The organism is Methylobacterium sp. Leaf89 (assembly GCF_001422215.1).
Taxonomy (GTDB): domain Bacteria; phylum Pseudomonadota; class Alphaproteobacteria; order Rhizobiales; family Beijerinckiaceae; genus Methylobacterium.
In genome coordinates this window covers 34,644-82,787 of record NZ_LMML01000032.1, presented here as the reverse complement: position 1 = coordinate 82,787, position 48,144 = coordinate 34,644, and the positions used below count along the sequence as shown (strand labels likewise).

Sequence of the window (48,144 nt, the reverse complement as noted above, 5' to 3'; positions counted from 1 at the left end):
GCAGCGTGACGCGGCCAGTGCCGAGCGTGACCGAGATCCCGCCTGTGGTCGTGGTCGTGGTCGTGGTCGTGGTCGTGGTCGTGGTCGGGAAGGTGGCCGATCCACTCGGCGCGGTGGCGCCGTCGCTGAGGGTGACCTTGAGGTCCATCCCGTCGCGCAGGGTCAGATAGGCGTAGCTGGAGGTGGCGTTGGTGAGGCGCACCTCCTCGAAGCCGGAGAACTGGGCCAGGTTTGCCAAATCGAAGCCGCCCGAACCGGTGAGCGCGAGCACGTCGTAGCCAGCGCCACCATCCAGCTGGTCGCCACCGGTGTAGGTCGAGGTCGTGCCGTTGTAGACGTGAGTGCCAGCGTTCAGTGTTGCGGAGGTAGCCTGAACGATCTGGTCGTTGTCCAGCGGCAACACCGTATCCTGACCCGTCGTCAGAACAGTCATGCTGGACATACGTGCTCTCCGGAAGCGTTCGGTCGATCTCAAGGCGGCGCGTCGCGATCACCGTCAGCGCTCTTTGGGAGTACCCGGACAGGTTGTCGAGCGGCAAAAAGGCGGACAGTGCCGAAGATTTCATTTACCAAGCGATAGATGTTCAAAAGCCACGAATCGCACCCGCCTCCTCCTCGATAGGCAGGAAATTAATACAAGTTAAGATATGTCGGCCGGCCTGCGCGAACCTCCTTGGACAGCCTTTTGGTGCGTCCGCATGATGAGCGTCTTGCAAATGGTCTCTAGAAATTCTGACAATTTATATTGGCTTAAATAACGATCAAGAATAATGTATACTATATTATATCTGTTACTATGCCACAAGAATTCTAGTGGTCTGAGTTAGAAGTTCTCTGGCAGAAACGTCCGACGCTGGCGAGGATCGCATCAGCGGGTTTGGTTCAGACGAAGGGCTTTGGATCGGCGTTGGCTTGGTCGATGTAGGCGTGGATCGCAGCTTCGGGATCGGTGGTCTGTTGGAAGGCACCACGCTGCAGACGTCGACGGGTCAGAAGGGCAAACCAGTACTCGACGACATTGAGCCATGATGCGGACGTCGGCGTGAAATGAAGGTGCCAACGCGGACGCTTCACGAGCCAGTCGTGGATCAGCTTGGTTTTGTGGGTGGCCGCGTTATCGAGCACGAGGTGCGCGTCGAGGTCGTTTAGCACGGCCGCCTCGATCTGAACAAGGAAGGTGCGGAACTCGACCGAACGATGCCGGCCTGTGCATTGGCCGAGTACCGTCCCGGCCTGGACGTCGAGGGCAGCGAACAGACCGGTCGTACCCTGGCGACGATAACTGTGAGTTCGGCGCTCCAGCTGGCCGGGCCGCATCGGCAGCACGGGGCCGTGCCCTTCAGCGCTTGGATCTGCTGCGTCTCGTCGACGCACAGCACCACGGCACGATGCGGCGGAGCAAGGTACAGGCCAACGATGTCCCGGACCTTGTCGACGAAGGCCGGATCGGTCGAGAGCTTGAAGGTGTCGGCCTTGTGCGGCTGGAGCCCGAAGGCGCGCCAGACCCGCAAGACCATGCTTTGGCTCATGCCCACCCGCTGAGCCATAGCGCGGGTCGACCAGTGGCTGGCGTTCGCCGGCTGGCTTTCCAGCGTGAGGGTGACCAACCCTTCGATGGCCGTGTCCGCGACGGCACGTGACGTACCGGAGCGGGGCAGGTCGACGAGGCCGTCGAGGCGATGAGCAAGGAAGCGGGCACGCCACGTCGTGACGCTCATCCGGCTGACGCCGAGATCACGGGTAACACCACTGTTGGTCGATCCCGGCTCGGCGCAGGCCAGCACGATCCGTGCGAGTTGAGCCAAGGCCTAGCCGACGTTGCAGCGACGGTCGAATCCGGCGAGGCGCGTTCGCTCGTCCTCGCTCAGATGGAGAGGAGCAGGTTGGGGACCACGAGCCATCGGTCACCTCCGTGCGGGCATCCCCCACACGTAGGTGCAAGCTCAAAATCTGCAACTGAACTTCTAACTCAGACCACTAGATAAATCTAAACTACAAAAATTTAGATCGTAACGTTTAGATAACCGACTCAGAAGCTCGAACGAGACACTTCGCAAGCTTCTCATTCCGGCCAGGGTCGACGGCTGAGGCCAAAAGACGTTTTCGCAGAACGAACCCATTCCGGAGAGGCGGGCTGCCGCCAGCGGCTAACGCATGAATGGTCTATCAGCTTGACTGAGAGCATCGATATTGAAGTTGATCTTCATCGGTGCGGAGCCCAACGAAAAAGCTCGCAACCCGGAACTCGATACGGAGCGCCTATAGAAGTCGTCAAAACTTGATGGCGGCAGGTGATATTCGCGAAGCTCTTTCGCTACGCGCCAACCATATCGTGCGAAAGGCCCGCTTAATCGACCGATGCCTTTCGGGAGGAACGATGATCAGCTCAAGGCACTAAGCCTGACGGTGGCTGTGCAGCACGATCCGCATCACCATCTCTCAATATAGAGAGAGTGCTCTCGGAATAATGTTGATTCCGACGAAATGATTGGCTGGGGCGCCAGGATTCGAACCTGGGAATGGCGGTACCAAAAACCGCTGCCTTACCACTTGGCGACGCCCCATCGCGCTCGGCGGAGAGGTGTCTAGACGCAGTATCGGGTGCTGGCAACAGGGGGAGGGGACGCTTATGGCTCTCGCGGGTTCAGCGGGAGGCGTTGGGACATGAGCGGGCGGATCGCGGTGGTGACGGGGGCAGGGTCGGGGATCGGACGGAGCGTGGCCCTGGCGCTGGCCGCGGCGGGCTATGATCTCGCCCTGGCCGGGCGGCGCGTGGCGCCCCTGGAGGCGGTGGCCGGAACGGCGCGGGCGGCCGGCGTCGCTGCGGAGGTGGTGGAAACGGACGTGGCGGACGCAGATTCGGTGGCGCGACTGTTCGCCCGGGTGGGCGAGCGGTTCGGGCGGCTCGACCTCCTCTTCAACAATGCCGGGGTGTTCACGCCCGCGGCGGCGATCGACACGGTCGCCCTCGACGACTGGCGACGCTCGGTCGACGTGAACCTCACCGGTGCGTTCCTGTGCACGCAAGGTGCCTTCCGGATGATGAAGGCGCAGGATCCGCGGGGCGGGCGCATCATCAACAACGGCTCCATCGCCGCGCAGGCGCCGCGGCCGCATTCGGCGCCCTACGCGGCCACCAAGCATGCGATCACCGGCCTGACCAAGGCGACGGCCCTGGACGGACGCCCCTACGACATCGCCTGCGGGCAGATCGACGTCGGCAATGCCGAGACGGAGATGACGGCGGGCATCGCCAAGGGCGCCCGGCAGGCGGATGGCAGTATCCGCCCGGAGCCGGTCATGGATGTGCGGCATGTCGCCGACGCCGTGGTCTACATGGCGGGCCTGCCGCTCTCGGCCAACGTCCCGTTCCTCACCGTGATGGCCACCGCCATGCCCTATCTCGGACGCGGCTGAGTTTTGCGCATCGCGTCCGAAACGCCTACAGAACACCCCTTCGTCGCTTATCCGTCGCGAATGCAGTGCCGCCCACGGCGGACCCGGAAATTTTTGCCCGCCATGCTGATGCCGTCTGAGATCAAGCCGCCGGAGGCGAAGGCCGACCCCGTCGCCCGCCGCCGCACCTTCGCGATCATCTCGCACCCGGATGCCGGCAAGACCACGCTCACCGAGAAGCTGCTGCTGTTCGGCGGCGCGATCCAGCTCGCCGGCGAGGTCAAGGCCAAGCGCAACCGGGTCTCGACCCGCTCGGACTGGATGGGCATCGAGAAGGAGCGCGGCATCTCCGTCGTCACCTCGGTGATGACCTTCGAATACGGCGACTGCGTCTTCAACCTCCTCGACACCCCCGGCCACGAGGACTTCTCCGAGGACACCTACCGCACCCTGACGGCGGTCGATTCGGCCGTGATGGTGATCGATGCCGCCAAGGGCATCGAGGCGCGCACCCGCAAGCTGTTCGAAGTCTGCCGCCTGCGCGACATCCCCATCGTCACCTTCATCAACAAACTCGATCGCGAGGCGCGCGACCCCTTCGAGCTCCTCGACGAGATCGAGAAGGTGCTCGCCCTCGACGTGGCGCCGGTGACCTGGCCGATCGGTCGCGGGCGAAGCTTCGCCGGCACCTACGACCTCGGCAACGGCCGGGTGCGCCGCCTCGACGCGGCGGACGATGCCGGGACTGTGTCGGTGACGGGCGTCGACGATCCGCTCTTCGACCAGCTGCTGACCGAGGACGGTGAGGCCGCGACCTGGCGGGAGGAGGCGGAGCTCGCCGAAACCGGACTGAAGCGCTTCGACCTCGCGGCGTTCCGCGAGGGCCACCTGACGCCGGTGTTCTTCGGCTCGGCCCTGCGCAATTTCGGGGTGCGCGACCTGATCGACGGGCTTGCCCGCTTCGCACCGCCACCGCGCGGCCAGGATGCCGACAAGCGCCTCGTAGAGCCGACCGAACCGAAGATGACGGGCTTCGTGTTCAAGATCCAGGCGAACATGGATCCGAACCACCGCGATCGCATCGCCTTCATGCGGGTCTGCTCGGGGCGCCTGAACCGGGGCATGAAGGCCAAGCTGGTGCGCACCGGCAAGCCGATGTCGCTCTCGGCCCCCCAATTCTTCTTCGCCCAGGACCGGGCCATCGCCGACGAGGCCTTCGCCGGCGACGTCGTCGGCATCCCGAACCACGGAACCCTGCGCATCGGGGACACCCTGACGGAGGGCGAGGAGATCGTCTTCCGCGGCGTGCCGAGCTTCGCACCCGAGATCCTGCGCCGGATCAAGCTCACCGACGCCATGAAGGCCAAGAAGCTGAAGGAGGCGCTGCAGCAGATGGGCGAGGAAGGCGTCGTGCAGGTCTTCCGCCCGCATGACGGCTCCCAGGCTATCGTCGGCGTCGTGGGCGCCCTGCAGCTTGACGTGCTGAAGGAGCGTCTCCAGGCGGAGTACGGCTTGCCGATCGACTACGAGCCGACCCGGTTCTCGATCTGCCGCTGGATCACCGCCGAGAAGGAGCCCGAACTCGACAAGTTCATCGGCAGCCACGGCTCCGCCATGGCGAGCGACCTCGATGGGGCCCCGGTCTTCATGGCCACGACGGCCTTCTCCCTGCGCTACGAGGAGGAGCGCGCCCCGGAGGTCCGCTTCAGCGACATCAAGGACTATCAGAAGCGCGCGGCCTGACACAGGCCGCCCAGCGCCAAGCTTTCACGCCGCGGCAGACAGTATCCGAAAATCTTCGCTCACATATCCGCGCGGCTGAAGACAAGACCGCCGAAAGGGATTAGCGTCGAGGGTAGTCGCTCTCGGCGCAAGCACGCACGGGCATGCGCGGCGGGATTGGGTCCGGAAGGGCTTTTGTCTTGCCGAGACGGGCTCGGACGCCGACGTCGTGGGCATCCTCCCTGCGTGAGGGCTTGAGCCATGACGACCCTTCCGGTTCACGATCTCGGCCACAGCATGGCCCGCCCGGTGGTGAATGCCATCGACGGGCACGACCTCTCGATGGCGCTGCGCCGCGGCGTCGACGATTTCCTGGCGATGCCGACCCACGCCCTCTTCATCGGGCTGATTTATCCCCTCGTCGGCATCGTGCTGGCCACCGCCGCCTTCGGCACCGAGGTCCTGCCCCTGGTCTTTCCCCTGGCGGCGGGTTTCGCCCTGATCGGCCCCTTCGCGGCGATCGGCCTCTACGAACTGAGCCGCCGCCGCGAGAAGGGCCTGTCCACCGACTGGGCCTACGCCTTCGCCAACCTGACACGTCCGGCTGCGGGCGCCCTCGCCGGGCTCGGACTGCTGCTGGTGGTGGTCTTCGCCTGCTGGCTGGTGGCGGCGCAGGGGATCTACTGGGCGCTCTACGGAACGAGCGTACCGGATACGATCTTTGCCTTCGCCCAGGACGTGCTCAGCACCCCGAGGGGCTGGGCCCTGATCGTCATCGGCAACCTGGTCGGCTTTGCATTCTCCCTCGTGGTCCTCGCGCTCAGCGTGGTCTCGGTGCCGATGCTCGTGGACCGGGACGTGGACATGCTGACGGCAATCGAAACCTCGCTCGCCGCCTTCCGGCGCAATCCGCGGACCCTGACGGCCTGGGGCTTCATCGTGGCCGGCTTGCTCATCCTCGGGTCGCTGCCGCTCTTCGTCGGCCTCGCGGTGGTGATGCCGATTCTCGGTCATGCGACCTGGCACCTCTACAGGCGGGTCATCCCCGCCTGAGACCGGGGGTCGGCCTCAGAACTTTCCCAACATCGGGAAGTCGATGCTCAGGGCCGATTCGGTGGCCAGCGGCGCCTCGCGCCGGCGCGGCTTGCGATTGATGACCTGCTTCAGCTTGGCCTTCAGCACCGACATGTCGAAGGGCTTGAGGATGAAGGCATCGGCGCCCGCCTGGTGGGCGAGGTTGATGTCCTCGAAGTCGAACGAGGCTTCCGTCAGCAGGAACGGCGTGTTCATCAGGGCGTCGTCCGCCCGGATCTCCCGCAGGAACGAGAGGCCGTCCATCGGCTCCATGTCGAGATCGGAGATCACGAGCGCGTAGCGGCGCTCCCGCATGCGCTCGAGGGCCGTGACCGCATCGGTCACGCCCTCGACATCGGGAAAGCCAAGCCGATTCATCAGAAGGATGACCAGCTTGAGCAACTTCTCCTGGTCATCGACGATGAGGATCGCGGGCGTATCGCTCATGGAATTTCACGGGTTTGAGGACGGGGCGACGACGGCGCGCCACGCAACCGCAGCATCAGACGAAAAGGTGGTCGATACCCTGCTTCGTCATCGACTCCGCCTGAAGAGTCGCTGCGAGGGCATGGATCGCGATGCCCTTCGGCGTTCCGCGCTGGAACATCGGGAGCAGGTTGGCCTTCTGGAAGATCGCGTCGTTGACCGGACTCCGGATGCCCGTGGTGAAGGAGTTCACGAACTCACGTTTCAGGATCTCGCGCCATTCCACGATCTGCACGTCACGATGCCGCGAATCGTTGCTGATGCGGGCAAAGGTCTCGCTCACCGAAGCCCGTTCGCCCTCGATGACCTGCGCAGCGAAGTTCTGCTCAATGAGCAGGAAGCTGGTGATCACCGAGAATTCGTTCTTCTTCTGCGCCTGCCGCGTGATCTCGCCGATCTGCCGGGTGCGCGTCGCCGCGTCCGCCGCGAGGTTGAGTCGCGAGAAGTAGATCAGATGGACGAGGGTCGACCGTTTGGCTCTCATGATTTCGATCCACCACCTTGTTCCGGCGACCTTAGACGAGATGACGATAACGGCACGTAAACGACCTCGCCTGCGACCGTTGACCCGGCAAAAGCTGCCGATGGGACGAAGCAAAGTACGATTCCTGCCGGGTACCGGTCACGGATATCCACGAATAATCAACGACTTGCCCATGGCATGCCGATTGCTCGATGAGGCTGAAGCCGTGCGGGAACGCGCCGGCACTGCCACCGTGACGCAAGGTTTTCGGCCATGGATGTCTTCACCGCAATGCAGACGGCCGTTTCCGGCCTCAAGGCGCAGGCGTTCTCGCTCGACAACATCTCGGGCAACATCGCGAATTCCCAGACGACCGGATTCAAGCGGGTCGATACGAGCTTCGTCGACCTAGTCGCCGAGCAGCAGACGCCGAGCCGGCAGGTCGCCGGATCGGTCGCGGCGAATTCTCGCCAGACCACGACGGTGCAGGGCAACCTGAACGCCACCGACATCGGCACGAACATGGCGTTGAACGGGGAGGGCTTCTTCGCCGTGGCCACCAAGTCCGGCGACGCCAACGGCCAGTCAAACTTCGCGACCGGCGATTCCTATACGCGACGCGGCGACTTCGCTCTGGACAAGGACGGGTACCTCGTCAACGGCGGGGGCGCCTATCTCAAGGGCAGCAGCCTAGACCCGCTGACCGGACAAGCTACTGGAGAAGGACCGATTAGGGTCTCGAATTCGATCATACCGGCGCACGCCACCACAACGATCACCTACTCGGCCAACCTGCCCAAGACGCCAGCGACATCCGCCGCGGACGCCAACAAGCCGAACTCGGAACTCATCGGCGATTCCGCGTGGAGAGCGAGTTCGACGGGCGCGCAGGTCAAAATCTCCGATCCGGCAGACATACAGAAATTCGTTGCAACCAGCATCGCTGGGCCGGCACTCACCGCCTACACGCCGAGCGGTGGACCAGTCGGCATCCAGATGCGGTGGGCGAAAGTTCAGAACGGCGCAGCGGCCAACGGGGCGACCCCGGCGACCAACGATGTCTGGAATCTGTACTATGCCGACAAGAGCACCGTGTCGGATTCCGGAACGTCCTGGGTCAATGCCGGTACGGATTTCCAGTTCAACAGCAGCGGTCAGCTGATTTCGCCAGCCTCCAACGCGGTGACCATTCCTGCTCTCACGGTCGGCGACGTTAATCTGGGCAACATTCAGCTCAATTACGGCAGCGGCGGCCTGACGGCCTACACCTCGGCCGGCGGCACCGTGACGACAAATACCCAGACTCAGGACGGCTACACCTCTGGGACACTCACCGGCCTCAGCATCACCACCGACGGCAAGGTCTCCGGTAGCTACAGCAACGGCAACACCATCGCGCTGGCGAACATCAAGGTGGTGCAGTTCACCAACTCGGACGGCCTGAAGGCGAATTCGAACGGCACCTATCAGCAAACCCTCGAGTCCGGCACGGCCCTCGTCGGACTGAACGGAACCACCGTCGTCGGCAGCAACGTGGAGCAGTCGAATACCGACATTGCGGGCGAGTTTTCTAAGATGATCGTAACCCAACAGGCGTATTCCGCCAATACGAAGGTTATCTCGACCGCCCAGGACATGATGTCCGCGTTGATCAACATCATCCGCTGAGGACGCCTGACACCGGACGCGATCCGACACCGAGGGGAGGGGCTTCGTGAGCTTCAATGCCATCAACACCGCCTCCGCCGGGCTGAAGGCGACCCAGGCCGCGATCGGGGTCGTCTCGCAGAACATCGCCAATGTCGGCACGGTCGGGTACACGAAGCGCACCCTCGACACCGTCTCGACGGGCGTTGGCAATTCCGGCGTCTCGGTCGGCACGATCGGCCGGGCCCTCGATGCGGCCTCCCTCCGGCAACTGCGCATGGAGACCTCGGGCGCCGCCTATACCGGCTCCCTCTCCGCGGTTCGGACGCAGCTCGATCAGCTCTACGGGACCCCCGGCGCGTCCACGGCCCTGGACGGCGTGATGAACGACTTCGCCCAGTCGCTGCAAGCCCTCGCCAGCGATCCGACCTCCGCACCGGCCCGTGCCACGGTCGTCACAAAGGCCGCGAACCTCGCCTCCACCATCGGCACGATCGCGCAGGGCGTCCAGGACCTGCGCTCGGCGACCGAGAGCCAGCTCGGCAGCGACACGGCGAAGGCGAGTGCGTACCTCGCCTCCATCGCCAAGCTGAACACGCAGATCACGGGCACCACCGACGAGGGAGCCCGCGCCAGCCTGCTCGACCAGCGCGACCAGGCCGTGACCGGCCTGTCCGCTTTCCTGGACATCCAGACCGTCGATCAGCGGGACGGCACCCTGACGGTCATCACCACGTCGGGCATGACCCTCGTCGATCGTGGCGCCGCGGCGATCCTGAGCTTCGACGGACGCGGCACGCTCTCGCCCGACTCGGAATACACGGACAACGCGGCGACCCGGGGGGTCGGAACGATCACCGCGACGACGCCCGGCGGCTCAAAGATCGACCTGATCGCCACCCAGGCGATTCGCTCCGGCTCGCTCGCCGCCGGGATCGAGCTGCGCGACACGGTCCTGCCGCAGGCGCAGCGCCAGCTCGATGAACTGGCGGCTGGGATCTCGCGCTCCCTGTCGGATCGCAGCGCGGTGGGCACCCCGCCCACCGACGGGACGACGGGGGCCTTGGATATCGACCTCGCCGGACTGAAGGCCGGTAATGCCGTGACGGTGAGCGTGCGCGATGCCGCCGGCACACAGCGCAACCTCGTCCTCCTCCCCTACACCTCGGACTCTGAGCCGAAAATCGATCGCGCGGATATCAACGACCCGACGGCATCGATCCTTCCGATCAAGCTGACGGGGACCAATGCCGGGCTGCGCGACGCCATCCAGACGGCCCTCGGGGCGAGCTTCAGCGTCACCAGCCAGCCGAGCGCCGACACCGGCGGCCTGCGCATCCGCTCGGATCCATCGAGTGGGGCGCCGACGCTCCTCGGCGTCAGCGCCAGCGTCACGCAGCTGAAGGACCCGGACGATTTCCAGAGCGGCGCCGCTCAGATTCCGCTCTTCGTCGACGGAAACAAGAAGGGCACGCTGTACACCGGCTCCTTTGACGGAGGCTCGCAGCTGACGGGTTTCGCGCAGCGGATCAGCGTGAACCAGGCGGTGGTCAGCAACACCGCCAACCTCGTGACCCTCTCGTCCAAGACCCTGGCGTCGGATGCGTCGCGGCCCCAGTACCTGTACCAGGCCCTCACCGGCGCGAGCCGGACCTTCGCGGCGGCCAGCGGAATCGGCGGCGTCGCGGCGCCCTACACCGCGAGCGTCCAGGATTTCGCCCAGCGGATCATCGACGCCCAAGGGGCGGGAGCGGCCTCCGCGCAGGACCTCGACGAGGGGCAGGGCATCGCGCTGGCGACCGCCCAGTCCCGCGTCGCCTCCGTCTCCGGCGTGAGCATCGACGAGGAGATGTCGAAGCTCGTGCAGCTCCAGACCGCCTACAGCGCCAATGCGCGGGTGCTCACCGCCGCCCGCGACCTCCTCGACACCCTCCTGCGGATCTGAGGCCGAGCCCCCATGTGCCGAGCCCGACCGAGACCCCGCCCACTTCCGAGGCACCGATGAGCATCGCTCCGTTCAATGCCAGCACCTATCTGGGCGACCGCAACACGGCCAACCTCGTCGGCCTGAAGAGTCGCCTCGATACGCTGACGAACCAGCTCTCCAGCGGCAAGGTCGGCACGACCTATGGCAGCCTCGGCACGGGGCGGACGACCAGCCTGAGCGCGCACGCGGCCCTCAGCGCCCTCGACGGCTACGACGCGGTGATCACGAACGCAACGACCCGTGTCACCCTCGCCAACGCGAGCGTGACGCAGATCAACACCCTCGGCGACGGGATGCGGCGCTCGCTGACCGCGAGCAACAGCTCGACGATCGCCAACACACCGCAGGTCGCGCGCAACAGCCTCGATGCGGCGGTGGATGCCCTGAACGTCGATCTCGCAGGACAATACATCTTCGGCGGCCGCGCCACCGACTCGCCCCCGGTCGCCGCCACCGACACGATGCTGAACGGCGACGTCGCCAAGGGCCTCGCCGGCCTGAAGACCCTGATATCGGAGCAGAAGACCGCGGACCTCGGTCTGCCGACCGGATCTGGCCGGGTCAGTAGTTCCGTGACCGGGACGCCGGCCAACACCGTGACGATCAGCGAGGACGGGACCGGGGCCGCCGGAACCGAGACGCGGGCCAATTTCGGTTTTCGGCTCCTCTCGGCGACGAGCTCCAACGCGACGGCGATCTCCGCGAGCGAAACCACCGATGCAACAGCTCCGCCTGTGACGTTCACCCTGGCGAAGCCGCCGGCCGACGGCGATCGCCTTCGGATCGCGATCAATCAGCCGGACGGGACGCAGAGCTTCGTCGATCTCACCGCGAAGGCGTCCTCGTCGGCGGGTGCGACAGACACCATCCCGGTCTTCGCCACGGCGGCCGAGGCGCAGACCTACCTCAACACTCGCTTCGCAACCTCGCCGGTCGCGAGCATCCAGGCCCCCACCGATCTCGGTGTGCAAGCCAATTTCGGAACCGGCACGCCGGCGTCGCTGACGCTCGGCGTCAATGGAACACCCGTCGCGGGCGACACCGTGACGGTCAGCGTTGCCATGCGCGACGGCACGACCCAGACCCTGACCCTGACGGCCAGCCCCAATGCCGATCCGACCTCCACCACCGAGTTCTCCCTGGCAGGCGGCCCACAAGCTGTCGCGAACAGTCTCTCGCAGGCCGTCACCAATGCCCTGAAGGGTGCGGCTTCCACCAGCCTCGCGGCGAGCTCGGCGTCCCGAGCGGCACAGGATTTCTTCGCCGGGTCGCAATCCGCCGGCCTCGCACCGCGGCGCATCAGCACCGACGGCAACGGCTACGCCGAAGCGGCCAGCACCAAGACCGTGATCTGGTACACGGGCGACGACACCTCATCGGATCCACGCGCCACGGCCACGGCGCAGATCGGGGCGAACCGGGTCCTGAACATCGGCGTGCAGGCGAACGAAGCTCCGATCCGGAAGGTGCTCGCCGGTCTCGCCATGATCGCTGCCGATGCGGGAACGACGGCCGTCAGCGGGACGCCGGAGGCCCAACGCTTCAGCGCGCTCGCCGACCACGCCGGCACCCTGCTCGTCTCGAACAACACCACGGGGGGCGTTCCGGGCATCGCCAGCGGTCTCGGCCTCGCCGCCAGCACCCTCTCGGACACGAAGACGGAAAACCGGACCAACCGCAACGCCCTTCAGGGCTCGCTCGACGGCGTCGAGAACATCTCGGCGGAGGACGTGACGGCGCAGCTCCTGCAGTTGCAGACGCAGCTCCAGGCGAGCTACCAGGTCACCTCGATGCTCTCGAAGCTGAACTTAGTGAACTATCTCAGCTGAGATCGGCGAGTTGGTCCGGCGGCCGGGATGGCTTAACCCAGGGGCCGGAGCGAATGCGGGAGCCCGGTCATGACCCCCAGGATGCCTGCCGTGCTGGCCATGGCGATGCTGATCGTGCCCGGCCTCTCGGTGGGAGCCGGCGCGGCGGAGCGTCTCCGACCACAGGTTCAGGGGGAGAAACGTCTGCCCTGCCCGAAACAGGGTGAGGGCTTCGTGCGCGTACCCGGCTCACCCACCTGCATCCGCCTCAGCGGCCGCGCCGTCGGTGGCATCGACGTCGGCAGCCACGGCGCCGCGCCAGTCACGGCGGGGCAGCTCTCGATCGACACCCGCAGCGACTCCGAGTTCGGGCCGGTGCGTGCCTTCGTCCGCATGGGTCACGGGCGTCCCTGACGCGCCCCGCGGACAGGCGTCCCGCCGCGCGTCCTGATATTCAGAGGCTGCGCGACAGCACCAGCGGCTGGCTTCTGGCGACCCCGCTGCGGCCGTAGGGGGAGGGCCCCTGGGACGGGCGGCCATAGACGGTGGGCGTGCGGGTGCGCCCGATCTCGTCCGCCAGGGTCTTCACGAGGCCTTCCGACACGGTTCGAGCCGTCGCCAGCACGGCCTGGTTGGTCTCCAGGACTTGGGTGAAGCGGGCATGGGCCGCCTTGAGGGTGGCGATCCCCTCCGGCGCGAAGCGCGCGAGGGCGATGGCGTTGGCCTTCGTCGCCTCAAGGCCCTGGAAATAGGCGGCCGCCAAAGCCGACTTGCGCTCGTTCTCGGCGAGGCCCTCCCGCAGGCGGCCGACGCGGATGTGGTCGCTCTCGCGGGCGAGCACGCACTCAAGCGCTTCGAGGCTCGCGATCACCCCGGCGACCAGGGCCGTCGCCCCGGCCCGGTCCGACACGCGGGGCGCCGGAACGTCAGCTGACCTTTGCACCGGCACCCTCCTGCATCTTCATCATCTCGCGGAACACCTGGTCGGCAATACCGACGCCACCGCTCTTCACGATCTGGCCGGCGTATTCCTTGGTGAGCATCGACCGGTAGACGCCACCCCCGGTGCCGTTGTCGCCGAGCGGACCGTCGGTGCCCTCGGATTGCGACAGGCGGTCGAGGGACTGCTCCAGGAACATCGATTCGAAGTCGGTCGAGGCCTTCTTGGCCTTGGCCTCGGCGGCCGACTTCGCGGTGCTACCGGCGCTCCCGCCGACCGCGCTCTGAACGGTCTTGGCGATGTCGCCGACGATGGCCTTGCCGACCCCGAGGGCGGCACTGGCGGCGAGGGGCGCGAACAGCATGGGTTCAGGTCTCCGGCTGGAGTTGGGAGAGGGCGGCGAGAGGCATCACATCACCTCGATATCGGCCTGGAGGGCGCCCGCGGCCTTGATCGCCTGCAGGATCGAGATGAGGTCGCGAGGACCGACGCCCAGGGCGTTGAGGCCGTCGACGAGTTCGCGCAGGGTCACGCCCTCCTTGACCAGGGCGAGCTTGTTGCCGTCGCCCGTGTCGACCTTGACGCCGGTGCGCGGCACCACCGTGGTGGTGCCGTTGGAGAGGGGAGCAGGCTGGCTCACCTGCGGCTGTTCGGTGATGGTGACGGTGAGGTTGCCCTGTGCGATCGCCACGGTGGAGACCCGCACGTCGCGGCCCATCACGATGATGCCCGAACGCTCGTCGACGACGACCCGGGCGGTCTGGTCGGGCTCGACCTTCAGCTGCTCGATCTCGGTCACGAGCCGGATCATGTTGCCGGTGTAGCGGGCAGGGATCTGCAGGGTCACTGTGGCTGGATCGGTGGGTTCGGCGGTATCGGCGCCCATGAAGTCGTTGATCGCCGCGGCGATGCGCTTCGAGGTAGTGAAGTCGGGATTGCGCAGGGACAGGCGCAGCGAGCGCATGTCGTTCATCTTGAACGCCATCTCGCGCTCGATCATCGCGCCGTTCGGCACCCGCCCGTTCGTGGGAACGCCGCGGGTGATCTTGGCGGCGTCGCCTTCGGCCGAGAAGCCCGCGATGGCCACCGAGCCCTGCGCCAGGGCGTAGACCTCGCCGTCGGCGCCCAGCAACGGCGTGACTAGAAGCGTGCCGCCCTGGAGGGACTTGGCGTCGCCGAGGGAGGAAACGGTGATGTCGATGCGGTTGCCCTGGGTGGCGAAGGGCGGCAGGCTCGCGGTCACCATCACGGCCGCGAGGTTCTGCGTGCGCATGGTGGCTCCGCGGGTGTTCACGCCGAGGCGCTCCAGCATCGCCTGGAGGGACTGCTTCGTGAACGGGATGTTGTTCAGGGTGTCGCCGGTGCCGTTGAGCCCGACCACGATGCCGTAGCCCACGAGCTGATTCTGGCGCACGCCCTCCACGCTGGCGAGGTCCTTGACCCGCGACAGGGCGAGGGCGGGGACCGCCTGGCCGACCAGCATCGCCCACCCTGCCAGAAGGCAGAGGGCGAAGCGCCGGATTCGGGTGGGGCCGTTCGGAGTGTCGGTCATGGCGCACTTTGCGACGGGAAGGTCCTGTCCAGTCTGCCAGGACCATGCCAACCGAACGCTTGTGCCAAAGCTTTGTTTTTGAACGATATTCTCTGGCAATACCGGCGCCGGCCGGGCAAAGGTCCCGGACGCTTCATGCCGACCCGGCACGTTCTGCCGGGTCATTTACGACCGGTTAACCACGCTTGCCGGATTCTGCCGGCGCCGGGCGGACCATCGCCCCGATCGGTCTCACCTCATGCGCGTCGACACCCGCTTCGTCACTGCCAGCACCGGCCCGAGCGCGGCACCGCGCCGGAGCGAAGGCGCGCCCGCCTTCGCCGTCGCCAGCCCGGCAACGAACGCGGGCGGGCCGGGCACCACCGCCGCGGCATCGCTCGCCGGTCTCGATGCCATCCTCACGCTTCAGAGCAACACCGATACGCCGGAGGAGCGCCGGCGCCGGTCGGCCCAGCGCGGCAACGACCTGCTCGATGGGCTCGACCGGCTGAAAGCCTCCCTGATCATGGGCCGCGTCTCGACGCGCGACCTGCAGGCCATCGCGGCCCGCCTGTCGGAGCGCGGCGGCACCAGCGGCGACCCCCGTCTCGATGGATTGATCGCCGAGATCGAGCTGCGGGCCGCGGTCGAACTCGCCAAGCTGTCCGCCGCCCGCGCCGCCTGAGGCGCGGGGGCCGGAGCCGACCTCAGGCCTTCGTCTTCTTGGCGCGCGGCGTGTCGTCCGATCCGGCGGCGACTTCGCTGCCCTCGGTGTTGATCCGCTCGGCGATCTGGCTCAGCAGGGCGTCGGTCTTCTTCTCCTCCTCGAGGGTCTGTTCCAGGAGCTTGGCGGCATCCTCGTAGCCAAGCTGGCGTGCCCAGGTCTTCAGGGTGCCGTAGCGGGCGATCTCGTAATGCTCGACGGCCTGGGCACAGGCAGCCAGCACCGCATCGGCGGCTGGGCTATCGCCGAAATCCTCGAGATCCTCCTCCATCTCGGAGGTAATGCCCTGCATCGCCTCGCAGGTCTTGGCGCGGGCCGGCTTGCCAATGATCTCGAAGACCTGCTGGAGCCGCTCCACCTGCTCGGCACTCTCCTCCGCGTGAGTCTCGAACGCGCTGCGAAGCTCCGCGTGCTCGGCCGCCTTGGCCGACTTCTTCAGGGCTCGGACGGATTGCTTCTCGGCGTAGTAGACGTCCTTGAGGGTCTCGTAGAACGCGTCGTGCAGGGTTTTGGCCTTGGCTGCCATGGGGCGATCTCCGAAGTCGTGACGGTGGAAAAGGATGCGATCACCAGCGGAGTCAGGGCCGAGAAACCGGAAGGGTCCCGCAAGCGTCGCCATGGGAGAACCACACCCACCGAGGCCAGTTCCCCTGGGATTCTACTTCAATTTCTCTGTTTACCTGCAGTGTCTTAGGATAGAATTGCTCGGTAGCACCGGAAATTATCGTTTCCTTGAGGACACCTTTCTAGCCTTGAGAACGAGAGGAGCCAGCAATAGCTTTGCGCATGCGCCCCTGCGACCCCGACGGGACGGCGTCGCCCGCGTTCTCCGCCGGACCGCCCCGGCCTGTCGGCGGGTGCAGGTCAGCTCCTGATCCCTCGCCACAGAGACCTGCATTTTAACGCAGGACAGATTCTAGGTGACAAAGCGCAGCCGCTGTTGCAACGCACAGCCTCCAGTGGCGTGTTTGCAGCCTTTGCGTGTTTGCCGCAGCGCGCAAAACATCCGAGAGGATTGCGGTGTGCGGTAATCACGATGCGTTGTCGTGGCCTGCACCCTGCATTATAGCCACGCAAAACGATCGCCGCGGACCGGCTGCAAGAGGCGCGAATGGCGAAGGTCACGATTGAGGACGGGTACGTACCGAGTGAGAGCGAGCCGTTCATGAATGATCGGCAGCGGGAGTATTTCCGTCGCAAACTGCTCGGCTGGAAGTCCGATATTCTACGTGAGGCCCAAGATACGCTGGTCGCATTACAGACCGAGAACGAAAATCATCCCGATTTGGCGGATCGTGCCTCGTCCGAGACGGACCGGGCCATCGAGTTGCGAGCGCGAGACCGGCAACGCAAGCTCACCGGCAAGATCGACGCCGCCCTAGCGCGGCTGGAGGACGGTTCCTACGGCTATTGCGAGGAGACCGGCGAGCCGATCTCGCTGAAGCGCCTGGATGCCCGCCCCATCGCGACGCTGTCGCTCGAGGCGCAGGAGCGTCACGAGCGACGCGAGCGCGTCTACCGGGACGACTGAGCGGGCTGGTCGCGGGCGGACCGCGATCCAAACCGTTCTCCGAGAGGGACGAACGGGCTCCGACGGGGCTCAGAACGGCAGGAGCACGTCGACCAGCTGCTGACCGTAGCGCGGCTGCTGCACATCGGTGATCTGGCCGCGTCCGCCATAGGCGATCCGGGCCTGGGCGATCTTGCTCGAATCGATGGTGTTGTCGGACTCGATGTCCTCGGGCCGGACCACGCCCGCGACGATGAGTTCGCGGACCTCGAAGTTGATGCGGATCTCCTGCTTGCCCTCCACCACGAGGTTTCCATTGGGCAGGACCTGCGTGACGATGGCCGCGACGCTGGTGGTGACGGTCTCGTTGCGCTGAACCGAACCGGCACCGTCGCTCGATGTGGTCGAGGTGGCGTTGATGAGCTTGTCGGGGCTGATCCCGGCCGCCGTCACCCCCTTGCTGCTCTCTAGGCCGAAGGCGTTGGGCAGGCCGAAACCCTCGGCGTTCGAGCGCGAGCGCTTGGTCTCGTTATTCAGGTTCGCCTTATCGGTGACATTGACCTTCACGGTGACGAGATCGCCGATTCGGGCGGCCCGCTGGTCCTTGAAGAAGGCGCGCGAGCCTGTCCGCCACAGGGAGTTCGGAGCGTACGAGACCGGCTGGACCTCCGGCATCGGCAGGCGCACCGGTTTGTAGCCGGCCTGGGCGGTCGGGTCCTCGATGGCCGAGAGGGCTGGCGTCGCACCGATCTGGGACAGTCGGTCCGCAGTGTTGCAGGCGCCGAGGGTCGTGCAGAGGAGCGCGACGGCGAGGGCTGGAGAGACGCGGTGGGTCATCGGGACCGAACCTTTGGCAAACCGAAAGGGGACGCGGACGGGGCGGCTCAGCGCTGAAGCGCGGGACCGTCGAGGGCGGCGCTGGCCTGGCGCACCAGGGGCGCGGGCCCGACGGAGACGCGGCCGGGTCCGATCACGGTGGCGGACAGGATCTTCTTCGAGACCGGGTTGGTGACCGTGATCATGGCGCCGAGGCGGCCACCCTCGTTGGCCAGTCCCCGGAGGGAAAGATTGAGACCGGGGGAATCGAAGAGGATCGTGACGGCCTCGCCCCGGGCCACGAGGTCGGGCGGCGCGAGGTCGCCCGAGCGCAGGATCGCACCGGCACCGAGGCTGCGCTGCGCCACCTGTCCGGCGAGATCGCCGAGGGACCCCTGCGCGTCCGACGGTGTCGCTTCGCGCGGACGGCGCTCGAGGGTCAGGTCGGCCGCGTTGATCGTCTCGCCGCGATTGAGGCTGCGCCCCAGGACGGCGACCTCCCGGATCTCCATGACCTGGCCGGAGACCCGGAGGGATGCCTGGCGCTCGCCCAGGGTGATCAGGCCGGCGATCCGGCGCGAGCGCGGATCGTAGCTGAGGTCGAGGGCGACGGCCTGACCGTTCAGGTCCAGGGGCGCCAGAAGGGTCGGGGACTCGCCATCGAGGCGGATGGCGAGGTTGCGCGGATCGACGCCGTAGCCGGATTCCAGGGCGCGCTTCAGGGCGGCCTCGATCTCCGGCTGCGTCACCCGGCGGGCGGCGCGCTGGACCGAAACCTGGACCCGGCCGCCGGTCTCCACCGGGCCGAGCCCGAGACCGGCCACCGCATCGGCGATGCGACGCGCCTGGATCGTGCCGGTGGCGCCAAGGGCCGGCGCCCGGAACAGCGGACGCTGCGCCGTCTCCGCAGAGGCCCCCTCGACGAGGTCGCCGAGGGTGAGGACGTCGCCGCGGGCGGTGACGTCGCCGCGCAAGCGCAGGCTCACCCCGGCGGGGCGGGCCTCCTGGGCCAGGACCTGGAAGGTGAGGACGGAGAAGGCCAGGACGGCTAGGAGGGTGCGCCCGACGATGGCGACGCTCAGGGTCGAGACCCGGATCGGGCGGCGGGGGGGGATCTGTCTGAGGGCATGCATGGTCAGGACCTCGATCAGCTGCGGAACATCTGGGAGGTGGTCGAGAGCATCTGGTCGGCGGCGGTCACCACCTTCGAGTTCATCTCGTAGGCGCGCTGTGCCGCGATCAGCGACGAGATCTCGGTGACGGCGTTGACGTTCGCCTCCTCGAGATAGCTCTGCTGCAGGTTGCCGAACCCTTCCGAGCCCGGCAGACCGTTGATCGCCGGACCGGACCCGGCGGTCTCGATGAACAGGTTGTCTCCGATCGATTCGAGGCCGACCTTGTTGACGAAGCGGGCGAGCTGGAACTGGCCCAGGGCCTGCGGCGCGGTCTGCCCCGGGACGGTGGCCTGGACCGCTCCCTGGGCGCTGATCGTCACCGACGTGGCGTTGTTCGGCACCGTCACCCCGGGATCGACGAGGTAGCCGTCGCGGGTGACGAGCTGCCCCTGGGCCGAGAGGTCGAACGAGCCGTCGCGGGTGTAGGCCGTGCGCCCGTCCGGCAGCGTCACCCGGAACAGGCCTTCGCCGCGAATGGCGACGTCGTATTCCTTCTCGGTGCTCGTCAGCGTCCCCTGCGACATCACCCGGGCGGTCGACGTCGTCTTCACGCCCGAGCCGATGGCGAGGCCTGCGGGCAGCTGCGTGTTCTGGTCGGAGGTCGAGGAGCCCGCCCGGCGCAGGTTCTGGTAGAGCAGATCCTGGAAATGCGGCTGCTGGCGCTTGTAGCCGGTGGTGCGCAGGTTCGCGATGTTGTTCGAGATGACCTGGACGTTGAGTTCCTGGGCCGCCATGCCGGTGGCGGCGGCGTAGAGGGCGCGCATCTGCTGAGATCCTTACGCGACGTCGGCGAGACGGCGGATCGCCGTGCCGCGCAGATCGTCGAGGCGCGAGATCACGCCCGAGACCATGGTGTAGGTGCGGTTCACGTCCATGAGCCGGGTCATCTCGATGACGGGCTTCACGTTCGAGCGCTCCAGGGCGCCGGCCTCCACCCGGCCGGCGAGGCCGGCGGCCTGGGGCTGTGCCGCGGAGGCGTAGAGATTCGCGCCCTCGTTGGTCAGCGCCTGGGGATTGGCGAAGGTGACGAGGCGGACGCGGCCGCGGATGCCGAGGTTGGTCGAGACCGTGCCGTCCGGGCCGATCGACACGCCGGTCTCCTGCTGGCCGATCTGGATCGGCCCCGCCTCGCCTTGCACCGGGTACCCGTCGCTGGTGACCAGCGTCCCCTGGGCGTCGGTCTCGAACGCGCCGTTGCGGGTGTAGCGATCGCCATTCGGGGTGCGCACCACCAGGAAGGCCTCGCCGCGCACCGCCACGTGGAGGGGATTTCCGGTCTGCTCGATGGGTCCTTGGGCGAGGTCCAGGGCAGTGCCCTGGTCGATCACGTAGGAGACGCGGCGGTCCGGCCTCTGAAAGGAATCCGCGCTCGCCACCGGCATCAGGTATTCCTGGAACCGGCTGTTGCGCCCCTTGAAGCCGTTGGTGGAGATGTTGGCCATGTTGTTGGCGATGACGTCCAGCTCGCGCTGGAGCGCGACCTGGCTCGAAACCCCCACGAACAATGCGTTCTGCATGACACTCTCAGCCCCGACGAGCGACGATGTCCCGACATCCGCATGGGCCGTGCCAGCTTAGGAGATCCGTATTCTATGAACATCGTCAATATCTTAAGTAGATATGGACGACCAGGCAGCGCCTGCCGTGTCCGACCGCGCGGCAAGTCCGACCCGGCAGCTTTTGCCGCCTTAACGACGCGTTAACCTTGCTGGCCCGATACCTCTGCGAGGGTCGACATCCGAGGGTGTCGATGTCGTCGAGCGGGTCCCGCTCGCCCCACCGCGCAGTCCCGAGGTCCAGCGATGGCCAAGAAGCCGAAGAAGGCCGCCACCGAGGGTGAGGAGGGCGCGGAGGGCGAGGCCCCGAAAGGCGGCAAGAAGAAGCTCATCATCATCGGCGCGGTGGTGCTGGCGCTGGTAGGTGGCGGCGGTTTCGTCTTCCTGAAGAAGAAGGCCGGCGACGGCCACGCCGAAGCGGCCGCCGAGGTGAAGAAGCCGGTCGTGTTCCTCGATGTCCGCGAGATGATGGTCAATCTCGCCAGCGAGCCGGGCCAGGACCGGACGCGCTTCGCCAAGATCAAGGTCGCGATCGAGCTCAAGGACGCCAAGGTCGAGGGCGAGGTGAAGCCCCTGATGCCGCGCATCGAGGACGCCTTCCAGGTCTACCTGCGCGAACTGCGTGCGAGCGACCTCGCCGGGTCGGCCGGCATCTACCGCCTGCGCGAGGAATTGCTGCGCCGGGTCAACGTCGCCATCCACCCGGCCCGGGCGGAGGCGGTCCTCTTCAAGGACGTGGTGATCCAGTAGGCGCGCGCCGCCGATTGGGATGGATGAAGTTTCGCAGGTGACGAGAGTCTGATGGCCGGACCGGAAGACGAGATCGACGAGGACGACTGGGCCGCAGCCCTCATCGCCCAGAACGGCGAGGGGGGCGAAGCCTCGCTCGCCGACGAGTGGGGCGCGGCACTCGCCGAACAGGGCACCACCACCCATGCCAGCGACGTCGCCGCCGAATGGGCGACGATGATCGAGGACGGGGAGACCGACAATCTCCCCGAACTCGCCGGCAACGACCGCATCTTGAACCAGGACGAGATCGACGGCGTCCTCGGCTTCTCCCTGCGCGAGCTCTCGGCCTCGGGGGCCGGCGGCGTGCGCGCCATCGTCGATTCGGGCGTCGTCCAGTACGAACGTCTGCCGATGCTGGAAATCGTCTTCGACCGGATGATCCGGTTGTTGTCGACCAGCCTGCGCAACTTCTTCCAGGACAACGTCGAGGTGACCCTCGACAACATCACCTCGGTGCGCTTCGGCGACTACCTGAACGCGATCCCGCTGCCGACCCTGCTCGGCGTCTTCCGGGCCGATGCCTGGGAGAATTCCGGCCTCGTCACGGTGGAATCCAATCTCGCCTACTCGACCCTCGACCTACTCCTCGGCGGCAAGCGCGGCGGCTCCTCGACCCGCCTCGACGGACGCCCCTTCACCACCATCGAAATGCAGCTCGTGCGGCGCCTGGTGGAGATCATCCTCACGGACCTCGAGCTCTCGTTCCAGCCGCTCTCGCCGGTGCGCTTCGCCATCGACCGGATCGAGACCAATCCACGCTTTGCGACCATCACCCGGCCCGCCAACGCCGCCATCCTGATCAGCCTCAAGCTCGACATGGATGGACGCGGCGGCCTGCTGCAGATCCTGTTCCCCTACGCCACCATCGAGCCGATCCGTGAACTGCTCATGCAGAGCTTCATGGGCGAGAAGCTCGGCCGCGACCACGTCTGGGAAAGCCACCTCGCCACGGAGATCTGGCAGGCCGACGCGACCATGGAGGCGGTGCTGCACGAGATGATGCTGCCGTTGAAGAAGGTGCTGTCGCTCAAGGTCGGCGATACGCTGATGTTCGACACCAAACCCTCGGACCTGATCGCGATCCGCTGCGGCGACTGGGCCCTGACCCAGGGCCGGATCGGCCGGATCGACGACAACATCGCGGTGCAGCTCACCCGGCCGCTGCGCCGGTCGCGCACCACGCTCCAGGCCTTCGAAGCCTCCATGAACAACCGCAACGACGGGTGACGCGACCAGCCATGAGCCTCCTCGTCACCCTCCTGGCCGATGGCCTCGTCGCCGTCCTGCTGGTCGCCAGCATCGTCTCCTCGATGCGCCTGAGCGGCCGCATCACCAAGCTCAAGGCCGACGAGGCGGCCCTGCGCCAGACCATCGGCGACCTCGTCATGGCGAGCTCCACCGCCGAACGGGCCATCGTCGGCCTGCGCGCCACCCTCGACGAGTGCGACCGGACCCTGGCCGACCGCCTCGGCACCGCCGAGCGCTACGCCACCGACCTCGCCGCCCACGTGGAGGCGGGTGAGACGGTGATCGCCCGCATCGCCTCCATCGTGGCCCAGGCCGCCCCGACCCGCGAGCTCGCGCGCACGGCGGCCCCGGCACCGGAGCCGCGTGACCTCGAGCGCGTGGTCCCGCCCGTCCGCGTCGCACCGCCCGCACCGTCGAGCCCCAACGGCGAGCGCCTCGGGGTCGCCGCCGCCGCCGCCCTGGCCATGTCCGAGCGCGCCCTCGGCCGCCTGCGGAGCAAGGCCGCGTGACGAAGCCGCCCCCCGGGAAACGGACCGGCAGCTCGGTCCGGTTCCGTCAGACGCGGCCACTGAAGCTGCGCCTGATCGATGCCGTGACCCTGGCGGCGGCCGGGCTCCTGGTGCTGAAGGTCGCGGCCATCGCGGTGGAGGAATCGAAGCCGCAACCGGGCGCGGCGATGCCGGAGTTCGCGCGCGTCCTCGCCAAGGCCCGCACGAATTACGAGCCCGCAGACCCGTCGACCACCGGCTCGGTGACGCCGAAGGAACCCGAGAAACCGGCTCCGGAGCCCGAGAAGCCGGCACCACGTCCACCGCCGCCGCCGGAGCCGATGCCGGCATCCGAGCGCGCCCTCCTCGAGCGCCTGGCCGCGCGGCGCGATACTCTCAAGCAGCGCAGCGAGGCCCTCGATCTGCGCGAGCAGCTGCTCGGCACCGCCGAGCGCAAGCTGGAAGAGGGCGTCGACACGCTCAAGCAGGGTGAGGACAAGGCCGAAGGAGGCGGCTCGCAGCGCGCCGAAGCCGAGCGGGCCGCGCTGAAGAATATCGTCACGATGTACGAGACGATGAAGCCGAAGGACGCCGCGCGGGTGTTCGACCGGCTGAGCCTCGACGTCCTCGTGCCGATCGTTCTGGCGATGAATCCCCGCAAGATGGCCGAGGTGCTGGCGCTGATGCAGTCGGAGCCCGCGGAGAAGCTCACCGTGGCCCTGGCCAATCGGGCGCGCGGGCAGGCCGGCGGCCCGGCCGCCACGGTCGCGGCCGGTCTCGGCCCGAACGAACTCCCGGCGATCGACGCACCGACGCCTCCGCCCCGGCGCTGACCACCCTGACGTTTGCAGGCGGTCATCCACTGGGTTGTCCGCGCCTCCATTGCGCGTTCGTCCGCGCCCGACTAGGGGCAGGCATCCCGAGCGGATGAAATCCCCACCGCGCGGGTTCGGGGAGCCAAGCACGTGCCGTCCATCAGCCTGATCCGAGTCCTCGCCGTCCTGAGCTTCGCCCTGACCGTGGCGGCTCCCGTCGCGGCACAGGACGCCGAAGCTCCGGCCGCCACCGAGGCGCCGGCCAAGCCGAAACCGCGCAAGGCCGCCCCGCCGAAGCCAGCTCCGGCGAAGCCCGCGGCGCCGATGCCGGCCGCCGCCTCCGCGCTTCCGACCACCACGGCCGGCTGGCCGACCGGTGCGAGCTCCCTCACCGAGGTCTATGGCGACTGGACCGTGACCTGCGCGAAGGCCGACGCGAAGGCGGAATGCGCGGTGATGCAGGCCCAGGGGGCCAAGGGCCGTCGCGAATTCGCCCTGGAGATCCGGACGCCCAACGATGGGCGCGCGCAGGGCTTCATCCTGATGCCGCTCGGCCTCGCCATCGAGCCCGGCATCTCGTTCAAGCTCGACGAGGCCGTCCTCGGAAAGGGCGCGCCCTATCTGTCCTGCAGCCAGGAGGGATGCCTCGTGCCCATCAGCCTGCCCACCCTGGCGACCGACACGATGAAGACCGCCAAGAACCTGCTGGTCTCCGCGACGAAGCCGGAGGCCAAAGAACCCGTCACCATCACGGTACCGCTCGAAGGATTCGCCAACGCGCTGGCGCGCGCCATCGCGCTGACGAGCTGAGCGGGACCGTGGCGCGGCCGGACCCGAGGAGCGTAGCTATGAAGAGATCGGCCCTGCCGACCCGAAGCCTGATGACCCTGATGGTGGCCGGAGCCCTGGCGGCGCCGGCATGGGCCCAGGAGGAACGGCCGCCCGAGAAGCCGCCCGGCCCCCCGCCGACGGCCGCCGAGGCAAAGGCCGAACGCCAGAAGAACAGCGCAGCCAAGCTCGCCGGCCTGCTCGCTTTCGTGGAAACCTACTGCCGCGACCTCAAACCGAATTTCGAGCGCTTGAATTCCGTCGTCGCCGGCCTCGGTGTCGCGCCCGACGATCTGGCCCAGGGTGACCTGAACCTGCGCAGCCGGGCCTATACGGAGATCTACACCAAGGACATTTCCGCCAATTGCGCGCGCGCCGCCGAGAATTTCGGCGAGACCGGCCGGACGATCCCGGGTCTGATCGCCAAACGTTAGCGGTCCGGAGAAAGCGACACCGCGTCTTAAGCGCCCGTTAGCCTCGACACGCGAGAGTGGCCGGACAGTGCGGCGTAAGGCGGATCGGCTCGGCTGCGAGTCGCTCCACCCCATGGGTTTGGCGTATCCAGCGATGGCTCTCGATGCCGGTATCGCGACACGACGGCGTCGGCTTCGGGCTGGCTTCGCCGCGATCTCGATCGTGGCCGCGGCTCTCTGCGGGGGGACGGACGCGACCGCCGCACGACTCACGGCGATCAAGGGCGCGCAGAGCGAGCGCTACGGTCGCCTCGTCCTGACCTTCGACGGCCCGGTTTCGGTCAAGGCGCGGATGTCCGGGTCCGTGCTCGTCCTCGGCTTCTCGGAGAAGGCGAGCGCCGGCCCCGAGCGGATCGCCGCCGAGATGCCGGACTACGTCACAGGCGTGCGGCGCGATCCCGACGGACTGGGCCTACGCCTTGCCCTGCAACGCCCCTACCGCGTCAACGTCCAGGAGGCGGGGGAGAAGGTGTTCGTCGATCTCCTGCCGCAGGACTGGAGCGGTCTGCCGCCGGCCCTGCCGCCGGAGGTGGTGGCCGAGCTGTTCCGGCGGACCCAGGCCGCTGAGGCGGCCCTGCGGGCGGCGCGCCCCCCCGCCGAGCCGAAGACCCTGCGCCTCGAACTGGCGCATCTTCCGACGCTCACCCGCCTGAGCCTGCGTGCACCGGCGTCCGCCGCACCGCGCTTCGAGGCCGTCGGCCCGGCCATGCGCCTCGCAATTCCGGGAGCCTGGCGCATCGACGAGGTCGCCACCCGCGGGCGCCTGAAGCCGTCCATCGAGAGCCTGTCGGCCGAGAGCGACGAGACCGGCGCCCGTCTTCTCGTCACCCCGGCGGACGGCTACGAGATCCGAACCTTCAGCGACGAGGACGGCGCGACGATCGATCTCGTCCGAAAGCCTGCCGAGAAGGCCAAGCCCAGCGCGCAGGATGCGAAGGCCGGGGAGGGCGCTGGGCCCGTCGGCGAGGCCAAAACGACCGAGACCAAGACGACCGAGACAAAGACGACCGAGATCAAGGGAGTTGAGACCAGAGCGACGGAGGTGAGGGCGGCAGAACCCAAACCCGAGAAGGCCCCGCAGCGGTCGCCGGGGCAGACCACGGAGACGTCCTTGACTGCACCGGCGGCTCCCGTCGCCGCGACGGTTCAGCGCCCTGCCGTACCGGGCCTCGCGTTCCCGTTCAAGACCATGCCGCCGGCCGCTTTGTTCGAGCGCGCGGGCATCGCCAATCTGGTCTTCGAGACCGCAGAGCCGGTCGTCGTCCCCGCGGGCGATCCCATGCTCGCGCCGCTCGGTCCGCCAGTGCGAACCGGTCGGATCGTGACCGTGCGCTTTCCTGTTCCGCGCGACCGGCTCTTGGACCTTGTGCCGGTCGGCCCCGCCGGGGCCCCGACCGGCTGGGAGTTGGTGGCCAGCGAGAACCTGTCTGCGAGCGACGCCCTCTCGGCGATTCGCGTCACCGATGCGGCCGGGCGGATCAGTGTCGGCGTGCGCCTCCCGAACCCCGGGGTCGCCTCCTGGCTCAGCCTCGACGGGGAGCGCATCGCCGTCGTGACGGGCCGGGGCCCGAAGCCGGCCGGAATTCCGAAACGGCAGATCTTCGTCGACTTCGAATTGCTGCCGAGCCGGCAGGGCGTCGCAGTCCTGGCGCAGGCGGACGACCTCCTCGTGCGGCCGGACCTCGACGGGGTCGCGATCAGCCGGGAAAGCGGCATGGCCGTCTCCGGCGTCGCGCGCCCCGCCGAGGCGCCCCTGATAACCCTCAGTGACCTCGCCGTGGACCGGGGTCCCTGGGAGGCCTCGCAGCGCGGCGACACCCGCGAGCTGATCCGCGACCAGCTTCAAGCGGCCGCGGAGGCACCGCGTGCCGCGCGCGGACCGCTCCGAATGGTCCTGGCGCGCACGATGCTCGCCAATCGCCTCTCCCTGGAAGCGCTCGGCGTCCTCAAGACCGCCTTCGGCGACGATCCCGTCCTGGCCGGCCAGCGCGATGTTCCGATGCTGACCGTGATCGGAAACGCCCTGATCGGGCGCATGTCCGACATGCGCACGGGTCTGGCCGTCGAGATCCTCAGGAACGATCCCGAGGCGCGGCTGTGGCAGGGCTACCTCGAAGCCCTCGAAGGCCGCTGGAGCGCGGCCGATGCCTCGTTCCGCGCGACCGCGAGCGTGCTCGACCGCTACCCCGAAGACCTCCAGGCCCTCCTGCGCACCGCAGCCGCCGAGGCCGCGGTCGAGACGGGAGACTGGGATGCAGCCAATCGCCAGATCGTCGCGGCCACCCGCGCAGCGGACCGCCCGACCCAGGAACGACTGGCCTTGCTGCGCGCCCGGATCGACGAGGTCACCGGCCAGACCGTGGCCGCCCTCGATGCCTACGAGCGCCTCAGCGAAAGCGGAGAGGCAGGGGTCGCCGCCTCGGCCCGCCTGAGGGCCACCGTGCTGGGGCACGCGGCGGGGAAGGTCACGGTGGCGGATGCCATCGAGCGCCTGGAGCTGTTGGCCCTGTCCTGGCACGGCGGCGACCTCGAACCGCGAACCATCTCGGCCCTGGCCAAGCTCTACGTCGAGGCGGGACGCTGGCGTCAGGCGATGATGACCGCCCGCCGCGCCGATTCCACCGGCACGGATTCACCGCTGGTGCGCGACGTGCACGACATGGCCCAGACCCTCTTCGAGGATCTCTACCTCGGTGAGCGCAGCTCCAAGCTGTCCGGAGTCGAGGCCCTGGCACTGTATTTCGACTTCAAGGAGTTCGCGCCGCTGGGCCGTCGCGGCGACGAGATCGTCCGGCGGCTGTCGGATCGTCTGGTGGAGTTGGACCTCCTCGATTCTGCGGGCGAACTGCTGCAGCATCAGGTCGACCATCGCCTGACGGGGCCCAGCCGTGCAGGCACGGCGGCGCGACTCGCTGCCATCCGGCTCATGGACGAGAAGCCCCTCCAGGCCCTCCAGACCCTGGACGCCACCTACCTGCCCGAACTCCCCGAGGATCTGCGCCGGGCGCGGGCGCTGCTGCGGGCGCGTGCCCTGTCCGACCTGTCCCGCACCGACCTCGCTCTCGAGACCATCGAGGGCGAGACGGGGCCGGATGCCGAGCGCCTCAGGGCGGACATCCTCTGGACCGGCCGGCGCTGGCGCGACGCCGGGGAGGCGCACGAGGCACTGGTCGGCGATGCCTGGCGCCGCCGCGTACCCCTTGACGACGACGCCCGCACGGACATCCTGCGCGCGGCGATCGCCTACGGGCTCGCTGGCGAGACCCTTGGCCTCGAGCGCCTCCGGGCGAAATTTGCGGGTCCGATGGCCGAGAGCGTCGATGCCCGCACCTTCGCCCTTCTCACCCAAGCCAACGCCGTCCGCACCGCGGGCTTCCGCGAAATCGCGCAGAAGGCCACCAGTGCCGAAACGCTCCAGGCGTTCCTCTCGGAATACCGCAAGCGCTATCCCGAGAGCGCCGTGCCGGCGCCGGGCAAGCGCGAGACGGATGCGCGGGCCGACGCCCAGGCGAGTGCGACCCCGCCCGGCTGAGCGGGGACGACGTCACGCCGGACATGCGGCGTAAAAGCCTGATGCGATTCGCCGAATTCTGTCGGGCCCAGCGCAACAAACGCGCCGCGGCGACGTTCTGCCTCCAATCCCAATCACCCGTGCGGCTTACGTTCCAGCCCGGCACAGCAGAGGCCTTCCCATGCTCACGGAACCGCTCGACACCACGACCGGAAAGACCCACCTCGACATCTTCGACACCCAGCAGCGCAGCGCGATGGCCACGCGTCTCGGCGTGTCGGAAGATCGCCTGAAGCGCGCCGTGCGCCTCGTCGGCAACCGCATCTCGACCCTGAAGAGCTACCTCGAGCGCTAATCGCGCGAACCGGCATGTGACGATAGGGAAGGGCGCTCTCGGGCGCCCTTTTTCGTGCGCGGCCACCGGCTTACGCGGCCCTTCAGGTCCCGTAGCTCTGCACCAGCGAGCCCGCCACCAGGGTCCAGCCATCGACGAGGACGAAGAAGATCAGCTTGAACGGCAACGCCACGGTCGCCGGTGGCACCATCATCATGCCAACGGCCATGAGGATCGAGGCGACGACGAGGTCGATGATCAGGAAGGGGATGAACAGCAGGAAGCCGATCTCGAACGCACGGCGCAACTCGGAGATCATGAAGGCCGGCGTCACCACTTCGAGGCCCACGGCTTCGGGGCCGGCCGGAACCGGCGCCTTCGCCATGTCCAGGAAGAGCTTGAGATCCTTCTCGCGGACGTTCTTCAGCATGAAGGTCTTGAAGGGTGCGGAGGCGCGCTCGAAGGCGACGCTCTGCGTGATCTGCCCGGCGATCAGCGGCTCGATGCCATTGCGATAGGCCTCGCGCCCGACCGGTGCCATCACGAAGGCGGTCAGGAACAGCGCGAGGCTGGTGACGACCGCGTTGGGCGGGGCGCTCTGCGTCCCCAGCGCCGAGCGCAGAATCGACAGCACCACCACGATCCGGGTGAAGGACGTGGCCATCACCAGCACCGAGGGCGCCAGTGCGAGGACGGTGAGAAGCGCGACGAGCTGGAGGGCCCGTTCGGTCACCCCGCCGGTGCCGAGATCGACCGAAAGGCTCTGGGCCTGCACCGCCGTCGTGGCACAGGCCAGCCCCAGGCCGATCGGGACCGGCAGGCGCAAGCGTCTCAGGGGGAAGGAGCGGGGTTCGGTCATACCGGTTCCGGGCGATGCGACGCGACGCGGCCGCGCGCCCCTCTTAGCATTCGCGCCCCGGGCCGCATCCCCGTGCGAGGCCATGCGAACTCGGCCCCGGCGGGGTGTGCGGGTCGGGTGCGGGGCGCCCCCGGATCCGTCTACTGCTTGCGATCCAGAGGGCGGCCGAGCAGCCGCGCGAACTCCGCCTCGATCTCTTCCACGGAGAACGGATTGGGGCTGGCTGGCGCCTTTGCGGGCGCAGGAGCGGGAGGCGGCGGGGTCGGCGCTGCGGCGGGTGGCGATTCGATCACCGCCGGGGGAGCGGCATCTTCGACCTCCGGCGCGTCGGCGACCGCCGCGTGGATCACGGGGTCCGGCTCGATCGGAGCAGGCTGAAGCGGAGCGGGCGGCTCCAACGGCACGGCCTCGAGCTCTGGCTCCTCGATACGATCGGCGAAGAGCGCGTCGTCGACGGCAGACCGCGGTTCGACGGCGATCCGCTCGTCCGATGCCGACGTCTCAGCGGTGGCCGCCATCGCGGCGGCGATGGGATCGATGCCGGGCGCCTCGGCGACCGGGACCCGGTTCACCTCCGGCTGGGGTTCGGGGCGCGCTTCCGGGGCGTCAGGCCTGTCTTCGGGCATCGCAGGCGCGACGGCCTCAGCCACGGGGCTCTGCATGGGCATGGCGGGACGGACCGCCGCCGAGGGTCTGCGCAGGGCCTCCTCCAGCTGGCGTGCCATGTCGGAGAGGATCGCGGCATCGACGCCGCGGGCTGTGGGTGCCGAGACGGGAGGTGCCGGTGCGGCGACCGCCTCCGCGGGCGTGTCGCGACCGGTTTCGGGCTCGGATCCCCGCTCCGGCAGGCCGACGCGGTCCGCGATCGCGGCAGGAACGAAGTTCGCCAGGGAGGGCGGCGTCCTGCGCATGACGCGCGCATTCTGGGAGTCGCGCTGTCGCGGCGCGGCCGGCTCCGGGGCCGGGACGCCCGGCATCGGCTCTAGGGCAGCCGCACGCGGGCGATCGCCCAGGGGTGGGGCCACCTCGTAATCCGCGCCGGGGGACGGCACCGCCATCTCGAAGACCGGCTCACGATAGGGAGCAACGGGCGGAACGGATGGCGCCAGGCTCGGGACCGGAGCCTGCTCGGATACCGGCGGTTCCGGCATCGTCTTCAAAACCGGCTCGGGAGCCTCGTCGAAGGCGGTCTCATCGGACGCCATCCGGGCGCTCATGCCGCGCAGGATGTTGCGCTCGATCACGACGTCGTTGGGGCCGCCCACGAGAAGCAGATGCTCGACGTTGTCGCGCCGCAGCAGGATCAGCTGGCGCTGACGGTCGAGCTCGTAGATGTCGACGATGCCGAGTCGCGGCTGGCGGCCGCGGGGAGAATTCTTGCCGGAGAGGGGCGATCCCTTCCCGCCGAGTCGCCGGATCAGGAAGACGCCCGCCGCAAGGATGAGGAAGATGACGACGAAGATGATGGCGAACTGGAGGGGAAACGAGCCATCCGAGCTGAAGAACGATGACAAGACCGGGGTCTCTCGCTTTTGGGGCTCGTGGCCCGACGCAACACTGGAAAACCCAGTATCATGTCCGGCGCCAGCGCGGGCAACAACGTTAAGACTTCGTTAACAGCTCCTTTGGCCAAGACAAATTCGGCAATGTCTTGAAGGGCTTGCGGTTCGCCAAGGACGCCCCGCCGCCCGATCCGATCACGGAGCGGCGGGGCGTGCCGTGTCTCCACGGCGAAGCCGATACGCAACGCGGCCTGGACTGACAGTGCCCCGCCCGCGGTTAGCGGCGCATCAAGCGGTCGTCTGCCGCTCGTCTCGAAACGGGACCCGCCAGCGGTCCTGGCGCGTTGGATGGACGACACAGCCGGAGGTGGTTCGACGTGGCATCCGTGGAAGATCGGCATCAAGCGCATCTGTGCGACGCGGTCACGTTGGCCCGCGACAACGTTCTCCGGGGCGGGCGCCCCTACGGCGCCGTGATCGTACGCGATGGCGATGTGCTGTCGCGGGCCGTCAACACCATCGCGATCACCCAGGATCCCACCGACCACGCCGAGATGGTGGCGATCCGGGAGGTGAGCCGTCGGCTCGGGCGCCCGAAGCTCGACGGTTGCATCGTCTATGCCAGCGGTCGCCCCTGCCCGATGTGCCATGCGGCCATGCGCTTGGCCGGCATCAAACAGGCCTACTTCGCCTACAGCGCGGAGGAGGGCGAGCGCCACGGACTCCTCGGCGCCGGCATCTATGCCGAACTCTGCCAGCCCCTGGGCGATCAACCGATGCGCGTGGAGCACCTCCCCGTGGCGGTGGAGGACCATCCCTACGTGCTCTGGCGCGAGCGGCAGGGCGCCTCCGAGACGGGTTGAGGCGATGACCGTTCCGCGTTGGATCCCCTTCCTCGCCGCCGGCCTCTTCCTCGCGGCCGCCATCACCCTCGGCGTTCTCTGGAGCCGCGGTGCCCTCCGCCATCCCAGCGAGGATGCCCGGTCGGCCGGTCCGCCAGCGGCTTGTGCGCCCCTCAATCCCAGTGGGCCGCCGCCCGCGGAATGCCCACAGGCGAAACCACCTACGCAGAGAACGCCCTGAGGTCTGTTCCTACTTCGAGGGAGACGCCCGGGGTTTAACCGGGCGTTAACCATGGGGGCGGCAGATTTTGCCGGTCCCACCGGGCAGATTCTTCCGGGTGAGGGGGGAGGGTCTCGCCCATGTCCGTCACCGACCTGCCCATTCTCGGCATGCTGCGCACGCGGATGCAGTGGCACCAGACGCGCCAGAAGCTCCTGGCCGAGAACGTGGCGAATGCCGACCTGCCCGGCTTCAAGCCGCGGGATCTCGCTAGCCCCGACCTCGGACGATCCGGTCCCGTCCTGTCGCAGCCGCAGGGCGCCACCACGAGCAGCAGCCTCGCGGTGACCAACGTGTCCCACATCGCCCCGGGTGGAGGCCCGGACGGTCCCGGAGCCGACCCGCGCCGCGTGAAGGACTTCGAGATCCGTCCCAACGGCAACGGCGTCAATCTCGAAGAGGAGATGATGAAGGCCGGCGACAACCAGGCGGATTATCAGATGGCCGCCTCGCTCTACCAGAAGAGCCTCGACACCATCAAAATCGCCATCGGCAAGCGCTGAGCGGCCATCCAACGCCTGACGGAGCGCGCCATGGACTTCCTGAAATCCCTCACCACCGCCGCCTCGGGCCTGAAGGCCCAGTCGAGCCGGATGCGAATCATCGCCGAGAACATCGCCAACGCGGATTCCGCGCCGAGCGCCGTCGGCGGCCAGCCCTATCGCCGCAAGATCCCGACCTTCACCCAGCAGGTCGACCGCGAGACCGGCGCGTCGCTGATCGAGGCGGGGCGGGTGCGCCGCGATACCTCGCCGTTCCGGACCAAGTACGATCCGGGCAATCCGAGCGCCAACGCCAGGGGCGAGGTGGCGATGCCCAACGTCAACGGCCTGATCGAGAACATGGACATGCGCGAGGCCCAGCGCTCCTACGAGGCCAACCTCAACATGGTCACGGCAACCCGCCGCATGGTCGCCAAGACCCTCGAGATCCTCAAGGCCTGACCGCCGCTTCCGCTGCCTGAAAGTCCGCCGCCATGACCAGCAACGCCTTCGCCGCCGGCGCCTACGCGGCGATCCAGAACATCGGCGCCAAGGGTTCGCCGAAGATCGCGCCGGCCACCGGCGCGTCGGGCTCGAACTTCACATCGCTGCTGACGTCCAGCCTGGACAGCGTCGGCGAGGCGGGACGCAAAGCCGACAGCCAGGCGCTCGCCGTGGCGGGCGGCAAGGCGAACGTCGTCGACGTGGTGACGGCGGTGGCCGAGAGCGAGACCGCCCTCCAGACCCTCGTCGCCGTCCGCGACCGGGTGATCTCCGCCTACGAGGAAATCATGCGGATGCAGATCTAGGCGTCCACGGACCATCGATCCCGAAACTGCGGCCAACCGCTTTGCCTTCGCTCTCCCAAGACTTCCGCCCCGACGCGAGATGACATCCCCTCCATGACCGGTCTCGCCATCATCGACGTCGCACGCGACGGCATCTTCGTGTTCCTCAAGGTGGCGGGACCGGTCATGCTGGTCGCCCTCGTGGTGGGCCTCGTGATCTCCCTGTTCCAGGCCCTGACGCAGATCCAGGAGCAGACCCTGATCTACGTCCCCAAGATCGTGGCCGTGTTCGCGACGCTCCTGCTGATGCTGCCCTTCATGGGCGAAGCCCTCGGCAGCTACATGACCCGGATCGCGGCCCGCATCGTGTCCGGCGGCTGAAGCCTGCTATGACGGGCCATGAACCTCCTCCTGCCGGGCATCGCGGCGGCCTTCCTCCTCACCTTCGCCCGGATCGGCACCCTGGTGATGCTGATGCCGGGCGTTGGCGAGCAGCTGGTCTCGCCGCGGCTGCGCCTCGCCTTCGCGCTGCTGCTCACCCTGATCCTGTTTCCGACGGTGCGGCCGCTCCTGCCGATGCAGGGCGGAGCCATCGCGGGTCCGGGTCTGATCGCGCTGCTCATCGGCGAGTTGCTGGTCGGTCTGGTGCTCGGCCTCACGGTGCGGATGGTTCTCGCCGCCCTGCAGACCGCCGGCATGATCGTCTCGCAGCAACTCGGGCTGTCCTACGCCATGACGGTGGACCCGACGCAGGGCGGGCAGCAGACCGCGATCGGCAATTTCCTGGCGCTCCTCGGCATCACCCTGATCGTGGCGACCGACCTGCACCACGTCGCCCTCGAGGCGATCGGGCGCAGCTACGTCCTGCTCCCGCCGGATGGCGTCCCGGGCATGGGCGAGGCGGCGAGCCTCGCGTTGAAGGCCATCGCGCGGGGCTTCTCGCTCGGCGTGCAGATCTCGGCCCCGTTCATCGCCTTCGGCATCCTGTTCAACGTGGGGCTCGGCGTGCTGGCGCGCCTGATGCCGCAGATGCAGGTGTTCTTCGTGGCCGTTCCGGCCTCGGTCCTCATCGGGATGCTGCTGCTGCTGGGCAGCCTCGGCGTGATGATGAGCGTCTTCCTCGACGATATCGGGCGCTATCTGGCCGAGCTCGCCGGGCGCTGAGCCCCCGCGCGGAGGTCTGAGCCGTGGCGGACGATTCCGATCCGGAAGACAAGACCGAAGACCCGACCCCGCGGCGGATCGAGAAGGCGATCGAGCAGGGCAACGTTCCCAACAGCCCCGAGATCAACACCTTCTTCATCCTGGCCGCCTTCACCATGGCGCTGCTCATGGTGTCTGGCCTGATCGCCAGGAACTTGGTGCCGAGCCTGCGGGGCTTCCTGATGAACGCCCATGCGGTGCCGTCGGATTCGGCGGCCTATACCGAGATGGGATTGCGCACGCTGATCATCTGCGCGCAGGCCCTCTGTATACCAGTAGGCCTCGTCCTGGTCGCGGGCTTGGCCGCCGGTCTCGTCCAGCATCCGTTCGTCTTCAGCACGGAGGCGGTCGGCCCGAAATGGGACCGGGTCTCGCCGATGGCGGGCGTCAAGCGCGTCTTCGGGATGGAGGCCCTGTTCCAGTTCGTGAAGGGGCTGGCCAAGCTCGGCATGGTCGGGGTCGTGGCCGGCACCATCCTGTGGGGCGAGCGCGACCGGATGGAGGTGTTCGCGCGCCTCGACCCGAGCGCCGTCCTGGCCGCGATCCTGACCCTCGCCCTGAAGATGATGGCGGGCATGCTCGCGGTGTTCGTCGCCATCGCGCTCGGCGACGCCGTCTACCAGCGCTTCCGCTGGCGCCAGCGCCTGCGCATGTCCAAGGAGGAGATGAAGCAGGAGCACAAGGAGAGCGAGGGCAGCCCGGAGGTGAAGGGCCGCATGAAGCAGATCCGGGCCCAGCGCGTGAAGAAGCGCATGATGGCCGCCGTCCCCACCGCCACCGTCATCGTCACGAACCCGACCCACTACGCGGTCGCCCTGCGCTACGAGGCCGGCATGGCGGCCCCCGTCTGCGTGGCCAAGGGCGTCGACTCGCTGGCCCTCAAGATCCGCGCGGTGGCCAAGGACCACGACGTCCCGATCCTCGAGAACCCGCCCCTGGCCCGGGCGCTGCACGCCACCGTGGAGATCGACGCGGAGATCCCGGCGGAGCATTACCGCGCGGTGGCCGAAGTCATCGGCTACGTCATGCGCCTGCGCCGGCGGGCCGCGTGAGGATTGGCGCTTGCGCTCGCCACGCTTTATGCACCCTCTTTCGCGAGATTTCTCGGCGACATACGCCGGTTTGCCCTTGCTGCGTGCGAAACCGAGGGGCTAACCGGATGAGCTTCAGGGATGGGTCGGCGGCGGATGGTTGAGTTCAGCGGACACGGGAAGCCCGCGTCGAACGCGATCGATCGTTCCGAGCGGCCCGGGCGCGTCGGGCTGCTCCTCGTGCTGGCGGGCCTGCTCGTCGGTGCCGCCGTGGGCCTGTCCTTCGTCGCGAGCGAGCAGGCCCAGCCGCTGATCCTCGGGCTGCTGGCGCTCCTCGCCATGGCGGGCGTGTTCTGCCTCTTCGCCCTCGCCATCGGGGCGATCCAGCTCGCCGGCCAGACCACCCGGGACGACATCACCAAGGCGATCGTCGACGCCGCGCCCGAGGGCGCGATCGTGGTGGAGGAGGGCGGGCGCCTGATCTACGCCAACGAATCGTACCTGCGCATCGCCGGGGGCGAGACCTTCGCCAGCCTGCGCCCGGTGGAGCGGGTGTTCGTCGGCTCGCCGGAGGTCTCGGAGGCGGTCTACCGCCTCGCCCAGGCCTCCCGCGACGGCCTCGGGCATGCCGAGGAGATCCGGATGGCCCCGCCTCCGGGCAGCGCGACCGAGCGGGCCTTCGCCTGGTTCCGCATCAGCGTGCGCCCGATCGAGCGGCCCCGTCGCCCGGCGACCCTGTGGACGGTGAGCGACATCACCCACGAGCGCGAGCGCCAGGAGAACGTCTTCCAGGAACTCCAGCACGCGATCGACTATCTCGACCACGCCCCCGCCGGCTTCCTCTCGATCGATCCGACCGGCGCGATCGTCTACATGAACGCGACCCTCGCGGCCTGGCTCGGCTACGACCTCGCGACGGTCGGCTCCGGCGGCCTGCGCCTGCCCGAGATCGCCCCCGGCGCCGACGTCCTGACCGCCTCGGAGGGCCTGCCGGGCGAGGTCCGGACCGACCGGTTCGACCTCGACCTGCGCCGCCGCAACGGACATCCGCTGCCCGCGCGCCTGTACCATCGGGTCGCCTTCGGCCAGGACGGACGGCCCGGCCCGTCGCGCACCTTCGTGCTCAACCGCTCGGCGGGTGCCGAGAGCGACGAGCCGCAACGGGTCGCCGAGGTGCGGCTCGCGCGCTTCCTGAACAACAGCCCCATTGCCATCGCGACCCTCGACCAGAGCGGTCATATCGCCCGCGCCAACGCCTCCTTCGCACGGCTGTTCGGTGGGCTTCCGCGCCAGGCCCTGCCCGATGGGCGCAACGACCTCCAGGGCGAGCCCACCATGTGGGATGCCATCGCCGAGCGCGATCGCGCCGGCCTCGAGGCGGCCCTGGGCAAGGCCGCGGCCGGTCTCGTCGAGGTGCAGCCCATCGAGATCGCGCTCTCGGGCCCCGGCAACCGGTCGGCCCGCGTCTGGCTGAGCCCGGCGGGCGGCGAGCCGGCCGGCGGCCGGGACGAGGCCGAGCAGAGCGACCGCGAGCGGGTCATCCTCTATGCCCTCGACACCACCGCCCAACGCCAGCTCGAGCAGCAGGTGGCCCAGGCGCAGAAGATGGACACGGTCGGCCAGCTCGCCGGCGGCATCGCCCACGACTTCAACAACGTCCTCCAGGCGATCATCGGCTATTCGGACCTGCTCCTGGCCAGCCATCGGCCGACCGACCCGGCCTTCCAGGACATCATGCAGATCAAGCAGAACGCGAATCGGGCCGCCAGCCTGGTGCGCCAGCTGCTCGCCTTCTCGCGGCGCCAGACCCTGCGCCCGGAGGTGATGAACGTCGGCGAGGCCCTTTCGGACCTCACGCTCCTGCTCAAGCGCCTGCTCGGCGAGCGGGTCGACCTCGACCTGAAGCACGGGCGCGACATCTGGCCGATCAAGGCCGACGTAAACCAGTTCGAGCAGGTGATCGTGAACCTCGCGGTGAACGCGCGCGACGCGATGCCGGAGGGCGGCCGCCTGCTGATCCGCACCGCCAACGTCGTCGACGAGGCCGTTCCGAGCGAGACCCGCGTCGGCATGCCGGTGGGCGACCACGTGCTGATCGAGGTCCTGGACACCGGGCAGGGTATTCCGCCCGACGTCATGGAAAAGATCTTCGAGCCGTTCTTCACCACCAAGGAGATCGGCAAGGGCACGGGCCTCGGCCTCTCGACGGTGTTCGGCATCGTCAAGCAGAGCGGCGGCACCATCGACGTGCGCTCCACGGTGGGGGAGGGCACCGCCTTCCGGATCTACTTCCCGCGCCACGAACCCGCCGCCGAGCCCGCGCCCGAGCCGGAGCTCGCGCTGGCCCCCCCGACGGGGCAGAGCACCGCCGCGATCGCGGCCACCCGGCTCAAGGGCGGGCCGGACCGGCCACGCCCGGACGGCGAGAAGCCCGCGCCCCGCAAGCCGGCGCCGGACCATACCGGCCAGGGCGTGATCCTGCTGGTGGAGGACGAGGACCCCGTGCGCGCCGTGAACAGCCGCGCCCTGTCGGCCCGCGGCTACACCGTGCTCGAGGCCGCCTCGGGCCTCGATGCCCTGCGGATCATCGCCGAGACCACCGAGACCATCGATCTCGTCGTCTCCGACGTGGTGATGCCCGAGATGGACGGGCCGACCCTGCTGCGCGAACTGCGCAAGCAATCCCCCGACCTCAAGGTCATCTTCGTGTCGGGCTACGCCGAGGATGCCTTCCGCAAGAACCTCCCCGACGGCGAGGATTTCAACTTCCTGCCCAAGCCCTTCAGCCTGAAGCAGCTCGTGGAGACGGTGAAGGAGACCATCGCCCGCTAGGGTTTGTCGTCGCCCGAGCCGGTCGAGGGCGGCTGCGCGGCAGAGGACGCCCATGTCCCGGATGTCCTCGCGGACGGCGTGGCTCGTGAAGCCGAGGTCGCCCACCACCCACCGGGGCACGCCCGGCGGCTGGTCGAGCAAGGGAACGGCGTGGGGTCGTTCATGGTCCTGACCGGGGGCCGACCGGAAGGCGATGGCGCGCCCTCGGCCATCGGCGATCACGCAGGTCCTGGTGCCATAGCCGCCCCATGAGCGGCCCAGCGCTTCATGAACGCGCTCGGGGCCGCAGCCAGAGGATCGCCGGGAGAGTGCGGCGTCGATCCTGCGGTGGTGTCTTGGCGCTCGGCCGGCAGGCCTCGACCAAGGGCTCCCGTTCGGCCCCTCGCGCCCCACTCGGCATCGACCCGCCCGACGCCGGGAGGGGAAAACGCGAGCGCGAGCAATCCGTTCAGGTGCCGACAGGCCCTCGCCGTGCTCGTCGTGCCACGAATATCCTATGCGGGCGCGAAGCAGAGTACAGAGGCGATCAATATTTCGAAAGCAGACCGCTGCTTTCCTTTCAAGCGTTATTGGTGATCAGATGAATTGCCTCTGATGCGGTTTTTCAATGGTCTTATGTCTGGCCGGCGAGGTGAGCGGAGAACAGCGTGGAGGCCGTCTTCGAGGCGGCCTGCATCATGGTATCCTGCGTGTATTTGATTTCACCGCCATACATGTCCAACATCTGCTTCAGCCGAGCGTCGGCCAACGACGTTCCGTGTCCGTCGTTGGCAAGGTCACTTGGAAGCTGGACCTCATTTGGAGTTGAAATAAGACCGCTTTTATACACAGTCGCAAGGACACGGCCGTTTTTTTCCAGAGTCGCATATTGGTTCGACGGATCATTGTCCGCCACGACGTTCCCAGGAGCCGGGGGTGGTGGCGGGTTCAACTCCGCCTCGCGTTCCTTGCGTCGACTTTCCGGCATCTTGGTGATTGCCGGAGCCATCTCTGCGAGGTTGTAGATCTGTCCAATGCTTGGATTAACGCTGGAAATCATGACCTTACGCCTGAGAGGATTGATCAGGGCAAGCAATCCGTGACGATGTCGGTACATGGACCTCCAAAGAAGGTGCCGTGTCCGCCACTTGATCCTCAGCGCCGCGGGTGCGTCATGTCGCGTGCATCGATGGCGACTGAGGAGTTCGTAAACAGCGCGGTGCAAGCACCAAGCGCGTCGAATCCGTCTCAGGTTCGACTTGTGGACGATAGATTGTATTATACAATCTTGCAACCTGTTAGCGTACCAAACACCGTGTCACGAGGCGTAGGCGCGCGCATCGGGACGAAGGATCCCGGGGGCGACGATTCCCGCGCCGCGACAGGAAATCTTCGCCCCGGTACCTTGCCCGATGAGAACAAAACAGGTACACAATCGGCAACCGGGGCGCATTGAGCCTTGCACCTCCCCCATGCATAAGGATGCCGACGAATGGCCCAGCCCGCGCTGAAAGTTGTGGATTCCCCGATGGTGGACAAGGACAAGGCGAAGGCGATCGACGCCGCGCTGTCGCAGATCGAGCGGGCCTTCGGCAAGGGCTCGATCATGCGCCTGGGCAAGAACGACAAGGTCGCGGAGGTCGAGGTGATCTCCACCGGCTCGTTGGGCCTCGACATCGCCCTCGGCGTGGGTGGCCTGCCCCGCGGCCGCGTCATCGAGATCTACGGCCCGGAATCCTCGGGCAAGACCACGCTCGCCCTGCACACCATCGCGGAGGCCCAGAAGAAGGGCGGCGTCTGCGCCTTCGTGGACGCCGAGCACGCCCTCGACCCGGTCTACGCCCGCAAGCTCGGCGTGCAGCTCGACGACCTCCTGATCTCGCAGCCCGACACCGGCGAGCAGGCCCTGGAGATCACCGACACCCTGGTGCGCTCGGGCGCCATCGACGTGCTGGTAGTCGATTCGGTGGCGGCCCTGACGCCGCGGGCCGAGATCGAGGGCGAGATGGGCGATTCGCAGCCCGGCCTCCAGGCGCGCCTGATGAGCCAGGCCCTGCGCAAGCTCACCGGCTCGATCTCGCGCTCGAAGTGCATGGTCATCTTCATCAACCAGATCCGCATGAAGATCGGCGTGATGTACGGCAGCCCCGAGACCACCACGGGCGGCAACGCCCTGAAGTTCTACGCCTCCGTGCGCCTCGACATCCGCCGCGTCTCGACCCTGAAGGATCGTGACGAGGCCATCGGCAACCAGGTCCGCGTCAAGGTCGTGAAGAACAAGGTCGCGCCGCCCTTCAAGCAGGTCGAGTTCGACATCATGTTCGGCGAAGGCGTCTCCAAGGTCGGCGAGCTCATCGACCTCGGCGTCAAGGCCGGCATCGTCGAGAAGTCCGGCGCCTGGTTCTCCTATGCCAGCCAGCGCCTCGGCCAGGGCCGCGAGAACTCGAAGGGCTTCCTGCGCGACAACCCGGAGATCGCCGGCAAGATCGAGACCTCGATCCGCCAGAATTCCGGGCTCGTCGCCGAGAAGATCCTCGAGAACGCCAAGCCGACCGAGGACGAGCTCGACGAGGGGGAGGCCTGAGGGCCTTCCGCGCTCCCGGAACGGGATGGCGCGGCTCTCAAAGCCAGAAAAAAGGCCGCCGGGCACGATGCCCGGCGGCCTTTCTCGTTCCTGAATCCGCCGGTCAGCCCGGAGGGAGAACGTCGACCTGGATCGCCGCGTAGTAGGCGGCCAGATCGGCGATCTCGATGTCGCTGAGAGGCTTGGCCACGACGTTCATGATCTCGTTGCGCCGCGTGCCGTCCCGATATTCCTTGAGCGCCTTTACGAGGTACGGTTCGACCTGACCCGACAGGTTCGGAGCCTCGGGGAGCTTCGAGACCCCGTCGAGGCCGTGGCAGGTCTGGCAGGCCACCGCCGCCTTGCGGCCGGCCTTCGCGTCCCCCGCCCACGCCCCGTGACCGAGGAGCAGGATCGGGAGGACGCCCAGCACAGCCGCCCGGACGGGCCCCGCGGTTCCGGAGAGGGACCGCACGCTACTTGCCCTCGTAGGAGATGCGGTAGATCGCGCCCGCCGTGTCGTCGGCCACGAGGAGCGAGCCGTCGAGGAGCACCGCCACGTCGGTCGGGCGACCGAGATACTCGCCGTCCTGCGTCAGCCAGCCCTCCGCGAAGGGCTTCGGCGCGCCGGCCTTGCCGTCCTTGTCGATGGGCACGAACATGATCCGCGCCCCGAGGGGCTGGGTGCGATTCCAGGAGCCGTGCTCGGCGGTGAAGATGCCGCCCTTGTAGGAATCCGGGAACTGACGGCCGTTGTAGAAGGTCATGCCGAGATCGGCCGCGTGGGGCGGCAGTTCCGCCTGCGGGAACACCACGTCCTTCGGCGGCGTCTCGTCCTTGTACTCGACGGTGCGGACCTGTCCGCCGCCGAACCACGGGAAGCCGAAATTCTCGCCGGCCTTGGCGATGCGGTTCAGCTCGCCGGGCGGGATGTCGTCGCCCATGCCGTCGACCTGGTTGTCGGTGAACCACAGGGCCTTGTCGGCGGGGTTGAAGTCCATGCCCACCGAGTTGCGGATGCCGGTGGCGTAGACCTCGCGGTTCTTGCCGTCGGCGTCCATGCGGATGATGCCGCCGATGCCGGTCTTGGCATAGAGGTCGCGCTTGGCGGCCGGGGGCACGTTGTAGGGCTGGCCGAGGGAGATGTAGGTCTTGCCGTCGGGCCCGACCCGGCACATCCGGGCGGTGTGGTTGTAGCTCTCCTCGGCGGCCGGAATCAGGTCGCCCTGCTTCACCAGCACGCCGGCGGCGACGTCGGGGCTCTCGTAGAAGAATTCCGCCGCCGGGAAGGACAGGACCCGGTTCTGCTCGACGATGGTCAGGACGCCGTCCTTGGAGAAGCAGACGCCGTTGGGGATCTTGAAATCGAGGCCGGGGGCGAAGGCGCGGACCTCGTCGGCGACGCGGTCCTTGTCCCGGTCGGTGACCGTGTAGACCTTGCTCTTGCGCGTTCCGACGAACAGCACGCCGGCATTGGGCCCGACCGCGATCGAGCGGGCATCGGGCACCACGGCGTAGAGGTCGATCTTGAAGCCGTCGGGGAGCTTGATCTTGGCGAGCGTCCTGCGCAGGGCGTCGGCGCGTCGGCCGGTCTGCGGGATCTCCGGCGCCTCCGCGGTGCCGGTGCCCTGCATCCCCGTGAGCTTCTCGAGGGCGTCGGCCTTCGCCTTGGTCTCGGCGGGCGCGGCGCCCTGCGCGCGGGCGCCGGCGGTGAACGCCAGCGCGGCGCAACCGGCCAGCAGCGTTGCGGTGAGGACCGATCGCATGGATGTCTCCCGAAGTCCGCCCGCATGGTCGGGGCGGTTGAGCCCCGACGATATGCGCCTGCCGGGCGCGCCGGCAAGGGGCGGGCAGGCGGGGGGCGGGCCGGCGAGGGGCGGGCAGGCGGGCGACGGCGCGACCACGCCTCAGGGCGTGTAGGGCAGCAGCTTGATGAACAGGCCCCACAGCACGAACAGGATGCCGACGATCGAGACCAGCCAGACCAGGGAGCGGACCTTCGGGATGCCGAAGCCGTAGACGGGCAGGTAGACCAGCCGGGCGAAGAAGTAGAGGTAGGCGCCGAGGACGACCGCCGTGTTGTGGCGGCCCGTCGCCACGCAGGCGAGGACGAGGGCGGCGAAGATCGGGAAGGTCTCGAGGAAGTTCTTCGACGCCTTCTCCAGCCGGCTCGCGGCGCCCGTCACTTCGGGCGTCGGCCCCTCGCGGTTGCCGGACGCCCAGCCGAAGCCGCCCCGCTGCTGCACGCCGCTCGCGGAGGCGGCGACGATGTGGACCAGACCGAGCAGGCAGGACCAGGCGAGGAGGCGTATTTCGACCGGCATGGAGCGATGTCCCTGAGAAGAGGTGCGGGGTGTTCCTAGCTCGGCCCTGGGCAAAAGCGAAACCCGGTCGTGACTTGCGCCGGAACGCTCCTTATGAGTCCGCCTGCGCGGCGGAGCCCCTGGATACGGGATGTTCGGCGCGCAGCATGCGGCGCGCCGGAGCGTTCCGGGGCGCCCGTATGCCGGCGGCACCCTACGACAGAGTTGTGATGCGATGAGCGGCGTCAACGAGATCCGGTCGACCTTCCTCGACTACTTCGCGAAAGAGGGCCACGAAGTGGTGCCGTCCTCGTCGCTGGTGCCGCGCAACGACCCGACGCTGATGTTTACCAATGCCGGCATGGTGCAGTTCAAGAACGTCTTCACCGGCGTCGAGAAGCGCGCCTACGACCGCGCCACCACGGCGCAGAAATGCGTCCGCGCCGGCGGCAAGCACAACGACCTCGACAACGTCGGCTACACCGCCCGGCACCACACCTTCTTCGAGATGCTCGGCAACTTCTCCTTCGGCGACTACTTCAAGCCGCGGGCGATCGAGCTGGCCTGGAACCTGATCACCAAGGAGTTCGGCCTGTCCAAGGACCGGCTGCTGGTGACGGTCTATGCCGACGACGACGAGGCCGCCGGTCTCTGGCGCAAGATCGCGGGGTTCTCGGACGACCGCATCATCCGCATCGGCACCTCCGACAATTTCTGGCAGATGGGCGATACCGGCCCCTGCGGCCCGTGCTCCGAGATCTTCATCGACCAGGGCCCGACGCTCCAGGGGGGGCCGCCCGGCTCCCCCGACGAGGACGGCGACCGCTTCCTCGAGTTCTGGAACCTCGTGTTCATGCAGTACGAGCAGGTCGAGCCGGGCAACCGCCTCGCCCTGCCGCGCCCCTCCATCGACACCGGCATGGGCCTCGAGCGCATGGCCGCGATCCTCCAGGGGGTGACGAGCAACTACGAGACCGACCTCTTCCGCGCCCTCATCGACGCCGTGAGCCACGCGGTCGGTCGCCCGCCCGAGCCCGGCACGCAGGCCTCCTACCGGGTCATCGCCGACCACCTGCGCGCCGCGTCCTTCCTCGTGGCCGACGGGGTGCTGCCCGGCAACGAGGGCCGCGGCTACGTCCTGCGCCGGATCATGCGACGCGCCATGCGGCATGCCGAACTCCTCGGCTCGCGCGAGCCGATGATGTACCGCCTCGTGCCGACGCTGCTGCGCGAGATGGGCCAGGCCTATCCCGAACTCACCCGCGCGGAGGGCCTCATCGGCGAGACCCTGCGGCTGGAGGAGACCCGCTTCCGCCGCACCCTGGAGCGCGGCCTCGCGATCCTCGACGCCGAGAGCCGCGACCTGCGCTCCGGCCAGAACCTCTCGGGCGAGACGGCCTTCACCCTCTACGACACCTACGGCTTCCCCCTCGACCTGACGCAGGACGCCCTGAAGGCGCGCGGCATCGGCGTCGACACGGACGCCTTCGGCCAGGCCATGGAGCGCCAGCGCAAGGCCGCGCGTGCCGCCTGGACGGGCTCGGGCGAGGCCGCCACCGAGACGGTCTGGTACGGCCTGAAGGAGCGCGTCGGCGCCACCGAGTTCCTCGGCTACGAGACCGAGAGCGCCGAGGGCATCGTCACCGCCCTGCTGCGCGACGGCGCCGAGACCGGGAGCCTGACGGCGGGCGAGACCGGCCTCGTCCTCGTGAACCAGACGCCGTTCTACGGCGAGTCCGGCGGCCAGGTCGGCGACACCGGCACCCTGTCGGCGGCCGGCCTGAAGGCGCGGGTCACCGCCACCGAGAAGAAGCTCGGCGATCTCTTCGTCCACCACGTCACGGTGGACGCGGGCACGCTGTCGCTCAACCAGGCCGTCGAACTCGCCGTCGACCACGGCCGCCGCGCCGCGATCCGCGCCAACCACTCGGCGACGCATCTGCTGCACGAGGCCCTGCGCCAGGTGCTCGGCGACCACGTCGCCCAGAAGGGCTCGCTGGTCTCCCCCGACCGCCTGCGCTTCGACTTCAGCCACCCGAAGCCCATGGACGAGGCCGAGATCCGGGCCGTCGAGGACATCGCCAACGCCGTGCTCCTGCAGAACACGCCGGTGGTCACCAAGCTGATGGCCGTGGACGAGGCCATCGAATCCGGCGCCCGTGCGCTGTTCGGCGAGAAGTACGGCGACGAGGTTCGCGTGGTCTCCATGGGCGCCCCGATCGCGGGCGAGGGCGGACGCAGCAAGGCGTTCTCGGTGGAGCTCTGCGGCGGCACCCATGCGGGGCGCACCGGCGAGATCGGTCAGGTCTCGGTGGTGGGCGAGAGCGCCGTCGGCGCCGGTGTCCGCCGCATCGAGGCCCTGACCGCGGATGCCGCGCGGCGCCACCGCGCCGCGGAGAGCCGGACGCTGGCGCAGATCGCCGGGCTGCTGAAGGCCGCCACGGCCGACGTGCCGGATCGCCTCGCGGCCCTGATCGAGGATCGCCGGCGCCTGGAGCGCGACCTCACCGACGCGCGCAAGAAGATCGCCATGGGGGGCGCGGGCGCGGGCGGCGACGATGGCATCGCCGAGATCGGCGGCGTGAAGGTCATGGCGCGGGTGGTCGAGGGCGTGGAGATGCGCGACCTCAAGAGCCTCGCCGACGAGGGCAAGACCCGTTTGGGCTCCGGCATCGTCGCCATCGTGGGCGTCGCCCCCGATGGCAAGGCCGGCCTCGTGGTCGGCGTCACCCCGGATCTCACCGAGCGCTACGACGCCGTGGCCCTGGTCCGGGCCGGCGCGGGCCATCTCGGCGGCAAGGGCGGCGGCGGGCGCCGCGACATGGCCCAGGCCGGTGGTCCCGAGGGCGCGGGGGCCCAGGCCGCCATCGACGCCATCCGCGCCGCCCTCACGGCCTGACACGCCCGCGCCCGCTCCTCCGCTTCGTCCGGGGGGCGGCGCGTGCTCAGTTCACGCGCTTCCAGGTCTGGCTCTTGCAGAACACGCTCATCACGCAGCCCGAGACCTCGACGATGTCCGCCCCCTCCAGCGTCAGGGTGCCGGCGTAGGTCTTGCCGTCGTTGGGATTGTAGAGTGTGCCCTCGTAGCCGTTCGCGCCGGCGGTGCGGGTGTCCATGATCTGCACGCCGACGAGGCTGCGGGTGCGCAGGGACGGGTCGGGGTTCTTCGCGTCGAGGCCAGGACCCGCGACGCTTGCCAACGTCCCGCAATAGCCGTTGCCACAGCGGCTGATCCGCACCTTCGAGGCGCCGGTCTCCGTCAGCCACAGCCCCGTGGCGTCCCGTCCCTGCTGGGCCGAGACCGCGCCGCTCAGCAGAAGCGCGACCGCCCCTGCGCAGCCTGCGCTCCGCAACACCCGTCCCGTGATCGCCATGTCGGAAATCCTCGCCCTGCGCGTTCGTCGTGCGGGGGCATAGCGTGCGTCTATTCCGCTGGCCAGACCTTCGGTCGGCCGTGACGGCGGGGCCGCCTCAGGCGCGGGCCAGGACGGCGCCGGTGTAGGTCTCGCCGACCTCGCAGAGCGGCAGGCCGTCCGCCCGCAGCAGGAGCGCCTCGATCGCGAAGAGCGGGTCGGCAGGCCCGGCGGTGTCCGGACGGTCCCCCGCGGGCAGGAGGCGCAGGGACAGGGTCCGGCGGGTGGGCGACAGGTCGTGCACGACGCGGCCGAAGGGCACCGTGCTGGTCTCCAGCAACCGGTTCATCGCGGGCGTGAGGCGCGACGGGACGTACCAGTTCTCCGCCTCCGACAGGACGAGCGCGCCGCAGGTCAGGCGGACCCGGCGGTAGCGCACCGGCACCGTGCGCGGCAGGGCTAGGCGCTCCCGCTGCACCGGGCTGGCCGGCCGGTCCGGCGCCGGGACCGCATGGGCGACGAGGCCGGGGGACTGGGCAAGCCCTCGGGCGCGGCACCAGTCCTCCAGAACCGCCGTGGCACTCGGGCCGGCGCGCAGCCGGTCACACAGGTCCTTCAGGAGGGTGGCCGCAGAAGGGATCGTGACCGGGTCGCCGGGGAGGGACGTCGCCATGAACACCGAACCACGTCCCATTCACCTGCACCGCGCGTCGTCGTGGCCGCCGCACGTGCTCACACTGCACCGCCATACGCAGCACGGGCGAAAAGGTCTACGTCGATGCCGGGACGGGGGGAGGGGAAGT

The 48,144-nt window shown here is 68.2% G+C and carries 47 protein-coding genes, 1 tRNA gene and 2 pseudogenes; 28 read left to right on the top strand and 22 right to left on the bottom strand.

Annotated features, from left to right (window positions below):
- From ASF18_RS22665 to ASF18_RS22655, 3 genes and pseudogenes are all read right to left on the bottom strand, one after another.
- Positions 1-442 (bottom strand): hypothetical protein (locus ASF18_RS22665; protein WP_200917682.1); only part of this gene is annotated, 442 nt, incomplete at its 3' end.
- Positions 443-882: 440 nt separating this feature from the next.
- Positions 883-1,784, bottom strand: a pseudogene (locus ASF18_RS22660) (IS630 family transposase).
- A 705-nt stretch (positions 1,785-2,489) separates the two neighbouring features.
- A tRNA-Gln gene (locus tag ASF18_RS22655) sits at positions 2,490-2,564 on the bottom strand.
- A gap of 100 nt (positions 2,565-2,664) precedes the next feature.
- Here ASF18_RS22655 and ASF18_RS22650 point away from each other — a divergent pair.
- From ASF18_RS22650 to ASF18_RS22640, 3 genes are all read left to right on the top strand, one after another.
- A complete protein-coding gene (locus ASF18_RS22650) occupies positions 2,665-3,417 on the top strand; it encodes an SDR family oxidoreductase (protein WP_056355599.1) in 753 nt (250 codons plus the stop codon).
- 102 nt (positions 3,418-3,519) lie between these two features.
- Positions 3,520-5,139: a peptide chain release factor 3 gene (locus tag ASF18_RS22645; protein WP_056355596.1), complete on the top strand. Its 1,620-nt coding sequence runs from the start codon at positions 3,520-3,522 to the stop codon at positions 5,137-5,139.
- Between the two features lie 240 nt (positions 5,140-5,379).
- Complete coding sequence (locus ASF18_RS22640; protein ID WP_056355594.1) at positions 5,380-6,171, top strand: DUF2189 domain-containing protein; 792 nt, start codon at positions 5,380-5,382, stop codon at positions 6,169-6,171.
- 15 nt (positions 6,172-6,186) lie between these two features.
- On the opposite strand, the gene ASF18_RS22635 is transcribed toward ASF18_RS22640, so the two are convergent.
- Together ASF18_RS22635 and ASF18_RS22630 are read right to left on the bottom strand one after the other, a co-directional pair.
- Complete coding sequence (locus ASF18_RS22635) at positions 6,187-6,639, bottom strand: response regulator (protein ID WP_056215936.1); 453 nt, start codon at positions 6,637-6,639, stop codon at positions 6,187-6,189.
- A 55-nt stretch (positions 6,640-6,694) separates the two neighbouring features.
- Positions 6,695-7,162 carry a BLUF domain-containing protein gene (locus ASF18_RS22630; protein WP_056274034.1) on the bottom strand — a complete coding sequence of 156 codons (468 nt, stop codon included), beginning with the start codon at positions 7,160-7,162 and terminating at the stop codon, positions 6,695-6,697.
- Between the two features lie 252 nt (positions 7,163-7,414).
- Between ASF18_RS22630 and ASF18_RS22625 the strand changes: the two genes are divergently transcribed.
- From ASF18_RS22625 to ASF18_RS22610, 4 genes are all read left to right on the top strand, one after another.
- Complete coding sequence (locus tag ASF18_RS22625; protein ID WP_056355591.1) at positions 7,415-8,809, top strand: flagellar hook-basal body complex protein; 1,395 nt, start codon at positions 7,415-7,417, stop codon at positions 8,807-8,809.
- A 46-nt stretch (positions 8,810-8,855) separates the two neighbouring features.
- Positions 8,856-10,733 (top strand): flagellar hook-associated protein FlgK, encoded by a 1,878-nt coding sequence (flgK, locus tag ASF18_RS22620; protein WP_056355588.1) that lies wholly within the window; start codon positions 8,856-8,858, stop codon positions 10,731-10,733.
- A 56-nt stretch (positions 10,734-10,789) separates the two neighbouring features.
- Entirely contained in the window at positions 10,790-12,604 is a 1,815-nt protein-coding gene (locus ASF18_RS22615; protein WP_056355585.1) for a hypothetical protein, read from the top strand.
- Positions 12,605-12,673: 69 nt separating this feature from the next.
- Complete coding sequence (locus ASF18_RS22610; protein ID WP_156650105.1) at positions 12,674-12,997, top strand: hypothetical protein; 324 nt, start codon at positions 12,674-12,676, stop codon at positions 12,995-12,997.
- A 40-nt stretch (positions 12,998-13,037) separates the two neighbouring features.
- Here the strand turns inward: ASF18_RS22610 and ASF18_RS22605 are convergent, their stop codons facing one another.
- The 3 genes from ASF18_RS22605 to ASF18_RS22595 are packed head-to-tail and all read right to left on the bottom strand — an operon-like array spanning position 13,038 to position 15,006.
- On the bottom strand, positions 13,038-13,526 hold the full coding sequence (locus tag ASF18_RS22605) for a hypothetical protein (RefSeq protein ID WP_056355607.1): 489 nt from the start codon (positions 13,524-13,526) through the stop codon (positions 13,038-13,040).
- Positions 13,510-13,887: a rod-binding protein gene (locus tag ASF18_RS22600; RefSeq protein ID WP_056215917.1), complete on the bottom strand. Its 378-nt coding sequence runs from the start codon at positions 13,885-13,887 to the stop codon at positions 13,510-13,512. Before ASF18_RS22600 ends, ASF18_RS22605 begins: the two co-directional genes overlap by 17 nt.
- Positions 13,888-13,932: 45 nt before the next feature.
- Positions 13,933-15,006 (bottom strand): flagellar basal body P-ring protein FlgI, encoded by a 1,074-nt coding sequence (locus tag ASF18_RS22595; RefSeq protein ID WP_244472818.1) that lies wholly within the window; start codon positions 15,004-15,006, stop codon positions 13,933-13,935.
- A 307-nt stretch (positions 15,007-15,313) separates the two neighbouring features.
- Between ASF18_RS22595 and ASF18_RS22590 the strand changes: the two genes are divergently transcribed.
- The gene (locus tag ASF18_RS22590; RefSeq protein ID WP_056355578.1) at positions 15,314-15,739 is read left to right on the top strand and encodes a flagellar assembly protein FliX; all 426 of its coding nucleotides are present in this window, start codon (positions 15,314-15,316) and stop codon (positions 15,737-15,739) included.
- 22 nt (positions 15,740-15,761) lie between these two features.
- On the opposite strand, the gene ASF18_RS22585 is transcribed toward ASF18_RS22590, so the two are convergent.
- A complete protein-coding gene (locus tag ASF18_RS22585) occupies positions 15,762-16,304 on the bottom strand; it encodes a ferritin-like domain-containing protein (RefSeq protein WP_056274049.1) in 543 nt (180 codons plus the stop codon).
- A gap of 585 nt (positions 16,305-16,889) precedes the next feature.
- Between ASF18_RS22585 and dksA the strand changes: the two genes are divergently transcribed.
- Complete coding sequence (gene dksA / locus ASF18_RS22580) at positions 16,890-17,309, top strand: RNA polymerase-binding protein DksA (protein ID WP_055951344.1); 420 nt, start codon at positions 16,890-16,892, stop codon at positions 17,307-17,309.
- Between the two features lie 69 nt (positions 17,310-17,378).
- Here dksA and flgH read toward each other — a convergent pair whose 3' ends face one another.
- Genes flgH through flgF form a run of 4 tightly spaced genes read right to left on the bottom strand, consistent with a single transcriptional unit; the run spans position 17,379 to position 20,796 of the window.
- Positions 17,379-18,125, bottom strand: coding sequence for a flagellar basal body L-ring protein FlgH (flgH, locus tag ASF18_RS22575; RefSeq protein ID WP_056215907.1), 747 nt, complete (start codon positions 18,123-18,125; stop codon positions 17,379-17,381).
- A 47-nt stretch (positions 18,126-18,172) separates the two neighbouring features.
- Complete coding sequence (flgA, locus tag ASF18_RS22570; protein ID WP_056355574.1) at positions 18,173-19,237, bottom strand: flagellar basal body P-ring formation chaperone FlgA; 1,065 nt, start codon at positions 19,235-19,237, stop codon at positions 18,173-18,175.
- A gap of 14 nt (positions 19,238-19,251) precedes the next feature.
- The gene (gene flgG / locus ASF18_RS22565; protein WP_055951334.1) at positions 19,252-20,043 is read right to left on the bottom strand and encodes a flagellar basal-body rod protein FlgG; all 792 of its coding nucleotides are present in this window, start codon (positions 20,041-20,043) and stop codon (positions 19,252-19,254) included.
- Positions 20,044-20,055: 12 nt separating this feature from the next.
- Positions 20,056-20,796: a flagellar basal-body rod protein FlgF gene (gene flgF, locus ASF18_RS22560; RefSeq protein ID WP_056215900.1), complete on the bottom strand. Its 741-nt coding sequence runs from the start codon at positions 20,794-20,796 to the stop codon at positions 20,056-20,058.
- 285 nt (positions 20,797-21,081) lie between these two features.
- Here flgF and fliL point away from each other — a divergent pair, with 285 nt between their 5' ends.
- From fliL to ASF18_RS23390, 8 genes are all read left to right on the top strand, one after another.
- Positions 21,082-21,585, top strand: coding sequence for a flagellar basal body-associated protein FliL (fliL, locus tag ASF18_RS22555; protein ID WP_056355571.1), 504 nt, complete (start codon positions 21,082-21,084; stop codon positions 21,583-21,585).
- Between the two features lie 51 nt (positions 21,586-21,636).
- Positions 21,637-22,854 (top strand): flagellar motor switch protein FliM, encoded by a 1,218-nt coding sequence (fliM, locus tag ASF18_RS22550; RefSeq protein WP_056215891.1) that lies wholly within the window; start codon positions 21,637-21,639, stop codon positions 22,852-22,854.
- Between the two features lie 11 nt (positions 22,855-22,865).
- On the top strand, positions 22,866-23,384 hold the full coding sequence (locus ASF18_RS22545; protein ID WP_056355568.1) for a DUF6468 domain-containing protein: 519 nt from the start codon (positions 22,866-22,868) through the stop codon (positions 23,382-23,384).
- Positions 23,381-24,196, top strand: coding sequence for a hypothetical protein (locus ASF18_RS22540; protein ID WP_056355566.1), 816 nt, complete (start codon positions 23,381-23,383; stop codon positions 24,194-24,196). Before ASF18_RS22545 ends, ASF18_RS22540 begins: the two co-directional genes overlap by 4 nt.
- Before the next feature lie 132 nt (positions 24,197-24,328).
- Positions 24,329-24,988: an invasion associated locus B family protein gene (locus ASF18_RS22535; RefSeq protein WP_056355563.1), complete on the top strand. Its 660-nt coding sequence runs from the start codon at positions 24,329-24,331 to the stop codon at positions 24,986-24,988.
- A 38-nt stretch (positions 24,989-25,026) separates the two neighbouring features.
- Complete coding sequence (locus tag ASF18_RS22530) at positions 25,027-25,440, top strand: hypothetical protein (RefSeq protein WP_056355560.1); 414 nt, start codon at positions 25,027-25,029, stop codon at positions 25,438-25,440.
- Positions 25,441-25,642: 202 nt separating this feature from the next.
- Positions 25,643-29,011: a hypothetical protein gene (locus ASF18_RS22525; RefSeq protein WP_244472817.1), complete on the top strand. Its 3,369-nt coding sequence runs from the start codon at positions 25,643-25,645 to the stop codon at positions 29,009-29,011.
- 160 nt (positions 29,012-29,171) lie between these two features.
- The gene (locus ASF18_RS23390; protein ID WP_082487900.1) at positions 29,172-29,345 is read left to right on the top strand and encodes a DUF3606 domain-containing protein; all 174 of its coding nucleotides are present in this window, start codon (positions 29,172-29,174) and stop codon (positions 29,343-29,345) included.
- 82 nt (positions 29,346-29,427) lie between these two features.
- Here the strand turns inward: ASF18_RS23390 and fliP are convergent, their stop codons facing one another.
- Together fliP and ASF18_RS22515 are read right to left on the bottom strand one after the other, a co-directional pair.
- Complete coding sequence (gene fliP / locus ASF18_RS22520; RefSeq protein WP_056215874.1) at positions 29,428-30,183, bottom strand: flagellar type III secretion system pore protein FliP; 756 nt, start codon at positions 30,181-30,183, stop codon at positions 29,428-29,430.
- Positions 30,184-30,323: 140 nt separating this feature from the next.
- A complete protein-coding gene (locus ASF18_RS22515; RefSeq protein WP_244472816.1) occupies positions 30,324-31,427 on the bottom strand; it encodes a hypothetical protein in 1,104 nt (367 codons plus the stop codon).
- Positions 31,428-31,457: 30 nt separating this feature from the next.
- On the opposite strand from ASF18_RS22515, the gene ASF18_RS24985 reads away from it, so the two are divergent.
- From ASF18_RS24985 to ASF18_RS22475, 9 genes are all read left to right on the top strand, one after another.
- Positions 31,458-31,694, top strand: a complete 237-nt coding sequence (locus ASF18_RS24985; RefSeq protein ID WP_244472815.1) for a hypothetical protein — start codon at positions 31,458-31,460, stop codon at positions 31,692-31,694.
- Positions 31,695-32,071: 377 nt separating this feature from the next.
- Positions 32,072-32,548, top strand: coding sequence for a nucleoside deaminase (locus tag ASF18_RS22510; RefSeq protein ID WP_056355549.1), 477 nt, complete (start codon positions 32,072-32,074; stop codon positions 32,546-32,548).
- Positions 32,549-32,887: 339 nt separating this feature from the next.
- Complete coding sequence (flgB, locus tag ASF18_RS22505) at positions 32,888-33,310, top strand: flagellar basal body rod protein FlgB (protein ID WP_056274076.1); 423 nt, start codon at positions 32,888-32,890, stop codon at positions 33,308-33,310.
- Between the two features lie 30 nt (positions 33,311-33,340).
- Entirely contained in the window at positions 33,341-33,751 is a 411-nt protein-coding gene (gene flgC / locus ASF18_RS22500; RefSeq protein ID WP_056215858.1) for a flagellar basal body rod protein FlgC, read from the top strand.
- A 32-nt stretch (positions 33,752-33,783) separates the two neighbouring features.
- Positions 33,784-34,098 carry a flagellar hook-basal body complex protein FliE gene (gene fliE, locus ASF18_RS22495; RefSeq protein WP_056215853.1) on the top strand — a complete coding sequence of 105 codons (315 nt, stop codon included), beginning with the start codon at positions 33,784-33,786 and terminating at the stop codon, positions 34,096-34,098.
- A gap of 93 nt (positions 34,099-34,191) precedes the next feature.
- On the top strand, positions 34,192-34,458 hold the full coding sequence (gene fliQ / locus ASF18_RS22490) for a flagellar biosynthesis protein FliQ (RefSeq protein ID WP_056215843.1): 267 nt from the start codon (positions 34,192-34,194) through the stop codon (positions 34,456-34,458).
- An 18-nt stretch (positions 34,459-34,476) separates the two neighbouring features.
- A complete protein-coding gene (gene fliR, locus ASF18_RS22485) occupies positions 34,477-35,241 on the top strand; it encodes a flagellar biosynthetic protein FliR (protein ID WP_056355546.1) in 765 nt (254 codons plus the stop codon).
- A 23-nt stretch (positions 35,242-35,264) separates the two neighbouring features.
- Complete coding sequence (gene flhB / locus ASF18_RS22480; RefSeq protein ID WP_056274088.1) at positions 35,265-36,332, top strand: flagellar biosynthesis protein FlhB; 1,068 nt, start codon at positions 35,265-35,267, stop codon at positions 36,330-36,332.
- Between the two features lie 135 nt (positions 36,333-36,467).
- On the top strand, positions 36,468-39,143 hold the full coding sequence (locus ASF18_RS22475) for a PAS domain-containing sensor histidine kinase (protein WP_056355543.1): 2,676 nt from the start codon (positions 36,468-36,470) through the stop codon (positions 39,141-39,143).
- A 60-nt stretch (positions 39,144-39,203) separates the two neighbouring features.
- Here ASF18_RS22475 and ASF18_RS23385 read toward each other — a convergent pair.
- Positions 39,204-39,543: pseudogene (locus ASF18_RS23385) on the bottom strand (IS5/IS1182 family transposase); the annotation flags it as partial.
- 213 nt (positions 39,544-39,756) lie between these two features.
- A complete protein-coding gene (locus tag ASF18_RS24055; protein ID WP_156650102.1) occupies positions 39,757-40,218 on the bottom strand; it encodes a hypothetical protein in 462 nt (153 codons plus the stop codon).
- 396 nt (positions 40,219-40,614) lie between these two features.
- Between ASF18_RS24055 and recA the strand changes: the two genes are divergently transcribed.
- Positions 40,615-41,706, top strand: a complete 1,092-nt coding sequence (gene recA / locus ASF18_RS22470; RefSeq protein WP_056215830.1) for a recombinase RecA — start codon at positions 40,615-40,617, stop codon at positions 41,704-41,706.
- Between the two features lie 103 nt (positions 41,707-41,809).
- Here recA and ASF18_RS22465 read toward each other — a convergent pair whose 3' ends face one another.
- From ASF18_RS22465 to ASF18_RS22455, 3 genes are all read right to left on the bottom strand, one after another.
- Positions 41,810-42,118, bottom strand: a complete 309-nt coding sequence (locus ASF18_RS22465) for a cytochrome c (RefSeq protein ID WP_056274105.1) — start codon at positions 42,116-42,118, stop codon at positions 41,810-41,812.
- A 43-nt stretch (positions 42,119-42,161) separates the two neighbouring features.
- Entirely contained in the window at positions 42,162-43,451 is a 1,290-nt protein-coding gene (locus ASF18_RS22460; protein WP_056274106.1) for a PQQ-dependent sugar dehydrogenase, read from the bottom strand.
- A gap of 141 nt (positions 43,452-43,592) precedes the next feature.
- On the bottom strand, positions 43,593-44,009 hold the full coding sequence (locus tag ASF18_RS22455; protein WP_056215820.1) for an MAPEG family protein: 417 nt from the start codon (positions 44,007-44,009) through the stop codon (positions 43,593-43,595).
- A gap of 214 nt (positions 44,010-44,223) precedes the next feature.
- Between ASF18_RS22455 and alaS the strand changes: the two genes are divergently transcribed.
- Positions 44,224-46,887, top strand: a complete 2,664-nt coding sequence (alaS, locus tag ASF18_RS22450) for an alanine--tRNA ligase (protein WP_056355540.1) — start codon at positions 44,224-44,226, stop codon at positions 46,885-46,887.
- Positions 46,888-46,933: 46 nt separating this feature from the next.
- On the opposite strand, the gene ASF18_RS22445 is transcribed toward alaS, so the two are convergent.
- Together ASF18_RS22445 and ASF18_RS22440 are read right to left on the bottom strand one after the other, a co-directional pair.
- Positions 46,934-47,362 carry a DUF2147 domain-containing protein gene (locus tag ASF18_RS22445; protein ID WP_056355536.1) on the bottom strand — a complete coding sequence of 143 codons (429 nt, stop codon included), beginning with the start codon at positions 47,360-47,362 and terminating at the stop codon, positions 46,934-46,936.
- 97 nt (positions 47,363-47,459) lie between these two features.
- A complete protein-coding gene (locus ASF18_RS22440; protein ID WP_056355606.1) occupies positions 47,460-48,014 on the bottom strand; it encodes a hypothetical protein in 555 nt (184 codons plus the stop codon).
- Positions 48,015-48,144 lie beyond the last annotated feature (130 nt).

What these genes read in the sequence shown, in the direction of transcription:
- ASF18_RS22650 (WP_056355599.1), top strand. Translation starts at nt 2,665, where the DNA reads ATGAGCGGGCGGATCGCGGTGGTGACGGGGGCAGGGTCGGGGATCGGA.
- ASF18_RS22645 (WP_056355596.1), top strand. Translation starts at nt 3,520, where the DNA reads ATGCTGATGCCGTCTGAGATCAAGCCGCCGGAGGCGAAGGCCGACCCC.
- ASF18_RS22640 (WP_056355594.1), top strand. Translation starts at nt 5,380, where the DNA reads ATGACGACCCTTCCGGTTCACGATCTCGGCCACAGCATGGCCCGCCCG.
- ASF18_RS22635 (WP_056215936.1), bottom strand. Translation starts at nt 6,639, where the DNA reads ATGAGCGATACGCCCGCGATCCTCATCGTCGATGACCAGGAGAAGTTG.
- ASF18_RS22630 (WP_056274034.1), bottom strand. Translation starts at nt 7,162, where the DNA reads ATGAGAGCCAAACGGTCGACCCTCGTCCATCTGATCTACTTCTCGCGA.
- ASF18_RS22625 (WP_056355591.1), top strand. Translation starts at nt 7,415, where the DNA reads ATGGATGTCTTCACCGCAATGCAGACGGCCGTTTCCGGCCTCAAGGCG.
- ASF18_RS22615 (WP_056355585.1), top strand. Translation starts at nt 10,790, where the DNA reads ATGAGCATCGCTCCGTTCAATGCCAGCACCTATCTGGGCGACCGCAAC.
- ASF18_RS22610 (WP_156650105.1), top strand. Translation starts at nt 12,674, where the DNA reads ATGACCCCCAGGATGCCTGCCGTGCTGGCCATGGCGATGCTGATCGTG.
- ASF18_RS22600 (WP_056215917.1), bottom strand. Translation starts at nt 13,887, where the DNA reads ATGCTGTTCGCGCCCCTCGCCGCCAGTGCCGCCCTCGGGGTCGGCAAG.
- ASF18_RS22595 (WP_244472818.1), bottom strand. Translation starts at nt 15,006, where the DNA reads ATGCTGGTCGGCCAGGCGGTCCCCGCCCTCGCCCTGTCGCGGGTCAAG.
- ASF18_RS22590 (WP_056355578.1), top strand. Translation starts at nt 15,314, where the DNA reads ATGCGCGTCGACACCCGCTTCGTCACTGCCAGCACCGGCCCGAGCGCG.
- ASF18_RS22585 (WP_056274049.1), bottom strand. Translation starts at nt 16,304, where the DNA reads ATGGCAGCCAAGGCCAAAACCCTGCACGACGCGTTCTACGAGACCCTC.
- dksA (WP_055951344.1), top strand. Translation starts at nt 16,890, where the DNA reads ATGGCGAAGGTCACGATTGAGGACGGGTACGTACCGAGTGAGAGCGAG.
- flgH (WP_056215907.1), bottom strand. Translation starts at nt 18,125, where the DNA reads ATGACCCACCGCGTCTCTCCAGCCCTCGCCGTCGCGCTCCTCTGCACG.
- flgA (WP_056355574.1), bottom strand. Translation starts at nt 19,237, where the DNA reads ATGCATGCCCTCAGACAGATCCCCCCCCGCCGCCCGATCCGGGTCTCG.
- flgG (WP_055951334.1), bottom strand. Translation starts at nt 20,043, where the DNA reads ATGCGCGCCCTCTACGCCGCCGCCACCGGCATGGCGGCCCAGGAACTC.
- flgF (WP_056215900.1), bottom strand. Translation starts at nt 20,796, where the DNA reads ATGCAGAACGCATTGTTCGTGGGGGTTTCGAGCCAGGTCGCGCTCCAG.
- fliL (WP_056355571.1), top strand. Translation starts at nt 21,082, where the DNA reads ATGGCCAAGAAGCCGAAGAAGGCCGCCACCGAGGGTGAGGAGGGCGCG.
- fliM (WP_056215891.1), top strand. Translation starts at nt 21,637, where the DNA reads ATGGCCGGACCGGAAGACGAGATCGACGAGGACGACTGGGCCGCAGCC.
- ASF18_RS22545 (WP_056355568.1), top strand. Translation starts at nt 22,866, where the DNA reads ATGAGCCTCCTCGTCACCCTCCTGGCCGATGGCCTCGTCGCCGTCCTG.
- ASF18_RS22530 (WP_056355560.1), top strand. Translation starts at nt 25,027, where the DNA reads ATGAAGAGATCGGCCCTGCCGACCCGAAGCCTGATGACCCTGATGGTG.
- ASF18_RS23390 (WP_082487900.1), top strand. Translation starts at nt 29,172, where the DNA reads ATGCTCACGGAACCGCTCGACACCACGACCGGAAAGACCCACCTCGAC.
- fliP (WP_056215874.1), bottom strand. Translation starts at nt 30,183, where the DNA reads ATGACCGAACCCCGCTCCTTCCCCCTGAGACGCTTGCGCCTGCCGGTC.
- ASF18_RS24985 (WP_244472815.1), top strand. Translation starts at nt 31,458, where the DNA reads ATGCTCGACGTTGTCGCGCCGCAGCAGGATCAGCTGGCGCTGACGGTC.
- flgB (WP_056274076.1), top strand. Translation starts at nt 32,888, where the DNA reads ATGTCCGTCACCGACCTGCCCATTCTCGGCATGCTGCGCACGCGGATG.
- flgC (WP_056215858.1), top strand. Translation starts at nt 33,341, where the DNA reads ATGGACTTCCTGAAATCCCTCACCACCGCCGCCTCGGGCCTGAAGGCC.
- fliE (WP_056215853.1), top strand. Translation starts at nt 33,784, where the DNA reads ATGACCAGCAACGCCTTCGCCGCCGGCGCCTACGCGGCGATCCAGAAC.
- fliQ (WP_056215843.1), top strand. Translation starts at nt 34,192, where the DNA reads ATGACCGGTCTCGCCATCATCGACGTCGCACGCGACGGCATCTTCGTG.
- fliR (WP_056355546.1), top strand. Translation starts at nt 34,477, where the DNA reads ATGAACCTCCTCCTGCCGGGCATCGCGGCGGCCTTCCTCCTCACCTTC.
- ASF18_RS22475 (WP_056355543.1), top strand. Translation starts at nt 36,468, where the DNA reads ATGGTTGAGTTCAGCGGACACGGGAAGCCCGCGTCGAACGCGATCGAT.
- recA (WP_056215830.1), top strand. Translation starts at nt 40,615, where the DNA reads ATGGCCCAGCCCGCGCTGAAAGTTGTGGATTCCCCGATGGTGGACAAG.
- ASF18_RS22460 (WP_056274106.1), bottom strand. Translation starts at nt 43,451, where the DNA reads ATGCGATCGGTCCTCACCGCAACGCTGCTGGCCGGTTGCGCCGCGCTG.
- ASF18_RS22455 (WP_056215820.1), bottom strand. Translation starts at nt 44,009, where the DNA reads ATGCCGGTCGAAATACGCCTCCTCGCCTGGTCCTGCCTGCTCGGTCTG.
- alaS (WP_056355540.1), top strand. Translation starts at nt 44,224, where the DNA reads ATGAGCGGCGTCAACGAGATCCGGTCGACCTTCCTCGACTACTTCGCG.
- ASF18_RS22445 (WP_056355536.1), bottom strand. Translation starts at nt 47,362, where the DNA reads ATGGCGATCACGGGACGGGTGTTGCGGAGCGCAGGCTGCGCAGGGGCG.
- ASF18_RS22440 (WP_056355606.1), bottom strand. Translation starts at nt 48,014, where the DNA reads ATGGCGACGTCCCTCCCCGGCGACCCGGTCACGATCCCTTCTGCGGCC.